Origin of the sequence: Isoptericola sp. NPDC019482 (assembly GCF_040632295.1) — a bacterium.
In the GTDB taxonomy this organism is placed as follows: domain Bacteria; phylum Actinomycetota; class Actinomycetes; order Actinomycetales; family Cellulomonadaceae; genus Isoptericola.
On record NZ_JBEYBQ010000020.1, the window covers coordinates 1 to 56,770 of the forward strand.

Consider the following 56,770-nt stretch of genomic DNA (forward strand, 5'->3'; position numbering starts at 1 on the left):
GGCGGCCCGCGACCACGGCCGCCCGCGCGCCCGTCCGCGCGCCGGCTCGGGGCGAGGGCTCCCCGCCCCGGCCGCGCGGCGGGGCCGCCGGCCGGGGGCGGCCGGGCGATCCCGAGCGCAGGCAGCGGTGGATCATGGTCGTCGCGGCGCTCGTGCTGGCGGTCTTCGTCGGCCGCCTGGTCCAGGTGCAGATCTTCCAGGGGCCGTCGCTCGCGGCGACGGCGCAGGAGAAGCGGACGACGCACGCGGTGGAGGTCGCGCACCGCGGCGACATCGTCGACGCGAACGGCCGCGTGCTCGCGACCTCCGTCGACCGGTACACGATCTCGGCCGACACGCTCGCCATCCAGGGCTTCCAGGGCGGCCAGCGCGTGGACACCGCGACGGGCAGGACGGTGCAGGACGGCGCCCTCGGCATCGCCCAGCTCCTCGCCCCGATCGTGGACGAGGACCCCGCGGAGCTCGCGGCGAAGCTCAACGGCGACGACCGGTACGTGATCCTCAAGCGCAACGCGGTGCCCGAGGTGCAGCGGGCGATCACCAAGCTCGACCTCCAGGCCTACATCCGCACCGAGCTCACCTCCCGCCGCACGTATCCGGCGGGTGTCGTCGCCGGCACGCTCGTCGGGTTCGTCGACCGCGACCAGGTGGGCCAGGGCGGGCTCGAGCGCGCCTACGAGGACGTGCTCGCCGGCACCGACGGCAGCGTCACCTACGAGCGCGGCCGCGACGGCGTCGCGATCCCGGGCTCCGAGCGGGACGCCACGGACGCGGTGCCGGGCAGCGACGTGGAGCTCACGATCGACTCCGACGTGCAGTGGAAGGCGGAGGAGCTGCTCGACGACGCCGTCTCGAAGACCGGGGCGAAGTACGCGATGGCCGTGGTGGAGGACGTGCGCACCGGCCAGGTGCTCGCCGTCGCGGACTCGGGCGACGTCGACCCCAACGACCGCTCGACGTCCGCGGTCGCCAACGGCTCGCGCGCCGTGAAGGACGTTTTCGAGCCCGGCTCCACGGGCAAGGTCGTCACGATGGCGGCGGCCCTCGAGGAGGGCTACTGGAAGCCGGACAGCCAGTTCCGGGTGCCCTACCGGTACACCACCCCCAACGGGGAGTCGTTCAAGGACTCGCACGAGCACCCCGACCAGCGGCTGACGCTCGCGGGCGTGCTCGCGCACTCGTCGAACACGGGCACGGTGCAGATCGGCGAGAAGATCCCGCTGGACGTCCGCTACGACTACCTCGGCAAGTTCGGGTTCGGGAACCCGACCGGGCTCGGGCTGCCGGGGGAGTCCGCCGGCATCCTGCCCTCGGAGCAGACGCTGGCGCACGACGCCCGCACCCCGTACACGATCCTGTTCGGGCAGGGCGTGGCCGTGAACGCCATGCAGGCGACGCAGGTCTTCTCCACGATCGCGAACGGCGGGGTCCGGGTGGAGCCCAGCCTGGTGGCCGGCACGCGGGCCCCCGACGGCACGTTCACGCCCGCCGCGGCCCCGGGGAAGGACCGCGTGGTCTCCGAGAAGACCGCGGGCTCGGTGATGCGGATGATGGAGTCGGTCGTGGGGGAGGAGGGCACGGCGGCCAACGCCCGGGTGCCGGGCTATCGCGTGGCCGGCAAGACCGGCACCGCACAGATGTGGACCGGGTCCGGGACCACCTACATGGCGTCGTTCATCGGCGTCGCGCCCGCCGACGACCCCCGGTACACGGTGTCCGTCTTCCTGCGCAGCCCGCAGTCGTCGATCTACGGCGGCGTGGTGGCCGCGCCGGTGTTCAGCGACCTCATGGGGTACACGCTGCAGAAGATGGACGTGCCGCCCAGCACGACGCCGTTCAAGCCCTACCCGCTCACCTGGTGAACGACCTGGTGAAGGGCCCGGTGAGCGAGCGGTCGACCCGCGTCGCGAGGTCCGTGACGGTTCTCATGCCCGGCGCGCTGGGTGCCGGGCCCGCAGCACGCAGACGGTAGGTTCTTCTCCGTGACATCCCCGCTTCCCCGTATCCGGCCCGCGGGCACGACGCCCCGGCGGGTGCGGGACCTCGCCCTGACCTTCGGGCTGGAGGTGACGACGCCGGCGGCCCCCGACGAGGCCGGTTCCCGGCCGCAGGTCCCCGCCGACGTCGTCGTCACCTCGGTCGCGTCCGACAACCGCGTCGTCGCCGGCGGCGACCTGTTCGTCGCCCTCCCGGGCGCGCACGCCCACGGCGCGCGGTTCGCCGCCGACGCGGTGGCGCGCGGGGCCCGTGCCGTGCTCACGGACACCGCCGGCGTCGCGACCCTCGCCCAGGGCCCGGACGCGCTCGACCCCGCCGTGCCCGTCCTGGTCGCCGCGGACCCGCGCGCGGTGCTCGGACCGGTCGCGGCCTGGGTGTACGGCGAGCCCGCCGAGCACCTCATGACCTTCGGCGTCACCGGCACCAACGGCAAGACGACGACGACCTACCAGGTCGACCACCTGCTCCGGGCCCTCGGCTGGACCGGCGGCCTGATCGGCACGGTCGAGATGCGCGCGGGCGACACGGTGCTGCCCAGCCGGCTCACCACCCCGGAGGCCGCGGACCTGCAGGCGCTGCTCGCCGCGATGTGCGAGGCGGAGGTCCGCACGCTGGCGATGGAGGTGTCGTCCCACTCGCTGTCGATGCACCGCGTGGACGGCATCGAGTTCGGCGTGGTCGGGTTCACCAACCTCAGCCAGGACCACCTGGACTTCCACGGCGACCTGCAGTCGTACTTCGACGCGAAGGCGTCGCTGTTCACGCCCGAGCACGCGCGCCGCGGCGTCGTCGTGGTGGACGACGTGTGGGGCGAGCGCATGGCGGCCGCCGCGCAGGTACCCGTCGCGACGCTCCGCACCCGCGCCACGAGGGACGGCGAGACGGCGGCGGACTGGACCGTCACCGACGTCGCGCCGCACGGCACCGGTTCCGCGTTCACGCTCACGCACGTCGACGGACGTTCCCTGCGCACCTCGACGTCCCTGCCGGGCGGGTTCAACGTGGCGAACGCCGCGCTGGCCGTCGCCATGGTCCTGGAGGGCGGCGCGCACGTCGAGGACGTGGCCGAGGCCCTCGCCGCGGCCGACGGCCTCTCGGCCGTCGTGCCCGGACGCATGGAGGTCGTCGGCGCCGGCGGCGACGGGCACCCGCGCGTCGTCGTGGACTTCGCGCACAACACGGAGGCCCTCGAGCTCGCGCTCGCCGCCCTGCGCCCGACGACGTCCGGCCGGCTCGTCGTCGTCTTCGGCGCCACGGGCGACCGCGACAAGGGCAAGCGCCCCGCGATGGGTGCGGCCGCCGTCGAGGGCGCCGACGTCGTCGTCGTCACCGACGACGACCCGCACGGCGAGGACGCTTCCGCCGTGCGTGCCGCCGTCCTCGACGGGGCCCGCGCGGCCCGGGACGCGGCGCGGGAGTCCGGTCGCGACGTCGTCGTGACCGAGGCCGCCCCTCGCGCGGCCGCCATCGAGGGGGCCGTGCTCGACGCCGGGGCGGACGACACCGTCCTCGTGGCGGGCCGCGGCCACGAGACCATCCAGGAGGTCGCGGGCGTCGACCTCGAGCTCGACGACCGCGAAGAGGCCCGCCGCGCGCTGCAGCGGCGGCACGAGAGGACCACCGCATGATCGCGCTGACCGCCGCCGACGTCGCCGAGGCGACCGGGGGACGGCTGCACGCCGACGCCGCGACGCCCGTGACCGGGCCCGTCGTGGTCGACTCCCGCCGCGTGGAGGCCGGGTCGCTGTTCGTCGCGCTCCCCGGCGAGCACGTCGACGGGCACGACTTCGCCCGCGCCGCCGTGGGTTCCGGGGCCGCGCTGGTCCTCGCCGCCCGCGAGCTCGAGGGCGTCCCGACCGTCGTCGTCGACGACGTGCAGGCCGCGCTGGGCGAGCTCGCGCACGCCGTGCTCGCCCGCGTGCGGGCCGGCGGCGACCTGCGGGTCGTCGCGGTGACGGGCTCGGTGGGCAAGACCACGACCAAGGACCTGCTGGGCCAGCTCCTCGCCGACCTGCTGCCGGACGGCGTCGCGCCCGAGGACGGGCTGGTGGTGCCCACCGGGTCCTTCAACAACGAGGTCGGACTGCCGCTCACCGTGCTGCGCGTCACCGAGGCCACGCGGTTCCTCGTGCTCGAGATGGGCGCGGACGGTCCCGGCAACATCGCGTACCTCACGCGGATCGCGCCGCCCGACGTCGGCGTCGTGCTCGCCGTGGGCGTCGCCCACGTGGGCAAGTTCGGGTCGGTCGAGGCGATCGCGCGCACCAAGGCCGAGATGGTCTCGGGCGTCGTGCCCGGCGGCACGGTGGTGCTCAACGCCGACGACCAGCGCGTCGCGGCGATGGCGTCTCTCGCGGCCCCCGAGCACACCGTCACCACGTTCGGCACGATCTCCTCGGCCGACGTGCGCGGCGCCGACGTCGAGGTCGACCCGTCGGGCAGGGCCCGGTTCGCGCTCGTCGCCGGCGGGGCGGACGCCGCCCCCGTCGAGCTGCGGCTCGTCGGCGCGCACCACGTGAGCAACGCGCTCGCGGCCGCCACGGTCGTCCTGGCCCTCGGCGGCACCGTCCCGGGCGTCGCGGCCGGGCTCTCGCGTGCCACGCCGGTCAGCCCGCACCGCATGGCGGTCACCGAGCGCCCGGACGGCGTCACCGTGGTCGACGACGCCTACAACGCCAACCCGGACTCGATGCGCGCCGCGCTGCGCACGCTCGCCGTCATGGCGGGCCGCACGCGCCGCTCGGTGGCCGTGCTGGGCGAGATGCTCGAGCTCGGCGACGGCTCGCGCGCCGCGCACGACGAGATCGGCCGCCTCGTGGTCCGATTGAACGTCAAGCTCCTCGTCGTCGTCGGCGACGGGGCGTACCACATCCACGAAGGGGCCCTGCAGGAGGGGTCCTGGGGAGAGGAGTCGGTCTTCGTGCCTGACCTCGACGCCGCGCGCGCGGTGCTCGCCGAGGCGCTCGAGCCGGGCGACGTCGTCCTCGTGAAGTCCTCCCTCGGGTCCGGCCTGTGGCGGCTCGGCGACGAGCTCGCCGCGGGCGGGCCGGCCGTGCCGGGCGCCGCGTCGGAGGTCGCCCCGTGATCGCGATCCTGGTCTCGGCCGGCGTCTCCGGCCTCGTCGCGCTCTTCGGGACGCCGCTGTTCATCCGGTTCCTCATCCACCGCAACTACGGCCAGTTCGTCCGCCAGGACGGGCCGACGGCGCACTTCACCAAGCGCGGCACCCCGACGATGGGCGGCGTCGTCATCATCGCGGCGGCCCTGGTCGGCGTCGCGGTGTCCATGCTGGTCGCCGGGAGGCCGCCGAGCGCGTCGGCGCTGCTGTGCCTGTACCTGATGACGGGCCTCGGCCTGGTCGGCTTCCTCGACGACTTCACGAAGATCCGCAAGCAGCGGTCCCTGGGCCTCACGCCGAAGGCGAAGATCATCGGCCAGGGCTTCGTCGGGATCAGCTTCGCGGTCCTCGCGCTGCAGTTCCCCAACGCGAACGCCCGGACGCCCGCGTCCACGCGGATCTCGTTCCTGCGCGACACCAACCTCGACCTGGCGTTCGCCGGCGTCACGGTGGGCCTCATCCTCTTCGTGATCTGGGCGAACTTCCTCATCACCGCGTGGTCCAACGCGGTGAACCTCACGGACGGCCTCGACGGCCTGGCGACCGGCGTCTCGATCATCGTCTTCGGCGCCTACGTCCTCGTCTGCATCTGGCAGCTCAACCAGTCCTGCCAGCGGCTCGCCGCGGCCGGGCCGCGCTGCTACGAGGTGCGCGACCCGCAGGACCTCGCGATCGTCGCCGCGGCCATCGCGGGCGCGTGCATCGGCTTCCTGTGGTGGAACGCCAGCCCCGCGAAGATCTTCATGGGCGACACCGGCTCGCTCGCCCTCGGCGGCGCCCTGGCCGGCATCTCGATCCTGTCGCGCACCGAGATCCTCGCCGCGATCATCGGCGGTCTCTTCGTCGTCATCGTCATGTCCGACGTCATCCAGATCGGCTTCTTCAAGATGACGGGCAAGCGCGTGTTCAAGATGGCGCCGCTGCACCACCACTTCGAGCTGTCCGGGTGGGGCGAGGTCACGATCGTCATCCGGTTCTGGCTCATCGCCGGCCTGTTCGCGGCGCTCGGCATGGGCGTCTTCTACGCCGAGTGGGTGGCCACGTGACCGAGCCCGGCCCGCGGGCGCTGCCCGACGGCGCCCGCGTCGTCGTCGCCGGGCTCGGCGTGACCGGGCGCGCCGTGGTCGCGGCCCTGGCGGGCGGTGCGGCAGGGCGTGCGGCCTCCGTGGTGACGGTCGACGGGCGCGCCGACGACGCCGACGTGCGGGACGCCGACGACCTGGCGGTGGCAGAACGCGTCGTCGCGGGCGCGGACCTCGTCGTCGCCTCCCCGGGGTGGGCGCCGAGCACGCCGCTGCTGGCCGCCGCCCGCGCCGCGGGCGTCCCCGTGTGGAGCGAGATCGAGCTGGCCTGGCGGCTGCGCGTCGAGCGCGCCGGCTCGCCCGGGCCGGCTCCCTGGCTCGCCGTCACCGGCACGAACGGCAAGACGACGACGGTCGAGATGCTCGCGTCGATCCTCACGGCGGCGGGCCTGCGCGCCGCGGCGGTCGGCAACGTCGGCACCCCCGTCGTGGAGGCCGCGCAGGACCCGTCGCTCGACGTCCTGGCCGTGGAGCTGTCGAGCTTCCAGCTGCACCACACGCTCACCACGTCCTTCGAGGCGGCGGCGGTGCTCAACGTGGCCGCCGACCACCTCGACTGGCACGGGTCGCTCGAGGCGTACGCGGCGGACAAGTGCCGGATCTACGCCCGCGCGCAGGTGGCGTGCGTGTACAACGCGGCCGACCCGCGCACCGAGCAGCTCGTGCGCGACGCCGACGTGACCGAGGGTGCCCTCGCCGTGGGGATCACCCTCGGCGCCCCCGGCCCCGGCCAGCTGGGCGTGGTCGAGGACGTGCTCGTCGACCGCGCCTTCCACACCGAGCCCGGCGCGCGCGACCGGCAGCGCACGGCCGCCGAGCTCGGCACCCTCGCCGACCTGGCGCACCTCGCGCCCGGGGGCGGCAACCCGCCGCCCCATGTGGTCGCCAACGCCCTCGCGGCCGCGGCGCTCGCCCGCGCGCACGGCGTGCCCGCGTCCGCCGTCCGCGACGGCCTGCGCGCGTTCCGGCCCGGCGCCCACCGCATCGCCCAGGTCCGCGAGCTCGACGGCGTCGCGTGGGTGGACGACTCCAAGGCCACCAACGCGCACGCGGCGGCCGCCTCGCTCGCGGCGTACGCGCCCGGCACCGTGGTGTGGGTGGCGGGCGGGCTCGCGAAGGGGGCGTCGTTCGACTCCCTCGTCGCCGACCGCGCCGACCGCCTCCACGCGGCCGTGCTCATCGGCGTCGACCCGGAGCCGCTCCGGGGGGCGCTGGCCCGACACGCGCCCGAGATCCCCGTCGTCGTGGTCGATCCCGGCGACACTGGGACCGTGATGCGGCGCGCGGTCGCGGCGGCACGTGACCTGGCCCGTCCGGGGGACACCGTGCTGCTGGCGCCCGCCGGCGCGTCCATGGACCAGTTCGCCTCCTACGCCCAGCGGGGGGAGGCGTTCGCCACGGCCGTGGCGGAGCTGTAGCGGCACGACGCCGCGACGACGAGCGAGAGGTGCCGGATGGCGGTCACGACGGGCGCCCGACGGGGGCCGCGGCAGCCGGCCGGTCGTCCGTCGACGAGGGCGAGGCCCACGACGGGCCCTTCCACGAAGCGCACGCCGTCGAAGCGGGCCGACCGCCCGTGGCTCGGGCAGTGGAACAGCACGGTCACGAGCTACTACCTCCTCGTCGGGGCCACCGGGCTACTGCTCGTCATCGGCCTCGTCATGGTGCTGTCCAGCTCCACGATCACCTCCATCGCCGCAGGGGACTCGCCGTTCGCCGCGTTCCTGGTGCAGGCGCGGTTCGCCCTCATCGGCCTGCCGCTCATGCTGGTCGCCGCCCGGCTGCCGGTGCGCTGGTACAAGCGGCTCGCCTGGCCCGCGCTGCTCGTCTCGCTCGCGATGCTCGTCGCCGTCCCGTTCGTCGGCAAGCTCGTCAACGGCAACCGGAACTGGCTGGTGGTCGGCCCGATCCAGTTCCAGCCCTCCGAGCTCGCCAAGCTGGCGCTTGCGGTGTGGCTCGGGGCGGTGCTGGGCCGCAAGCAGCACCTTCTCGGCCGGTGGGGCCAGGCGATCGTGCCCGGCGTGCTCGGGCTCGCCGCGGTCCTCGGACTCGTCATGGCGGGCCACGACCTCGGCACGGCGCTGATCCTGGCGCTGCTGGGTCTCGGGGCCTACTGGGTCTCGGGGGCGCCCGCGTCGCTGCTGGTCGTCGGTGGGATCGGGGCGGCGCTGGTGGTCGGCTGGGCGTTCATCCTCAACCAGGGCAGCTCCGACCGACTCACCCGGATCCTCGCCGCGTACGGCACGTGCACGGACACGCAGGGGCAGTGCTACCAGTCGATCCACGGGATGTACGGGCTCGGCACCGGCGGGCTGTTCGGCGTGGGCCTGGGCGCCAGCCGGGAGAAGTGGAAGTACCTGCCGGAGGCGCACAACGACTTCATCTACTCCGTCATCGGCGAGGAGCTGGGGCTGTTCGGCACGCTGCTGGTGCTCGCGCTGTTCGCCGTCCTCGGGGTCGCGATGGCGCGGGTGGTCCGCCGGCACCCGGACCCGTTCGTGAAGATCACCACGGCGGCCATCGGCTGCTGGGTCGTGGGCCAGGCGTTCGTGAACATCGGCGTGGTCATCGGCGTCCTGCCGGTGATCGGCGTCCCGTTGCCGCTCGTGTCGGCGGGCGGGTCGGCCCTCGTGACCACCATGGTCGCGCTGGGCGTGGTGATCAGCTTCGCGCGCAGCGAGCCGGGCGCCGCCGAGGCCCTGGCCGCGCGCCGGAGCGTGGTCAAGCGCTCGGTCGCGGTCCTCTCGCGGCGGGGCCGGGCGGGCGGCGCCGAGGGGAGAGGGCGACGCCGCGGGGGCGACGGCGGCCGATAGGGTCCTGCCTGTGAAGAGCTCTGCAGTCACGTCCGTCGTCCTCGCCGGGGGCGGCACCGCCGGCCACGTCAACCCCCTCCTCGCCGTCGCGGACGAGCTCCGCGCCCGCGAGCCGGAGGCCAGGATCCTCGCCCTCGGCACCACGTCGGGCCTCGAGGTCGATCTGGTCCCGGAGCGCGGGTACCGGCTGTGGCCGATCCCGCGCGTGCCGCTGCCGCGGCGCCCGAGCGTCGACCTGCTGAAGCTGCCCGGCCGCCTCAGCGCGGCCGTCAAGGCGGCCGAGGCCGCGATCGACGAGATCGGCGCCCAGGCCGTCGTCGGCTTCGGGGGGTACGTCTCCACCCCCGCGTACCTCGCGGCCCGGCGCAAGGGCGTCCCCGTGGTGATCCACGAGCAGAACGCCCGCGCGGGCCTGGCCAACAAGCTCGGCGCCCGTTGGGCGGCGCGCGTCGGCGCGACGTTCCCGGGCACCCCGCTGCCGGGCGCCCAGGTCGTCGGTCTCCCGCTGCGGGCCGAGATCGCGGAGCTCGTCTCGGCCCGCGAGGCCGACGCGCTCGCCGCGCGCGTGCAGGCCGCCGACGCGCTGGGTCTCGACGCCGGCCTCCCGACGCTCGTCGTCACGGGCGGCTCCTCGGGCGCGGCGTCGGTGAACGCCGCCCTGGCCGGGTCGGTGGAGGCGCTGCTGCGCGCCGGCGTCCAGGTGCTGCATCTCACGGGCAAGGGCAAGAACGGGCCCGTCCGGGCGGCCGTCGACGCCGCCACCGCGGCGGGCGGGTTCGAGGCCGCGCGCTACCAGGTCCGCGAGTACCTGTCCGAGATGCAGCTCGCGCTCGCGGTCGCGGACCTGGTCGTCGCCCGCTCCGGCGCGGGCACGGTGTGCGAGCTCGCGGCGCTCGGGGTGCCCGCGGTGTACGTGCCGCTGCCCATCGGCAACGGCGAGCAGCGGCTCAACGCCGCGCCGCTGGTCGAGGCGGGCGGCGGCCTGCTCGTGGACGACGCCGACCTCACGCCCGCCTGGGTGGCCGAGCACGTGCCGGCGCTGCTGGCCGACCGGCCGAGGCTCGACGCGATGGCGTCCGCGGCCCGCACGACCGGGGTGCGCGACGGCGCCGCCCGCGTGGCCGACCTGGTCGCCGAGGCGGTCGCGCAGGCCGGCGCCGGCTCGAACGGCGCCTCGGGCGCGGGGGAGCAGGCATGAGCGCGGCGGGGACGCCGCGGCCCCCGGCACTGCCCGTGGAAGAGCTCGGCCGCGTGCACCTGGTGGGCGTGGGCGGCGCGGGGGTCTCCGTCGTCGCGCGCCTGCTGGCGGCACGCGGCGTGGACGTCCAGGGCTCCGACGCGGCGGACGGGCCCGCCCTCGAGGCGCTGCGCGCGGACGGCGTGCGGGTCTGGGTCGGTCACGACGCGGCGCACGTCGTCGGCCCGGACGGCGCGCCCCTGGTCGACACGGTCGTGGTGTCCTCCGCGGTGCGGGAGACGAACCCGGAGCTCGCCGCGGCCCGCGCTGCCGGGATCCGGGTGCTGCACCGCTCCCAGGCGCTCGCGTCCCTGATGCTGGGGCGCCGGGCGGTGGCCGTCGCCGGCGCGCACGGCAAGACCACGACGTCGGCGATGGTCGCGACCGTGCTGCGCGCGTGCGGTGTCGACGCGTCGTTCGCGATCGGGGGCACGGTGCGGGTCCGGGACGCCGAGGGCCGCGAGAGCGCCGTGCCCGGTGGGCACCTCGGCACGTCCGACGTGCTCGTGGCCGAGGCGGACGAGTCGGACGGCTCGTTCCTCAACTACGCCCCGACGGTGGCCGTCGTCACGAACGTCGAGCCGGACCACCTCGACCACTACGGCTCGCAGCGGGCCTTCGAGCAGGCCTTCGAGGAGTTCGCCGACCGGATCGCGGACGGCGGCACGCTCGTGGCGTGCGCCGACGACGCCGGCTCGGCCGCCCTCGCGGACGCGCACCGGGCCGCGGGCGGCACGGTCGTGACGTACGGGGAGGCCGCGGGCGCCGACGTGCGCGTGCGCGACGTCGCCGTCGGGGCCGGGACCGTCGACGCCGTCGTCGCGGGCGGCCCGCTGGGCGACGAGCCGCGCGAGCTGCGCCTCGCCGTGCCGGGAGCGCACAACGCGCTCAACGCGACCGCCGCGGTGGTGACGGCGGTGCTGCTCGGCGCCGAGCCGGCGGACGCCGCCCGTGCCGCGGGGACGTTCGTCGGCACGGGCCGGCGCTTCGAGCCCAAGGGCGAGGTCGACGGCGTCCGGGTCTTCGACAGCTACGACCACCACCCCACCGAGGTGGAGGCGCTCCTGCGGGCGGCCCGGCCGGTCGCCGGCGACGGTCGCATCGTCGTCCTCTTCCAGCCGCATCTCTACTCGCGCACGCGGATCTTCGCCGACCGGTTCGCCGCGGCGCTCTCGCTCGCGGACGAGGTCGTCGTGACCGGCGTGTACCGGGCCCGCGAGGACGTCGACCCGGCGGTGGGCCCGCGCACGATCACCGACCTGCTGGAGCGGACGTCGTCCGGCGGGGGAGTGCGCGCCGTCGAGGACCGGCTCGAGGCGGCCCACGTGGCCTCCGCCCTGGCCCGCCCGGGAGACGTGCTGCTCACCGTGGGCGCGGGCGACGTCACCGAGCTCGGCCCCGTGATCCTGGCGGACCTCGCGGCGCGCACCTCCGGCGTGGCGTCGCCGGCGGCCGCCGCCCCCGACGAGACCATGGGGTGATGCGACCGCCAGCCCGCCCGCGCCCGACCCGCACGACGTCGGGCCGCACGACGTCCGGACGATCGGCGGCGACCGCGCCGACCGGCACGCCGTCGGTGGGCACCGGGGCGCCGACGGGGACCCGTGGGACGAAGGGTGGCTCGAGGGGGCCCGCGACGGGAACCACGAAGGCCACCCCGAAGGCCACCCCGAAGACGGCCCCGAGGGCGGCGCCCGCCGAGGCCGCGCGGTCCCGTCCCCGTACCGCGGCGACGGCCGTGGTCCCGGCCGGGCAGGAGGTCCCGCCGCGGGTGTCGACGGCGATGGCGGACCGGCTCGCGGAGCGCACCGCCATGCGCCGGCACCGCACGTGGCGACGGGTGCTCGCGTGGGTGCTCGCGCTGGCGCTGGTCGGGGGCCTCGCGTGGGTGGCGCTCTGGTCGCCCGTGCTCGCGCTGGAGAAGGCGGAGGTGACCGTGTCCGGGGCCGGACGTTACGTCGACGAGGCCGCGGTGCGGGAGATCCTCGAGGCGCCGGACGGCACGCCGCTGCCGCGCCTCGACACGGTGGCGATGCGCGAGCAGGTGCTCGGGCTGCGGGGGGTCGAGGACGTGCGGATCGCGCGTGCCTGGCCCCACGGGCTCGCGGTGGAGCTCACGCCGCGCGTCCCCGTCGCCGCGGTGCCCGACGGCGACCGGCTGGCCCTGCTCGACTCGTCGGGCGTGCGCGTGGCGACGCGGGACGCGGCCCCGAAGGGCCTGCCGCAGGTGGACGTGCCGTTGGACGACGCGCTGGCGCTGCAGGCCGCGCTCCACGTGCTGGCGGCGCTGCCCGCCGAGCTCGCCGGCAAGGTGGAGCACGTGAGCGCCGACACGCAGGACGCCGTCGAGACGGTCCTGGAGGACGGCACCACCGTCCGGTGGGGTGGGAGCTCGGACCTCCCGCTCAAGGTCGAGGCGGTGCGTACCCTGCGCAAGCTCGACGACGGCGCGCGGACCATCGACGTCTCGTCGCCCGAGCTGCCGGTGACCCGATGAGGGGCGCGTTGACGGGCGCGTTGGCGGGCGCGATGACGGGCGTGGGGCCGACGCGGCACGCGCGGGCGGGTGAGGCAAGCACCGGGCGCGTGCGACACGCCGATGCACGTCCGGCGTCGCGCCCGCCGCGCCGCCTACCGTCGATCGCAGCAGCAACCTGACATAACTCTAACCCTCAACTCGAACCTTAAGGTTAGCCCTCACGGGTTGCCGGTGGGACGACGGGGGAGCGAGGACCGGACGTCGGGACAAGGAACGACCCGAGAGGCAACGACGTGGCAACTCCGCAGAACTACCTGGCAGTGATCAAGGTGGTCGGTATCGGCGGTGGCGGCGTGAACGCCGTGAACCGCATGATCGAGGTCGGGCTCAAGGGTGTCGAGTTCATCGCCATCAACACCGACGCGCAGGCGCTGCTGATGTCGGATGCCGACGTCAAGCTCGACGTCGGCCGTGAGCTCACCCGTGGCCTGGGCGCCGGTGCCGACCCCGAGGTCGGCAAGAAGGCGGCCGAGGATCACGCCGAGGAGATCGAGGACGTCCTGCGGGGCGCCGACATGGTCTTCGTGACGGCGGGCGAGGGCGGCGGCACCGGCACCGGCGGTGCGCCCGTGGTGGCGCGCATCGCGCGCTCGCTCGGCGCGCTGACGGTGGGCGTCGTGACGCGGCCCTTCACCTTCGAGGGCCGGCGCCGCTCCGTGCAGGCCGAGCAGGGCATCGACACCCTCCGCGAGGAGGTGGACACCCTCATCGTCATCCCCAACGACCGCCTCCTGTCGATGTCGGACAAGAGCGTCTCGGCGATCGCCGCGTTCCACTCGGCCGACCAGGTGCTGCACTCCGGCGTCCAGGGCATCACCGACCTCATCACGACGCCGGGCCTCATCAACCTGGACTTCGCGGACGTGAAGTCCGTGATGCAGGGTGCGGGGTCCGCGCTGATGGGCATCGGCTCGGCGAGGGGCGAGGACCGTGCCGTGCAGGCCGCCGAGCTCGCGATCTCGTCGCCGCTGCTCGAGGCGTCCATCGACGGCGCCCACGGCGTTCTCCTGTCCATCCAGGGCGGCAGCGACATCGGCCTCTTCGAGGTGCACGAGGCGGCGCGCCTCGTCCAGGAGGCGGCGCACTCCGAGGCGAACATCATCTTCGGCACGGTCATCGACGACGCGCTCGGCGACGAGGTGCGGGTCACCGTCATCGCCGCCGGGTTCGACGGCGGCGTGCCGCAGGCCCGCAAGGACGGCCGTGGTCTCGGCCAGATCGCCGGCGCACCGGCCAAGCCGACGGTCACCGTCGGCGAGGGAGGGACGACGGCGACCTCCGCGCCGCGGCCCGGGCTGCAGACCGCCCCGCCGCGCGCGCCGCAGCCGGCGACCGCGTCGGTGCCGGCGGTCCCCGTGCAGCCGCGCCCGATCCAGGCCGAGCCGGACGACGTCCCCGTGAGCCTCGACGCACCGCCGGCCCCGCCGGCGGGCGCGCGGCCCGCGGAGCAGCGCCGCCCGTTCACGGTGGTCGAGGACGCCGAGGGCGAGGGGGTCACCGTCGAGCGGCCGGTCGAGGTGCCGCGCCTGTTCGACGAGCCGCGCCGTCCGGCCGAGGAGCTCGACGTTCCCGACTTCCTCAAGTGAGCGCCGGGTGAGCGGAGCTCGCGGAGCGGTCGGCTGGGCCCAGGAGGCGTTGTTGCCGGACGAGTTCGGTGCGGGGCTGCTGCGGGTGGACCTCGGGGAGGGCGTCGTGGCGGGCTTCACCACGCGCCACGGCGGGGTGTCGCCCGCCCCGTGGTCGTCCCTCGACCTGGGGGCGTCGACGGGCGACGACCCGGTGCGGGTGCGGGAGAACCGCGCCCGCCTCGGGGCGTGGATCGGCGCCCCGGTGGCGTTCTCCGCGCAGGTGCACGGGGACCGGGTCCTGGGGCTGGGCCCTGCCGAGCTCGCCGAGTGGTCGTCCACGGAGCCGCCGGTCGCGGCGGGCGAGGCCGACGCCATGGTCACCGCCGAGCCCGGCCTCGCCCTCGGCGTCCTCGTCGCGGACTGCGTGCCGGTCGTCCTCGCGGACCCGGTCGCGCGCGTCGTCGCGGTCGCGCACGCGGGGCGGAACGGGGTCGCCCTCGGCGTCGTGCACCGCGTCGTCGAGCAGCTGCGTGCGCGCGGGGCGCGGACCGAGGACCTGCGGGCCGCCGTCGGCCCGGCCGTGTGCGGCGACTGCTACGAGGTGCCGGCCGCGATGCGCGACGAGGTCGCCGCGGTCGTCCCCGAGACGTGGGCGACGACCACGGCCGGCACCCCCGCGCTCGACCTGCCGGCCGGCGTGCTCGCGCAGCTGGCGGAGCACGGCGTGGCCGCCACCCGCGTGGACCGGTGCACGCTCACGGACCCCGACCTCTACTCCCACCGCCGCGCCACCGCCCAGGGCGCGACGACGGGACGGCAGGCGGGCGTCGTCGTCCTGACCTGAGGTGCCGGCCGCGTGTCGAGCTGACGCGGTCGAGACCGGACGCGCCCGCGACGCGCGACACACCGGCGTGTCGTGCGGGGATGCCGCCGCGGGCGTGGTTAACGTCGTGACACCCGTCCGGGACGGAGGGCGGGGACGTGGCGACGAACGGAGCAAGGCGATGGGCGGAGCGCTTCGCAAGACGATGCTGTACCTGGGGCTCGCCGACGACCAGGGTGAGTCGGAGGAGTACCTCGACGAGTACGAGGAGCTGGAGGCACCGGTGCGCGACCGTGACGACTACCAGGCGCAGGTCACCCCGCTGCACCGTGGCGGAGGGAGCGAGTCGGTGATCGCCTCCGACCTGCGACGCATCACGACCATCCACCCGCGCTCGTACAACGACGCCCGCACCATCGGCGAGGCCTTCCGGGGCGGCACGCCGGTGATCATGAACCTGTCCGACATGGACGACGCCGACGCGAAGCGCCTCGTGGACTTCTCGGCGGGCCTGATCTTCGGGCTGCGCGGGTCGATCGAGCGCGTGACGAACAAGGTCTTCCTGCTCTCGCCGGAGCACGTGGAGATCGCGGGCGAGGAGCCGCCGGCGGAGAAGGCGCCCGGTCGCGGGGCGTTCTACAACCAGAGCTGACCGCGCGCCCGAGAGGGCCGATCGCACGCCGATCGCACCGTCCGGCACGGGCCGGGGCAGTCCTGCCCCGGCCCTGCGTCGTGCTCGGGTAGGTTCGACCCGTGAGCCTCGTCTTCAACCTGGTCTATCTCGTCCTGTGGCTGTTCCTGCTGTGCCTCATCGTCCGGCTCGTCTTCGACTGGGTGCAGTTCTTCGCGCGCGACTGGCGTCCGAAGGGCGTGCTGCTCGTCCTGGCCGAGGCGATCTACACCGTCACCGACCCGCCCCTGCGGTTCCTGCGCGGGCTGATCCCGCCGCTGACCCTCGGCCAGATCCGCCTGGACCTCGCGTTCCTGGTGCTCTTCATCGGCACGGGCATCCTCATGCGGGTGGCGTCGTTCCTGGCCGCGATGTGACCTCGGCCGGGCTTCGCCCCGGTGGGCGAGGGCACCGGCGGTCCTGACCTGTGAAGACGTCGTGTGGGCGGGACGACCCGGCCTCGTCGGGCGGGTCGCCCGCCGACACGTCCGCTACCGTGGTCATCCAGACGGCCCGGGAACCGGGTCCCACCGACCCTGCAAGAACGATGAGGTGAGACGATGGCGCTGCTGACGGCAGAGGACATCCTGAACAAGAAGTTCGCCGCGACCAAGTTCCGCGAGGGCTACGACGTCGAAGAGGTCGACGACTTCCTCGACGAGGTCGTCCGGACGCTGACGGCGGTCCAGGAGGAGAACGACGACCTCCGCTCCAAGCTCACCGCGGCCGAGCACCGGGTCGCCGAGCTGAGCCGCTCGGACGCTGCGCAGCAGGCGCAGCCCACGCCGACCCCGGCGCCCGCCCCGACGCCGGCGCCCGCCCCGGCCGCCGCGAAGCAGCAGCCCGCGGAGCCGGAGTCGGCCACCGGGATGCTCCAGCTGGCCCAGAAGCTGCACGACGACTACGTGCGGTCCGGCCAGGAGGAGGGCGACCGTCTCATCACGGAGGCCAAGTCCGAGGGCTCGCGCATCGTCCGCGAGGCCGAGGAGACCAGCCACCGCACCCTCTCGCAGCTCGAGCAGGAGCGGTCGCTCCTCGAGCGCAAGATCGACGAGCTCCGCCTCTTCGAGCGCGACTACCGCACGCGCCTGAAGAGCTTCCTGCAGAACCTGCTGGGCGACCTCGACGCCCGCGGCTCGGCCCTGCCGCCGCAGCGGCAGAACGCCGGTGCCGGTCGCGGCTCGGAGCTCTGAGCGGGGGGCCGTCACCCCGCGCACCCCGCTCCTTCGTCACGCCTCACGCCGAGCGGCCCGCACGACACGTACGCGTTCACCGCGCGTGCTGTTGTGCGGGCCGCTCGGCGCACTTACGCTGCGGTGACTCGTCGTCGACGCACCAACGAAAGGGCACCGATGGCCAAGCTCTCGACCACCACTCGCGCGGCACTGCGCGAGAACTTCCCGCACCTCGCGCGGGACGTGAAGTCGTTCCCGGTCCGTGACGGCGAGGAGCCCTGGACCCTGCACGAGGTGGAAGAGCTGGCAGCCTTCCTGCTCGAGGAGAAGGAGCGCCTCGAGCGCGAGCTCGCGGCCGCCGACCAGGAGCTGTCCGACCTGTTGCGCAACTCCGGCGACGGCGCGGGCGACGACCAGGCGGACTACGGCTCGAGCGCCCTCGAGCGCGAGCAGGAGCTCACGCTGGTCAACAACATGCGCGACCTGCTCGCCCAGACCGCGCACGCCGTCGACCGCATCCGCAAGGGCACCTACGCCACCTGCGAGATCACCGGGCTGCCGATCGGCAAGGCGCGCCTCCAGGCGTTCCCGCGCGCGACGCTGTCCGTCGAGGCGAAGGCACGCGAGGAGCGGCGCTGACCGGGCCGATCCCGGTCCGGCGGCCGGTCTCGTCCGCCTAGACTGGCCGACGATGTCGACCACGCCCGCCGGTTCCGCCCCGGCCCCTGAGCCCGCGCCCCGCGACGGCGCACCCGAGTCGCCCGGGTCCGGCGCGCCCCTCACGGAGCAGGACGACGCCCCGGTGTCCGCGGAGCGTCGTCGGCGCCTGATCACCTGGACCTTCGCCCTCGCGGCCCTCGTGCTCGTCGTGGACCAGCTCACCAAGTGGTGGGCGGAGTCCGCGCTGGTGCTCGGCGACGACCCGAAGCCGCTGATCGGCGAGCTGCTGCAGCTCCGGCTGATCTACAACCCCGGCGCCGCCCTGTCGATCGCGACGGGGATGACCTGGGTGCTGACGATCGTCGTCGTGGTGGTGGTCGTGGTCATCGTGCGCGCGATCCGCCGGATCGGCTCCACCGGCTGGGCGGTGGCCCTCGGCCTGCTGCTCGGCGGCGCGCTCGGGAACCTCGGGGACCGGTTCTTCCGCGAGCCCGGCTTCGCCCGCGGGCACGTGGTCGACTTCATCGACTACGGCGTCTTCGTCGGCAACGTCGCGGACATCGCGATCGTGGCCGCCGCGGTGCTCATCGTCATCCTGTCCTTCCGGGGGATCGGGCTGGACGGCCGGCGGCACGTCGAGGGCGACGACGCGGCACCGTCCGACGCGGCCGAGCCCGCTGAGCCCTCCGAGCCGGCTGACCCGTCAGAGCCGGCAGAGGGGCGGTGACCATGCCGTCCGGGTCCACCCGCACCCTGCCCGTGCCCGACGGCCTCGCGGGCGAGCGCGTCGACGCCGCGCTCGCGCGGATGCTGGGTTTCTCGCGCACCCAGGCCGCGGAGCTGGCGGCCTCCGGCGCCGTGCTCCTCGACGGGCGCGAGGTCGGCAAGTCCGACCGGGTCGTCGCCGGCGGCTGGCTCGAGGTCACGGTGCCGGACGCGCGCCCCGCGGCGCCGGTCGTCGCCGAGCCGGTGCCCGGCATGGGGATCGCCTACGAGGACGACGACGTCGTGGTCGTCGACAAGCCGGTCGGCGTCGCGGCGCACCCGTCGCCGGGCTGGACCGGCCCCACCGTGGTCGGCGCGCTGGCCGCGGCCGGCTACCGCATCGCGACGTCCGGCGCGGCGGAGCGGCAGGGCATCGTGCACCGGCTCGACGTCGGCACGTCCGGCCTCATGGCGGTGGCGAAGAGCGAGGCGGCCTACAGCGGTCTCAAGCGGGCGTTCAAGGAGCGCACGGTCGAGAAGGTCTACCACGCGCTCGCGCAGGGCCATCCGGAGCCCACCACGGGCACCATCGACGCCCCGATCGGGCGCCACCCGAGCGCCGACTACAGGTTCGCCGTCGTCGCGGACGGCAAGCACTCCGTGACGCACTACGAGGTGCTCGAGATGCTGCCCGCCGCGTCGCTCGTCGAGGTACACCTCGAGACCGGGCGCACCCACCAGATCCGGGTGCACTTCCAGGCGGTGCGGCACCCGCTGGTCGGGGACCTCACGTACGGCGCCGACCCTGTGCTCGCGTCGAAGGTCGGGCTGGCGCGACAGTGGCTGCACGCCGTGCGGCTCGGCTTCGAGCACCCGCTCACCGGCCGCTGGGTCGAGGTGACCAGCGAGTACCCCGACGACCTGGCGCACGCGCTCGAGGTCGTGCGCGGCGCCTACCGGTAGCACCCGCCCTCTTGTGCCCCGCGGGGGAAGCCCCTAGCGTTCGTCGCGACAGGTGACACGAGTCACCTGCACCCTCGACGAGGAGGATGCATGTCTTCACCCCTGGTTTCCCGGGCGACCTCTCCGGGCCCGGCGTCGGCGTCACGCGGGGGAGGCGGCCGCCGCGGCGCCTCCGTGATCGCCGTCGGGGCCGCCGTCGCGACCGTCCTGACCGGCGCCCTCGCCGTGCCGGCGCACGCCGTGCCTCCCCAGCGTGTCGACCCCACCGACCCCGACTTCGGGCCGAACGTCACCGTGTTCGGCCCCGACACCCCGCAGGACGAGATCCAGGCGACCATGGACGCCCTGCACGCGGCCCAGGTCGACGCGGAGATGGGCACCGACCGGCACGCCGTCTACTTCCTGCCCGGCACCTACGGCACGGCGGCGGACCCGTTGCAGGTGAACGTGGGCTACTACACCGAGGTCGCGGGTCTCGGGGCGTCGCCCGGCGACGTCGCGGTCCAGGGCGCGATCGAGGTGCGCAACCGGTGCCTCGGGGACGACGCGAACCCGAACTGCATCGCCCTGGTGAACTTCTGGCGCACCGTGGCCAACCTGCGCCTGGACGTGAACACCGCCGGCCAGGACGGCTGCAAGGCCACCGCGAACTTCTGGGCGGTGTCGCAGGCCGTCTCGATGCGCCGGCTCGACGTGCGCGGGCCGGTGTCGCTCATGGACTACTGCACCGCGGGTCCCCAGTACGCGAGCGGAGGGTTCATCGCGGACTCCCGCTTCGACACCGCGGTGACGAACGGCTCCCAGCAGCAGTGGCTCACGCGCAACAGCGAGCTCGGCGGTGGCTGGTCCAACGGCGTCTGGAACCAGGTCTTCTCCGGCGTGGTCGGGGCGCCGTCCGAGGCGGGGTTCCCCGCCGAGCCGTACACCGTGCTCGAGACGACCCCCGTGAGCAGGGAGAAGCCCTACCTGTTCGTCGACGACCGGGGCCGCTACGCCGTGCGCGTCCCGGCGGCGCGCACGCAGACCCGCGGGGTCTCCTGGGCCGACGGCGTGCCGGCCGGGCGGACCGTGCCGATCACGGACTTCTACCTCGCCCGCCCCGGTGACTCCGTCGCGACGATCAACGCCGCGCTCGCGCGGGGGAAGAACCTCCTGCTCACGCCCGGGGTCTACGACGTCGACCGGAGCATCCGGGTCACGCGACCGGACACCGTCGTGCTCGGCATGGGCCATGCGACGCTCACGGCCGCGCGCGGCGCGGTGCCGCTCGTGGTGGGCGACACCGAGGGCGTGGTGGTCGCGGGGGTGACGATCGACGCCGGCGCCGAGGAGTCGCCGGCGCTGCTGCAGGTGGGCAAGCGCCACGGGGCCAACCACCGGTCCGACGCCAGCAACCCGGTCACGCTGTCCGACGTGTACTTCCGGGTGGGCGGCCCCCACGTCGGCAAGGTCGACACGGCCCTGCGGATCGACGCCGACGACGTGCTCGTCGACCACACGTGGGTGTGGCGCGGCGACCACGGCGTCGAGGGCTTCCCGACGGACGGGTCCGCCGGTGTCAACGGCGACACGGCCCGCTGGCGCACCAACACGGGGCGCAACGGGGTCGTGGTCGAGGGCGACCGGGTCACGGCGACGGGGCTGTTCGTGGAGCACTTCCAGGAGCACAACACGATCTGGAACGGCGAGGACGGCAGGGTGGTGCTCTACCAGAACGAGCTGCCCTACGACCCGCCGACCCAGGCCGACTGGACGCAGCCGGACGGCACCCTCGGGTGGGAGGGCTACGTGGTCGGCGACGCGGTGCGTCGTCACCGGCTCGACGGCGGCGGCGTCTACGTGTTCAACCAGAACGACCCGAGCATCGTCACCGAGAACGGCTTCGCCGTCCCTGACCGCCCGGGCGTGCGGCTGCACCACGTCATGACCGTGAACCTCAGCGCCGGGACGATCAACCACGTCGTCAACGGGGTGGGCGACGCGGTGCCGCCGTCGACCTCGGGGGCGCCGGAGTACGTCGTCGACTACCCCGCTCGCTGACCGGGCGGCGTCGGGACCCGTGCGGCCCGGCCGGACCACGGCCGGGCCGCACGTCAGGCGGAGCGGCGCACGACGACGTGGGCACCGTCGTCGGGCCACGGCGGCGCGTCGCGGCCGTCGAGCGCCGCGAGGACCTCGGCGGCCAGGTGCTCCGCCTGGCGTGCCACGGGCTGGGCGACCGTCGTCAGGGGCGGGGCGGCGACCCGGGCCGCGGGCGAGTCGTCGACCCCGATGACGGCGAGGCGTGCCGGCACGGGGACCCCGGCCTCGCGGGCCCCGGCGAGGACGGCGAGCGCGACCTCGTCGTTGTAGGCGGCGACGGCGGTCACCCCGGAGCCGGACAGGTCCCGCACGGCGGTCGTCGCCGGCTCGCCGGTGCGGACGGCGACGGTCGCGGGCTCGGCCAGCCCGCGCGCGGCGCAGGCCGCGCGGAGGCCCGCGAGCCGGGCCGCGGCGAACCTGCCGAGGCGCGGGTCGTCCGTCGTGACGTACCCGAGCCGCGCGTGGCCCGTGTCCGCCAGATGGCCGGCCTGCAGGGCGCCGATCCCGCGCTGCGAGGCGTCGAAGGCGCCCGCCCCGGCGCCGTCGGCCGGCTCGACGGCGCCCACGACGCGGATCCCGGCCCGCGTCATGGCGCGCGCGTCGTCGGGCAGGAACGGGGCGAGCCCCACGACCGCGAGCGGCGTCACGGCGCGCCACAGGTCGGCGAGGGCGCGCGTGTCGCGGTGGTGGTGCACGAGCACGAAGAGCCCTCGGGCGGCGAGGGCGTCGGTGAGATGGTCGAGCAGGCCCTCGACCACGGGCCCGACCGGCCAGTCCGGCAGCACGGCCACGACGAGGTCGCTCCGCCCGCGCCGCAGCGCCCGCGCGGCGGCGGAGGGCGCGTAGCCCAGGCGTTCGGCCGCGGCGTGGATGCGCTCGCGGGTGGCGTCGGAGACGGACGCGCCGGGGGTGTCGTTGAGCACGTAGCTCACCGTCGTGCGCGACACACCGGCCGCGCGCGCGATGTCGGCGCTGGTCACTCGCGGCACGGCTGCTCCTCGGGGTGTCGACGGCAGGCAGCACTCTACGCAGGGGGGTGTGAGAAGTACCCGGCGCGGGGGTTGGCATTGTGTCGGTCCCCCCTGGAAGACTCGCCGCATGCCCGACGCAGGTTCCCCTACCGCCCAGCCGACCGGTACCTCCGAGGACGACTTCGTCCACCTGCACGTGCACACCGAGTACTCGATGCTCGACGGCGCGGCGCGCATGAACGACCTGTTCAGCGAGGTGTCCCGGCTCGGCCAGAAGGCCATCGCCATCACGGACCACGGGTACCTTTTCGGCGCGTTCGACTTCTGGAGCACGGCGCAGAAGCACGGGATCAAGCCGATCATCGGCGTCGAGGCGTACGTGACGCCGGGCACCAGCCGCCACGACCGCACCAAGGTGCTGTGGGGCGAGCAGCACCAGCGGCGCGACGACGTCTCCGCGGGCGGCGCGTACACGCACATGACGCTCTGGGCGCGCGACAACGAGGGGATGCACAACCTCTTCCGCGCGTCGTCCCTGGCGTCCCTGGACGGCCAGATGGGCAAGTGGCCGCGCATGGACCGCGAGCTCCTCGAGACGTACGGCAAGGGCCTCATGGGCACCTCGGGCTGCCCGTCCGGCGAGGTGCAGACCCGCCTGCGGCTGGGGCAGTGGGACGAGGCGGTCCGCGCGGCGGGCGAGCTGCAGGACATCCTGGGCAAGGAGAACTTCTTCGTCGAGCTGATGGACCACGGGATCGAGATCGAGTCCCGCACGTACAAGGACCTGCTGCGCCTCGCGGAGCACATCGACGCGCCGCTCGTGGCCACCAACGACCTGCACTACACGAAGCAGGAGGACGCGCACTCGCACGAGGTGCTGCTCGCGGTGAACTCGGGCTCGACTCTCGACGAGCCCACGTACGACCAGGGCGGCAGCCGGTTCGCCTTCAGCGGCGACAGCTTCTACGTGCGCTCGGGCGCGGAGATGCGCCGCCTGTTCTCCGAGCTGCCGCAGGCGATCGAGAGCACGCTGCTCATCGCCGAGCGCTGCGAGGTCTCGTTCGACACCAAGGCGAACTACATGCCGCGGTTCCCGGTGCCGGACGGCGAGGACGAGGTCAGCTGGTTCGTCAAGGAGGTCGAGGCCGGGCTGCGCCGCCGCTACCCCGAGGGCATCGGCGACGACGTGCGCAAGCAGGCGAACTACGAGGTCGAGGTCATCATCCAGATGGGCTTCCCGGGGTACTTCCTCGTGGTGGCCGACTTCATCAACTGGGCCAAGGAACAGGGCATCCGTGTCGGGCCGGGCCGAGGCTCGGCCGCCGGCTCGATGGTGTCCTACGTCATGGGCATCACGGAGCTCGACCCGCTCAAGCACGGCCTGATCTTCGAGCGCTTCCTCAACCCGGAGCGCATCTCCATGCCCGACGTCGACGTCGACTTCGACGAGCGCCGGCGCGCCGAGGTCATCCGGTACGTCACCGAGAAGTACGGCGACGACCGCGTCGCGATGATCGTCACCTACGGCTCCATCAAGGCCAAGCAGGCGCTCAAGGACGGTTCCCGCGTGCTCGGGTTCCCCTTCGCGATGGGGGAGAAGCTCACCAAGGCGATGCCGCCCGCCGTCATGGGCAAGGACATCCCGCTGTCCGGGATCTTCGACCCGAAGCACGAGCGCTACGCCGAGGCGTCGGAGTTCCGCGCGGTGCACGACGCCGACCCGGAGGCCCAGCGCGTGGTCGAGACGGCCCGCGGCATCGAGGGCCTGAAGCGCCAGTGGGGCGTGCACGCCGCCGGCGTCATCATGTCGAGCCACCCGCTGATCGACATCATCCCGATCATGCGACGCCCCCAGGACGGCGCGGTCATCACGCAGTTCGACTACCCGACGTCCGAGGGCCTCGGCCTCATCAAGATGGACTTCCTCGGGCTGCGTAACCTCACGATCCTCGACGACGCGCTCGAGAACATCGTCATGAACGGCAAGGAGCCGGTGGCGATCGAGACGGTCGAGCTCGACGACAAGGCCACCTACGACCTGCTCGCCCGCGGCGACACGCTCGGCGTGTTCCAGCTCGACGGCGGCGCGATGCGCTCGCTGCTGCGCCAGATGCGGCCGGACAACTTCGAGGACGTCTCCGCCGTCATCGCGCTGTACCGCCCCGGGCCGATGGGCATGAACTCGCACATCAACTACGCGCTGCGCAAGAACGGCATGCAGAAGATCGAGCCGATCCACCCGGAGCTCGAGGAGCCGCTCAGCGAGGTGCTCGGCGAGACGTACGGCCTCATCGTCTACCAGGAGCAGGTGCAGCGCGCCGCCCAGATCCTCGCCGGGTACTCGCTCGGGCAGGCCGACCTGCTGCGGCGCGCGATGGGCAAGAAGAAGAAGGAGATCCTCGACAAGGAGTTCGTGCCCTTCGAGGCGGGCATGAAGGAGCGCGGCTACTCCAAGCCCGCGATCCAGGCGGTCTGGGACACCCTGGTGCCGTTCGCCGGGTACGCGTTCAACAAGGCGCACTCCGCCGGGTACGGCGTCGTCTCGTACTGGACGGCGTACCTCAAGGCGAACTACCCGACCGAGTACATGGCCGGCCTGCTGCAGAGCGTGCGGGACGACAAGGACAAGATGGCGCTCTACCTGGGCGAGTGCCGTCGCATGCACATCACGGTGCTGCCGCCCGACGTCAACGACTCCGCCGCCAAGTTCACCGCGGTCGGCGACGACATCCGGTTCGGCCTCACGGCCATCCGCAACGTCGGCGCCAACGTCGTGGACGCGATCATCGCCGCGCGCGAGGAGAAGGGCGCGTTCACCTCGTTCACGGACTTCCTCGACAAGGTGCCGGCCGTGGTCTGCAACAAGCGCACCATCGAGTCGCTCATCAAGGCCGGGGCGTTCGACTCGCTCGGCCACCCGCGCCGCGCCCTGCTCGTGGTGCACGAGCAGGCCGTGGACTCGGTCATCTCCGTGAAGCGCAAGGAGGCGGAGGGCCAGTTCGACCTCTTCGCCGGCTTCGGCGGGGCCGAGGAGGACGCGGCGATGACCTTCGCCGTCGACGTGCCCGACCTGCCGGACTGGGACAAGAAGCAGCGGCTCGCGTTCGAGCGCGAGATGCTCGGGCTGTACGTGTCGGACCATCCGTTGTCAGGGCTGGAGCACGTGCTGGCGCGGGCGGCGGACACGTCGATCGCGTCGCTGATGGCCGACGAGGGGCGGCAGGACGGCTCCCAGGTCACGGTGGCGGGTCTGCTCACCAGCGTGCAGCGCAAGATGAGCAAGAACGGCAACCCCTGGGCGGCCGTCACCGTCGAGGACCTCGAGGGCGCCGTCGAGGTGATGTTCTTCGGCGAGACCTACCTCGCGTACTCGACGATCCTCGCGGAGGACCAGGTCGTCACGCTGCGCGGCCGCGTGCGGCGCCGCGACGACCAGATGCAGCTGCAGGCGATGGAGGTCTCGCTGCCGGACACGTCCGCCGTCGCCGACGCGCCCGTGCTGGTCACCGTGCCGCACACCCGCTGCGTCGAGCCGGTCATGGCGCGGCTGCGCGAGGTGCTCGCCACGCACCCGGGCTCGGCGGAGGTGCACGTGAGTGTCGCGGAGCCGGGCAAGCGGACGGTGGTGCGCGCCGCGGACACGCTGCGGGTGGAGAAGTCGCCCGCGCTGTTCGGCGACCTCAAGGCCCTCCTCGGCCCGAGCTGCCTGTCATGACGGGTCAGGGGGTCGGCGTGGACGACGGCTCGGTGGACGACGGCTCGGCCGACCACCGCTTCCGGGTGGTGCCGGCGGCGTACGTGTACCTGCGCCGCGAGGGCCAGGTGCTGCTGCAGCTGCGGCAGGGGACGGGGTACCGGGACGGGCACTGGGCGGCCGCGGCGGCGGGGCACGTCGAGGCGGGGGAGTCCGTGCGCGCGGCCGCCGTCCGCGAAGTGCGCGAGGAGCTCGGCGTCGAGGTGGACCCGGACGACCTGGTCCCGGTGACCACGATGCACCGCGGACAGCCGGGCGGCCCGGCGCTCGAGCAGCGCGTCGACTTCTTCTTCACCGCGACCCGGTGGTCGGGGAGCCCGGAGATCCGCGAGCCGGCGAAGGTCGGCGACCTGCGGTGGTTCCCGTTCGTCACGCTGCCGGACCCGGTCGTGCCCCACGAGCTCGTGGTCCTGCGCGCCCTGCACGACGAGGGCCGGCACGGCACGCGGGTCCCGCCGATCCTGACCGACGGCTTCGGCGGGCCCGCGCCCGCCGGCCCGCTCGCGCCGGGGTCGTAGGCTCGGGGCGTGTTCCGCCTCAACCCCGAGCAGCTCGTGTTCGTCACCGAGCGCCATCTCGCGACCCTCACCACCCTGCGCGCGGACGGCAGCCCGCACGTCGTGCCCGTCGCCTTCACGTGGGACGCCGACGCCGGGGTCGCGCGCACGACGGCGCGACGGACGTCGACCAAGGTGGCCAACGCGCGCCGGGCGACGGCGGACGGGGGGCGCCCGCGCGCCGCGTTGTGCCAGGTGGACGGCGGTCGGTGGCTGACGCTCGAGGGCACCATCGAGGTGAGTGAGAACCCGGACGAGGTCGCGGACGCCGTGGTGCGGTACACGAAGCGCTACCGCCCGCTCGAGCACGACCCCGAGCGCGTCGTCCTGCGCCTCACCCCCGACCGTGCGATGGCCTCCACCTACATGGCCTGAACCGGGCCTGCTGCTGTGAGCGAGCGTCTGGCCCCGCATCGCGTCCGCTGCGGGGCCAGACGCCCGCCCACAACGACCCGCGTCAGGCGACGACGGCGCTCTCGTCGCCGTCGGGCAGGGACACGGTGACGCGGTCGCCGCGCACGAGCTGGCGGCCGCGCCTCGTCTCCGCCTCGCCGTTGACGCTGACCTCGCCGTCGGCGACCAGGTCCCGGGCGTGCGTGCCGGACTCCGCCAGGCCCGCGAGCTTGAGGAACTGGCCCAGGCGGATCATGTCGTCGCGGATGGGGACGTCCGTGCCGAGCTGGTTGCTGTCGTGGTCGGCGCTCATCCGTCCATTCTCCGGCACGCCGGCCCGGGCGCCGACCGCGCTGCCTAGACTGGCCGGGTGATCCGACGCATCGACCTCCGCGGGCAGGAACTGACCCGCACCGAGCTGCTCGGGGTGCTGCCGCGCCCCGAGGTCGGGGTGGACGAGGCCGTCCAGGCCGTCACCCCGATCATCGCCGACGTCCGGGCCCGCGGCGCTGCCGCGCTCCGCGACCTGTCGGAGCGACTCGACGGGGTGCGTCCGGAGCATCTGCGCGTGCCGGTGCCCGCGCTGGCGGCCGCGCTCGAGGGTCTGGACGCGCAGGTCCGGGCGGGGCTCGAGGAGGCGATCCGGCGTGTCCGGGCGGTGCACGCCGCGCAGGTGCCGACCGAGCACGCCACGCAGCTCGCACCCGGCGCCGTCGTGCGCCAGCGGTGGGTCCCGGTCCAGCGCGTGGGCCTGTACGTGCCCGGCGGCCGCGCCGTGTACCCCTCGTCCGTGATCATGAACGTGGTCGCCGCGCAGGAGGCCGGCGTGCCCGGGCTGGCCGTCGCGTCGCCCCCGCAGAAGGACGCCGGCGGGCTGCCGCACCCGACCATCCTCGCGGCGTGCGCGCTGCTCGGCGTCGACGAGGTCTACGCGGTCGGCGGTGCCCAGGCCGTGGCGATGTTCGCGTACGGCGCGGCCGGCACCGAACCGCAGGACGGCGACGTGCTGTGCGACCCGGTGGACGTCGTGACCGGCCCCGGCAACGTGTACGTGACGGCGGCCAAGCGCCTGGTGCGCGGCGTCGTCGGCATCGACGCCGAGGCCGGGCCCACGGAGATCGCCGTGCTGGCGGACGCCACCGCCGACGCGGGGCACGTCGCGCTGGACCTCATCAGCCAGGCCGAGCACGACCCGATGGCCGCCTCCGTGCTGGTCACGCCGTCCGTGGAGCTCGCGGGCGCCGTGGAGGCCCGGCTGAGCGACCTGGTCGGCTCCACCAAGCACTCCGCGCGCGTGCTGCAGGCGCTCGGCGGGCCGCAGTCCGCCGTCGTGCTCGTCGACGACCTGGAGCAGGGGCTCGCGGTCGTGGACGCCTACGGTGCGGAGCACCTGGAGATCCAGACCGAGGGCGCGGCGGCGCTCGCGGAGCGCGTGCGCTCGGCGGGGGCGATCTTCGTCGGGCCGTGGTCGCCGGTCTCCCTCGGCGACTACATGGCGGGCAGCAACCACGTGCTCCCCACCGGCGGCTCCGCGCACTTCTCCAGCGGTCTCGGCGTGCACGCGTACCTCAAGTCCGTGCAGGTCGTGGAGTACACGCGCGACGCGCTCGAGGAGCTCGCCGACCGCATCGTCGCCGTCGCGAACGACGAGGACCTGCCCGCGCACGGCGAGGCCGTCCGCGGGCGCTTCCTCTGAGCGTCGGCGTCTGAGCATCGTCGCCTGAGCGTCGGCACCCGAGCATGGCTCTCGCGTCGCCGGCCTGCTCTCGCGTCGGAAGAATAGTGTGCCAAGCGGGACCGACCACGCCACCGGCCGCGTCGGAGGGGCGTGCGAGCATGGACACATGCCCGCCCCGCCGCCCCGCCTCGACCCCGTCGCGGTGGGTGACATCGTCGGCAGCGCGGCGTTCCGGCGCGCGCAGGGCTATCAGCGCGCGGGCATGGTCCGGACGTGGCACTGGGACGCCGACACACGCACCCTCGCGGCGCGGGTCGCGGGGAGCGGCAACCAGCCCTATGCCTGCCGCGTGTGGTTCACGACCGCGGCGGACGGCAGGTACGCGTACGAGTCGTCGACGTGCAGCTGCCCGGTGCGGGAGGACTGCAAGCACGTCGCGGCCGCACTGCTGCACGTCGGGGCGCAGGCCGAGGTGGTCGCGGCGGACAGGTCCGCCCGCGGTGGCGGCGACGACCGTGACGGCCGTGACGACGACGGACCCGCCGGCTGGCGCGGCCGGCTCGCCGCGGTGACGGGAGCCCCGGGCGTCGGCGCGGGCGACCGCCCCGGCCGCGCGGGGGACGGCGGCGTCCTCCCGGTCGCGCTGCGGTTCCGGCTCGACGAGGCGTTCGGCGGCCTGCCCCCGGAGCTGTCCGTGCGGCCGGTCGTGCCCGGGCGCACCGGCTGGAAGGTGGCCCCGGAGGCGAGCTGGGAGGCGCTGGCCACGGGCCTGTACGCGTTCGCCGACGTGCGCGCGACACCCGCGCCCGAGGTGCGCCGCTGGTTCGCGGACCTCGGCTCCGCCCTCGGCGACGGCGGCGGGTTCGGCCGCGGCCGGCGCGCCTGGCGGCCGCTGGCCGCGGGCGGGCGAGGGCTGTGGGCGCTGCTCGCCGAGGCCGCCGACCTGGAGATCCCGCTCGTCGCGCACGGGTCGCGCGACGAGGTGCTCCTGGCGGGCGCGGCGGAGCTCCGCCTGGCGGTCGGTACGGCGGCCCGTACGGTGGTCGGTGCGGCGGACGACCGGGCGGAGGGCGGTGTGCGCCTCGAGCCGGTCGCGGCCTTCGACGGGGTCGACGCGGCGTCCGGGGCACCCGTGGGCACGGTGGGCGACACGGGGCTGTACGCGGTCGAGGTCTCCGACCGGCGGACCGTGCTGCGGCTCGGCCCCACGCCACGCCGGTTGTCCGACGCCGCCCGCGAGCTCGTCGTCGTCGGCCCGGTGGAGGTGCCGGGCGACGACGTGGGGGAGCTCTACGCCGAGCACCTTCCCGTGCTCCGCCGTGCCGTGCGCGTCGTCTCCGACGGCTCCGTGGAGCTGCCGGGCGTGCCGCGTCCCGTGCTCGTCGCGGACGTCGCCTTCGTGTCGCCGGAGCACGCCCGGCTGACCTGGGGCTTCGAGTACCCCACGCCCGATCACCCCGGGCGAGGCGGTGCGGGCATGGCGCGTCGCGTGCCGCTCGACGGCGCGGTGTCGGACCCGCTGCGGGATCCCGACGCGGAGGCGGAGATCGGCGCCAAGGCGCAGGCGACCGTCCGGGGCGTGCCCGGGTTCGAGCGCTTCGACCTCGCACCCTCGGGCGAGTTCAAGGGCCTGGACGCCCTCGACCTCGCCCACGGGGTGCTCCCCGCGCTGGCCGCTGCGAGCGACGTCCGCGTCGACGCCACCGACGTCCCGGACTATCTGCACCTGGACGCGGCGCCGCGCGTCGTCGTGTCGGGAGCGCCGTCAGGGGACAGCGACTGGCTCGACCTCGGCGTCTCGGTGACCGTCGCCGGCAAGGAGCTCCCCTTCGCCCGGCTGTTCACCGCCCTGGCACGCGGCGACAAGCGGCTGCTGCTGGTCGACGGGTCGTGGCTGCGGCTCGACCAGCCGGTGCTGGGCCGCCTGCGCGACCTCATCACCGAGGCCACCGCGCTCAGCGACCGGGCGGGCAAGGCGCGGGTCAGCCGGTACGACGCCCACCTGTGGGGCGAGCTCGAGGACGTGGCGGACGTCGTCGAGGCGGCGGAGGCCTGGCGTCGGTCGCTGGCCGGTCTGCGCGCGATCGCGGCGGGCGAGGGTGTCACGGAGACGCTGGACGTTCCCGAGGGCGTGCGGGCCGAGCTGCGGCCGTACCAGCGGCAGGCGTTCGAGTGGCTGACGTTCCTGTGGCGGCACGGGCTCGGCGGCATCCTGGCCGACGACATGGGGCTCGGCAAGACCGTCGAGGCCCTCACGTTCCTGGCGCACGCGCGGGCGGAGGAACCCGCCGCGCCGCCGTTCGTCGTCGTCGCCCCGGCATCCGTGGTGGGGAACTGGGTCGACGAGGCAGCGCGCTTCATCCCAGGGCTGCGGGTGGTGGCGATGCCCGCCACGTCGCGCACGCTCGGCACCGACCTGGCCGAGCTCGCCCGCGGGGCCGACGTGGTCGTCACGTCGTACGCCGTCTTCCGCCTCGAGTTCGACGCGTTCGACGCCCTCGAGTGGGGTGGGCTGATCCTCGACGAGGCGCAGGTGGCGAAGAACCCGCGCACGCGGGCGCACGAGACCGCCCGCCTCCTGCGGGCCCCGTTCAAGCTCGCGATCACGGGCACGCCGCTCGAGAACAACCTCCTGGAGCTGTGGGCGGCGCTCGCCATCGTCGCGCCGGGCCTCTACCCGTCGATGCACCGCTTCAAGGCGGAGACGGCGCGCCTGGTCGACGCGGCTGCGACGGACGACGACCCCCAGGTGGTGGCGGCGGGCAACCGCGCGCTCGCGCGGCTCAAGCGCCGCATCCGCCCCCTCGTGCTGCGTCGCACCAAGGAACAGGTCGCGCCCGAGCTGCCCGAGCGCACCGAGCGCGTGCTGCGCGTGCCCCTCACGCCCGACCATCGCAAGGTCTACGACACCCACCTGCAGCGCGAGCGGCAGCGGCTGCTCGGGCTGCTGGAGGACTTCGACGCGAACCGGGTGGCGATCTTCCGGTCGTTGACGACGCTGCGGCGCCTCGCGCTGGACGCCTCGCTGCTCGACGACGCCTACGCGGGCGTGGGCTCCGCCAAGCTCGACGTGGTGACCGACGAGCTGACCGAGATCGCGGCCGAGGGGCACCGGGCCCTCGTCTTCTCGCAGTTCACCTCGTTCCTGCGGCGCGTCGAGCAGCGCATCACCGCGGCCGGGCTGCCCGTCGTCTACCTCGACGGCGCCACCCGGAGGAGGCCCGACGTCGTACGCGCCTTCAAGGAGGGCGACGCCCCGGTGTTCCTCATCTCGCTCAAGGCGGGCGGGGTCGGGCTCAACCTCACCGAGGCCGACTACGTGTACCTGCTGGACCCGTGGTGGAACCCGGCCGCCGAGGCGCAGGCCGTGGACCGCACGCACCGCATCGGCCAGACCCGCAACGTCGTCGTGACCCGCCTGGTGGCACAGGACACCATCGAGGAGAAGGTCATGGCGCTCGCGCGCCGCAAGGCCGCGCTGTTCGACGCCGTGCTCGACGACGCCGCGGGCACGTTCGCCCGGGCGCTCGCGGCCGACGACGTGCGTGGCCTGCTCGACGGCTGACCCGCCCTCGCGAACCCGTCAGTCGCGGCCGCCGGCGACGCCGCGTCAGCGCACCCCGAGGACGAACGGGTGCACGGCGGTGGCGCCCGCCTGGCGCAGCATCCGGGCCGCCACCGTGAGCGTCCAGCCGGACTCCGTCCAGTCGTCCACGAGCAGCACCGTGCGGCCGGGCAGGCCGCGCAGCGCGGCGTCGTTCAGCTCCAACCGCAGGCGTCGTGCGACCCCCGCGAGGCGCATCGCCGAGTTCACGTCGTGCCGGTCGGGCTGCTCGGAGCCCGCGGCCGGCCCGACGGCGCCGATGAGCGGCACGCCGAGGTAGGCGGCCAGACCTGAGGCCAGGTGGTACGTCAGCTGCGGGCGGGTCGTGGACCGTACCGCCACGACCCCCTCGATCGTCGTGCGGCGCCCGCCCTCCGCGGACGGCTCGGCACCCTCGGCACCCTCGGGGCGGATCGCGTCCCAGTCGTCGAGGACCCGGGCTGCGGCGTGCCGCAGGGGCACGGGCACCTCGCCGTCCGGGGCGCCCGCGGCGAACAGGTCCCGCAGCGGCCCCGACCAGCCCAGGCCGTCGAGCCGGGCCACCGCACGACCGGTCTCGGCGCGCTCGCCGGGCGCGATCTTGCCCTTGAGGTCGAGGCCGAGCGCCGCGAGCCCGGAGGGCCACATCGCGCGCGGACCGACCTCCACGCCGGGCCGGTCCATGTCGGCGCGCGCGGCGGCCACGGCCTCCGCGTCGGGGACGGCGGGCAGCGTGACGCCGTCGCACCGGTCGCAGCGGCCGCAGGCCCAGCCGACGGGCAGCTCCGGGTCGTCCAGCTGGGCGCGCAGGTACGCCATCCGGCACCCGGAGGTGGCCACGTAGTCGACCATCGCCTGCTGCTCCGCCTGGCGGGTGGCCTCCACCCGCGCGTAGCGCTCGGCGTCGTACGCCCACGGGGTGCCGGTGGCGACCCAACCGCCCTGCACCCGACGCACCGCGCCGTCGACGTCGAGCACCTTGAGCATCGTCTCCAGCCGGGACCGCTTGAGGTCGACCTGCGTCTCCAGCGCGGCGGTGGACTGCGCGCCCTCGGCCGACCCGAGAGCGCCGAGCGTGGCGCGGACCTGCGGCTCGGCGGGGAAAGCCTGCGCCCCGAACCAGTCCCAGATCGCGCGGTCCTCCTGCCCGGGCAGCAGCACGACGACGGCGTCGTCCACGCCACGGCCGGCGCGGCCCACCTGCTGGTAGTAGGCGATGGGGGAGGACGGGGCGCCGAGGTGCACGACGAACGCGAGGTCGGGCTTGTCGAAGCCCATGCCGAGCGCGGACGTCGCCACCAGGGCCTTGACCCGGTTCTCCTTGAGGTCCTCCTCGAGCTGCTCCCGCTGGGTGGGGTCGGTCCGGCCGGTGTAGGCGGCGACCGCGAGGCCCGCGCCGCGCAGCTGCTCGGCCACCTGCTCGGCGGCGGACACGGTGAGGCAGTAGACGATGCCCGACCCCTCGACGTCCTGCAGCGCCTCGACGAGCCACGCCACCCGCGTGGGCTGGTCGGGGAGCTCGAGCACGGCGAGGTGCAACGACTCGCGGTCGAGCCCGCCCCGCAGCACGAGCACGTCCTCGTCGGGGACAGGGTCGCCGCCGGCGGCCGCGCCGTGCACGCCCAGCTGCTCGGCGACGTCGGCGGTGACCCGGGCGTTGGCCGTGGCCGTGGTCGCGAGCACGGGGATGCCGGGCGGGAGGTCGGCGAGCAGGGTGCGGATGCGGCGGTAGTCGGGCCGGAAGTCGTGGCCCCAGTCGGAGATGCAGTGCGCCTCGTCGATCACCACGAGGCCCGCGTCGGCCGCCAGGCGGGGGAGCACCTCGTCGCGGAACGCGGGGTTGTTGAGCCGCTCGGGCGAGCACAGCAGCACGTCCACCTCGCCCGCCGCGATGGCCGCGTGCACCTGGTCCCACTCGGTGACGTTCGACGAGTTGATCGTCACGGCACGGATCCCCGCGCGTGCCGCGGCCGCGATCTGGTCGCGCATGAGCGCCAGGAGCGGCGACACGATGACGGTCGGCCCGGCCCCTCGGGAACGCAGCAGGGACGTGGCGACGAAGTAGACCGCGGACTTGCCCCACCCGGTGCGCTGCACGACGAGCGCGCGACGTCGGAACGCGACGAGCGCCTCGATCGCGCGCCACTGGTCCTCCCGGAGCGTCGCGGCCTCCCGGCCGACCAGCGCGCGCAGGGACTCCTCCGCCTGCTCGCGCAGCGTCCCGCCGCCGTCGCCGGCGCTGTCGAGCAGGCCGCGGAGCATCGCGAGCTTGGCCCGCTTGGCGGCGTCGGGCGAGGGGGTCGGCGCGGCCCCCGGGGCGGGGCGCCTCTCCGGGGCGCTCGGGGGCACGGGCGCAGGAGCGTGCTCGGGCTCGGGCGCCTGGTCGTCGGGCGGCGGGACGTCCTCGTCCGTCGGGTCGAACACGAGGTCGGCGTACGGGTCGTCGGGGTGGCTCACGTCCTCGATCGTAGGGGGCGCCGCCGACGCCGTCGGCCGGTCCTCCACAGGCGCGTCAGCGCACGTACTCCCGCAGCAGGGCCACGGCTGACGCGACGACGACGACCACCTCCGACACCGCGGCGACGATCTCGTTCGTGCCGGCGAAGGACTCGTTGACCCCGTAGAAGCCGACCGTGGTGGACAGGACGAACGCGAGCAGCGTCAGGCCCCCGAAGCCGATCCCGCCGACGAGCGGCAGCCAGTGCCGCCAGACCACCAGGAGCACGGCCAGCACGACGCCGGCCACGGCGTTCAGCAGGAAGAGCGGGCCGACGACCGCGATCGTGTCGTAGCCGTCGAGATAGAGGACGACGTGCACCGCCGCCGAGACGAGCGCCGCGACGGCGGCGACGAGCCGCCAGCCACGGGCGAACGGGAGGCGCGCCGGGGTTCTGGCCTGCGGCTGCGGTGGCACCGCGCCCTGCGACGAGTCCATGATGATGATGTTCCCACTCCTCGGGCGCGCCGTCATGAGGGCGGCCGAGCCGTCGGCGGTCGTCCGGGGCCGACCAACCCCGGAGGCCCGCATGCGCCGCACCACGACCGTGACCCCCGCACCGTCCGAGTCCCCGGCGGACCTCCCGGCGGGGAGCCCCGTCCAGCCGGACGCGCAGGGCGCCCGGTGCGCGTGCGGCCCTTCCCGGCGGCAGCTCCTCCGCGGCACCGGTGCGGCGGCCGGTGCGCTCGCGGGCGCCGGGATGGTCGCGGCCTGCTCCGACCAGACGCCGTCGCCGCAGGAGGCGGCGGACTCGGCGAGCGCGGCGGAGCCCGGCACGGTCGTCGTGGCGCTCGCGGACGTCCCGGTGGGCGGCGCCGTGGCGGCGAAGGTCGGCGGCCAGGACGTGCTCGTCACCCAGCCGACCGAGGGCGAGGTGCACGCGTTCAGCGCGATCTGCACCCACGAGGGCTGTGCCGTGACGCCGGGGGAGGGGGAGCTGCTGTGCCCGTGCCACCAGTCGCGGTACGCGCTCACGGACGCCGCGGTGCTGGGCGGCCCGGCGCCCGAGCCGCTCCCGGCGATCCAGGTCGAGGTCTCGGGGGACGACGTCGTGCTCGCATGACCCAGCGCGACGGGGCCCGGCGGCACGCGCCGCCGGGCCCCCGGCCTGTCTGCGCCGGACGTCAGCTGCGCATGTCCATGACGACGCGGCCGTCGATCTTGCCGGCGATCATCTCGTCGAAGATCGCGTTGATGTCGCCGAGCGGGCGCACGGTGTAGGTCGGGTCGATCTTGCCGCGGGCGAAGAAGTCGAGGGCCTCCGCCATGTCCTTGCGCGTGCCGACGATCGAGCCCCGGACGGTGAGCCCGAACAGGACCGTGGTGAAGATGTCCAGCGGGAACTTCTCCGGGGGCAGCCCGACGAGGGAGACGGTGCCGCCGCGGCGCAGCGCGCCGACGGCCTGCGGGAAGGCGTGGGCGTTGACCGCCGTCACGAGGGCGCCGTGCACGCCGCCGCCCGTCTTCTCCTGCAGCTCGGCCGCGGCGTCGGCGGAGGTGGCGGCGTTCACGGTCACCTCGGCGCCGTGCCTGCGCGCCAGCTCGAGCTTCGCGTCGTCGACGTCGACCGCGGCGACGCGGCGGCCCATGGCGACCGCGTACTGCACGGCGATGTGACCGAGGCCGCCGATGCCGGAGATCAGCACCCACTCGCCGGGCTTGGTGTCGGTGACCTTGAGGCCCTTGTAGACGGTGACGCCGGCGCACAGGATCGGGCCGACGGCGGACAGGTCGACGCCCTCGGGGACGATCGGCGCGTACCGGGCGTCGACGAGCATGTACTGGCCGAAGGAGCCGTCGACCGAGTAGCCGCCGTTCTTCTGGTTCGGGCAGAGCGTCTCCCACCCGGTCTCGCAGTACTCGCACTCGCCGCAGGCGCTCCACAGCCAGGCGTTGCCGACGGTGTCTCCGACCTTGACGCGGGTCACCTGGTCGCCGACGGCGACGACGTGCCCGACGCCCTCGTGCCCGGGGACGAACGGCGGGGTCGGCTTGACCGGCCAGTCACCGTGCGCGGCGTGCAGGTCGGTGTGGCACACGCCGGTGTAGTCGACCTTGACCAGGGCCTCGTGCGGGCCGGGGGCCGGGACCTCGCGGTCCTCGACCGACAGGGGCTCGGTGAACGAGTGGACGACCGCGGCCTGCATGATGCTCATCTGCTTCTCCCTCTCACGGGCCGCTCGTCGCGGCCCACACGGACGAACTGCTGATACCTCGACGGTAGGCACGTCGCGTGCGCGACGCAGCCCCGAAGGCTTGTGAAGACTGTCACAAGGCGCGGAACGGGGCCCTTTGTGTCATGTGCAATCCTTCACAAAAGCGTGCTGCGGGCCGGGTCGGCACAAGGGTCCCGTGGTCGGTCCGCCGCCGTGGGGGCGCGAGGTCGAGGGGCGGACGTCGCCACCGGGCGCTCCCGCGGTTCCGTAGACTGGCGCGGTGACCACCCCCCTGTCCGCCGCCGCGCCCGCGGCCGGCGTCGACGGCGCGCGGCTGCCGCTGCGTCCCGAGCTCGCCGCCGAGGTGCCCTACGGCGCCCCGCAGCTCGACGTGCCCGTGCGGCTGAACGTCAACGAGAACCCGTACGCCCCGTCCGAGGCCGTCGTCGCGACGATCGCCCGCCATGTCGCCGACGCGGCGCGCGGGCTCAACCGCTACCCGGACCGCGACTTCGCGGGCCTGCGCGGCGACCTGGCCGACTACCTGGCGGTCGAGTCGGGGGTGCGCGTCACGCCCGAGCAGGTCTGGGCGGCCAACGGCTCCAACGAGGTCATGCTGCACCTGCTGCAGGCGTTCGGCGGTCCCGGCCGCGCCGCGATGTCGTTCGCGCCGACGTACTCGATGTACCCCGAGTACGCGCGGGACACCCACACGCGCTGGATCACCGGTCGCCGCGAGGCCGACTTCACGCTCGACGTCGACCACGCGGTCGCGACCATCGCGGAGGTCCGCCCCGCGGTGATCCTCCTCGCCAGCCCCAACAACCCGACCGGCACGGCGCTGCCGCTCGCGACGGTCGAGGCCGTCCTGGAGGCCGCGGCGAAGGTCGAGGTGCCCGACGCCCCCGAGCGCGACGGCCGCCGCGCCGGCGCGGTCGTCGTGGTCGACGAGGCGTACGCCGAGTTCCGTCGTCCCGGCACGCCGTCGGCCCTCGAGCTGCTCGGTGCGCACCCGCACCTGGCCGTCTCGCGCACGATGTCGAAGGCCTTCGCCGCGGCCGGGCTGCGCCTGGGCTACCTCGCCGGGTCCGAGGCCCTCGTCGACGCCCTGCGGGTCGTCCGGCTCCCGTACCACCTGTCGGCCGTCACGCAGGCTGCCGCGCGCGGTGCGCTGGCCCACCACGACGAGCTGCGCGCCCAGGTGCGCGACCTGCGCGACGAGCGCGACGCGCTCGTGGCCTGGCTGCGCGCGCAGCAGGTCGACGGGCGGCCGCTGCGGGTCGCGGACTCCGACGCGAACTTCGTGCTGTTCGGCACGTTCGAGGACCGGCACGCCGTCTGGCAGGGGCTGCTCGACCGCGGTGTGCTCATCCGCGAGACCGGCCCCGACGGGTGGCTGCGGGTCTCGGTCGGCACGCCCGCCGAGAACGCCGCGTTCCGGGCCGCGTTCAGCGAGGTCACCGGCGCCACGGCGCCCGAGGAGGAGGACTGATGCAGCACCGCACGGCCCGCGTGGAGCGCACGACGAGCGAGTCGAGCGTCGTCGTCGAGCTGGACCTCGACGGCACGGGGCGCACGGAGATCTCGACCACCGTGCCGTTCTACGACCACATGCTCACCGCGCTCGGCAAGCACTCGCTGATCGACCTCACCGTGCGGGCGACCGGGGACACCCACATCGACGCGCACCACACCGTCGAGGACGTCGCGATCGTGCTCGGCGAGGCGCTGCGGGAGGCGCTGGGCGACAAGCGCGGCATCTCCCGCTTCGGCGACGCCACGGTGCCGCTCGACGAGGCGCTGGCGCTCGCGGTCGTCGACGTCTCCGGCCGGCCGTATCTGGTGCACTCCGGCGAGCCGGAGGGGCAGGAGTACCACCTCATCGGCGGGCACTTCACCGGGTCGCTCACGCGGCACGTGCTCGAGTCGATCGCCCACCACGCCGGCATCTGCCTGCACGTGCGGGTCCTCGCGGGCCGCGACCCGCACCACATCGTCGAGGCCCAGTTCAAGGCGCTCGCCCGTGCGCTGCGCGCCGCCGTCGCCCCCGACCCGCGGGTCGAGGGCGTCCCGTCCACGAAGGGTGCGCTGTAGCCGCATGACCACCGATCCCGACCGGCAGCGCGACGAGCAGCCGGACCTGCCGGACGACCTGCCGGAGGGCTTCGAGATCCCCGACGACCTGTCGGGCCTCGACGGCGCCTCGGCCGACCCCGACCTGGCGGTCCTCATCACGCAGATCGCCGGCGCCGAGCCCCTCGCGGCCGCATGCTCGCTCGCCGAGCTCGACGTCGACGCCGCGCCGACCCTCGTCGGGGCGCTCGCGATCCTGCGCGACACGAGCGACGACGCGCCCGCCCGGGCCGCCGCCGCGATCTCGAAGCTCGTGGCGGGGGTGCCCCTCGTCCTCGTGAGCCGTCAGGGCGAGCAGCTCACGTGCGTGCGTTATGTCGACGGCGCGCCGCAGGGCGAGCTCCCTCCGGGGCTGGTGCTCGGGGGCGCCCCGGAGGCGCTCGAGGACCTCGTCACGGGCCACATCACGGTGGCCGACCTGCCGGGCGTCGTGCCGTCGTCGAGCATCGGCCGCTTCAAGGCGATGCGGATGCTCACGGGCGCTGCGCGCAAGGCCCGCAAGAAGCAGTAGGGGAGACGCATGCCGGACACGCCCACCGACACGCCCAGCACGCCCGACCGGGACCGGATCGCCGCTGCCCAGGAGGCCGCGGGGATCACGCCGCTCCTGCCCCACGGCGGCGCCGCGGCCGACCTGAACCCCGCGCCGGCGCCCGCCCGCGCGGGCGGGCGCCCGCACGTCGTCGTGCTCGACTACGGCTTCGGCAACGTGCGCTCGGCCGTGCGCGCCCTCGAGCGGGTGGGGGCCGACGTCGAGCTCACGGCCGACCTCGCGCGCGCCGCCGAGTCCGACGGCCTCGTCGTGCCGGGCGTGGGCGCGTTCGCCGCCTGCATGGCCGGGCTGCGCGCCGTCCGGGGCGACCAGGTGATCGACCGGCGCCTCGCCGGCGGCCGGCCCGTGCTCGGCATCTGCGTCGGCATGCAGGTCATGTTCGACGCCGGCGTGGAGCACGGCGAGCGAGCCGAGGGCCTGGGGGAGTGGCCCGGCGTCGTCGAGCGCCTCGACGCCCCGGTCGTGCCGCACATGGGCTGGTCGCCCGTGGAGGTGCCGGAGGGTTCCCGCCTCTTCGCGGGCGTCGAGCACGAGCGGTTCTACTTCGTGCACTCGTACGCGGCCCAGCAGTTCACGCAGGGCCACGACGGCGACGCGGACCCCCGCTACACGCCGCCGCTCGTCACCTGGGCCCGCCACGGGGCGCCGGGCTCCGAGACCCGGTTCGTCGCCGCGGTCGAGAGCGGCCCGCTGGCCGCCACGCAGTTCCACCCCGAGAAGTCCGGCGACGCCGGCGCGACCCTGCTCGAGAACTGGGTCCGCTCGCTCTGAGCGCTGTCGTCCCGCTCACCGCCGCACCCGCCCTGCCGTCCCCGATCCCGCAGTCGTAGAACCTGGAGAGACATCCTCATGACCGACCGCCTCGTGCTGCTGCCCGCCGTCGACGTCGCCGACGGCCAGGCCGTCCGCCTCGTGCAGGGGGAGGCCGGCTCCGAGACGTCCTACGGCGACCCGCTGGCCGCCGCCCGCGACTGGCAGGCGGGCGGCGCCGAGTGGATCCACCTCGTGGACCTCGACGCGGCGTTCGGCCGCGGCTCGAACGCCGACCTGCTCGCGCAGGTCGTGGCCGAGCTCGACGTCCAGGTGGAGCTGTCGGGCGGCATCCGCGACGACGCGTCGCTCGAGCGTGCCCTCGCCACGGGCGCCCGGCGCGTCAACATCGGCACGGCCGCGCTCGAGGACCCGGAGTGGACCGCGCGTGTCATCGCCGAGCACGGCGACGCGGTCGCCGTCGGGCTCGACGTGCGCGGCACGACGCTCGCCGCCCGCGGCTGGACGAAGGAGGGCGGCGACCTGTGGGAGGTGCTCGCCCGCCTGGACGCCGCCGGCTGTGCGCGGTACGTCGTCACGGACGTCACCAAGGACGGCACGCTGCGGGGCCCGAACGTCGACCTGCTGCGCGAGGTCGCCTCGCGGACCCCCGCGAAGGTGGTCGCGTCGGGCGGCATCTCCTCCCTCGCCGACCTCGAGGCGCTGCGTGCGCTCGTGCCGGACGGCGTCGAGGGTGCCGTGGTGGGCAAGGCCCTGTACGCGGGCGCGTTCACGCTGCCGGAGGCGCTCGACGTGGCGGGCCGGCCGTGACGGCCGAGGACGGCCGGGCCCTGCCGGGCCACCTGAAGTCGATCCAGCCGACGTCGCAGTTCGCCGGCGACGACGGCTCGGCCGACCCCGAGCTCGCCGCGCTGCTGGAGGCGCACGCCGCCGGCACCGGGTCGCTGGACGACGTCGTGCGGCGCCTCGCCGTCACCCGCGTGCTGGTGCCGGTGCTCGCGGAGCTCGCCGTCGCCGACGTGGTCGAGCACGAGACCTCAGAGGGCACCCAGGAGCTGCACGTCGACAAGGAGGCGGCGGCCGGCGTGGTGGCGATCGAGGTGCCCGACGGGCGCCGCGGGCTGCCGGTCTTCACCTCGGTCGAGGCGATGAAGGCCTGGCGCGCCGACGCCCGCCCCGTCCCGGTCGAGGCCGCCCGCGCGGCGCTGTCCGCCGTGAGCGAGGACTGGTCGCTGCTGGTCGTGGACCCGGCCGGCCCGGCCACCGCACTGGTGCCCCGCCCGGCCGTGTGGGCGCTCGCCCAGGGGCAGGAGTGGCGACCGGCGCTCGTCCCGGGCGGCGCGGACGGCGCCCTCGAGGTCGACCCCGAGGTGGCCCGTGCTGTCGCGGACGCCGCCGCACCCGTGCAGCACGTGGTGCGCGCGCACGCCGAGCGCGGCCGCCGCGCGGAGGTCGCCGTCGTCCTGGCGCTCGACCCGGGCCTGGACCGGGCCGGGCTGGACCGCGTGCTGGCGCAGGTCAACGCGCGGCTGGGCGCCTCGACGGTGATCTCGGCCAGGGTCGACTCCCTCGAGCTGCGGGTCGGCGCGGCGCGCTGAGCCGACGGGGGCCGGACGACGGCCGGCCCCAGCGGCCTAGCGAGAGGGCGTCACGGAAGGGCTTCCCGACGGCTGCGCGCACGGCGGCAGCGCCCGGAACCCCTCGGCGTCGTCAAGCACCCGCTCCAGCGTCGACAACGGCACCAGCAGGGAGCGGCCGTCGGAGGTCTTCGCGTACACGACCCCGATCACGCGGCCCTGCGCGTCGAGCGCGGCCGACCCTGACGAGCCGGGCTCCACGGGGGCGTCGGTGAGCAGCACCTCGCCGAGGTTCTCGTGCAGCGGGTCGGTGGTGGGCCCGATGACGGAGCCCGCGGTGATGGTCAGCTCGCCGCCCTCCGGGTAGCCCACCACGGTGACGTCGTCACCGGGCCGGGGATCGGCGTCCGCCAGGGTCGGGTAGCTGGGCAGCGGGTCGGTGGTGCGCACCAGGGCCAGGTCGGCCAGCGACGCGCTGCCCGCGGCCGAGACCTCGAGGTCGCGCCCGTCGTAGGTGCTGACCTCCAGCGTCTCGGAGTCGGCCACGACGTGCCTGTTGGTGATGAGGGTGTGCTCGTCGACGGCGAAGCCCGACCCGGTCGACAGCCCGTCGCAGCCCACGTTGCGGATCCGCACGGCCATGCGCTGCACGGCGTCGAAGCCGTCGGGGGACAGCCCTTCCGCGCCGTCGGCGGAGAGCGGGGCCGGGGCGGTCCGTGCGACCTGCGTCGGGACGACGTCGTCCGGCACCGGGGGAGGGAGGGCCGGGAGCACCCCGCAGCCGGCGAGCGCCGCCGCGAGGAGCAGGGCCGGCACGGGGCGCAGGCTCCGGGCCGCTCCCTGCGCGGCCCCCTGTGCGGCCGCCGCTCGGCTCACTGCTCGAGCTCCTGCTCCAGCTGGTCGTTCGCCTTCGAGGCCTGGCGGCACAGGGTCTCGACGTCGGAGGCGAAGCGGTCGAGGTCCTTCGCGTCGTAGGAGCCGCGGTCCTCGAGGTAGGTGATGAGCTGCGACTGCGCGTCGACGCAGTCGCCGAGCGCCGTCGTCACGACGCCCGCCGCCTCGCTGACGCGCCGCTGGTAGTCGAGGTACTGCTGGGAGGCGACGTTCTCGTCCCCGAGCTGGGCCTTCTCGTTGGCGAGGTCGGTGATCCGGGCCGTGGCGGTGGCGAGCTGCTCGCGGGCCGCGACCAGCTCGGCGTCGGTCGCCGCGAGCTCGGCGTCGAGCGCGGCGACGCGGTCGGCGTACCCGCGCGCCTCGCCCTCCCACGTGGCGCTGTGCGACTGCCAGCGGGTCGTCGTCACCCAGAGGTACGCACCGATCCCGAGCGATCCCGCCAGCAGGACCGCCAGGACCGTGACCGCGGTGCGCCCTCGGCGCCGTCGCGCGGGAGCGCCGCCGCCGGTCGGCGGCGGCTGGTCCGGGGGCGGCGGCCAGGCGGACGGGGCGGACATCTCAGACGACGGAGCCCGTGAACTTCTCGCCGGGGCCCTCGCCGGGCGCGTCGGGGACGACGGAGGCCTCGCGGAACGCGAGCTGCAGGGAGCGCAGGCCGTCGCGGAGCGAGCGGGCGTGCTGGTTGCCGATGTCGGGGGCGCTCGCCGTGACCAGCGCGGCGAGGGCGGTGATCAGCTTGCGCGCCTCGTCGAGGTCCAGGTGCCCCTGGGCGTCGGCGTCCTCCGCCAGCCCGCACTTCACCGCGGCGGCGCTCATGAGGTGCACGGCCGCGGCGGTGATGACCTCGACGGCGGCGACGTCGGCGATGTCACGGGTGGCGTCGTCGGCGGCGGACGGGGTGGCGGTCACGGGGTCGGGGGAGATCGCGTCGGGCGAGGTGCTCATGGGTCCATCTTCGCATCGGGGCGGAGCCGGGACGGCCCGCCGGGGACGGCCGAGGCCGGGCCCCAGGGGGACCCGGCCTCGGTGTGCGGGGAGCCGACTCGTCAGATGCCGACGGGCTCGACGTCCGGGCCCGAGCCGGCGGCGGCCGGCGACGGCACGTGGCCGGCCGACACCTCGGCGCGCAGCTTGGCGCCGAGCTCGGCGTCCACGTTCGTCCAGTACTGGAAGAACCGCTCGCGGATCTCGTCGATCGTGATCGCCAGGCCCTGGCCGGTGAGCGTCTCGAGGAAGCGCGCCTTGGCGCCGTCGTCGAAGACCTCGCGGTACAGGGTGCCCGCCTGGCCGAAGTCGTCGTCCTCGGCGTGCAGGGTCTGCGCGGCGCGCACGAGCTCGCCGTCCGACTCCCACGAGGACTCGACGCCGCGCACCGGGTCGGCCACGGGACCGCCCTGGGCGCCGAACGAGTTCGGCGTGTAGACGCGGTGCTCGGGGCCGTTGAACTGGTACTGCATGTTGCCCTGGTGCATGTAGTTCGCGACCGGGGCGGCGTGCGGCTGGTTCACCGGCAGCTGGTTGTAGTTCGTGCCGATGCGGTACCGCTGCGCGTCCGGGTAGGAGAAGACGCGCGCCATGAGCATCTTGTCGGGCGAGATGCCGGTGCCCGGCACCTGGTTGCCCGGCGAGAACGCGGCCTGCTCGATCTCCGCGAAGAAGTTCTGCGGGTTCCGGTTCAGCGTGAACGTGCCGACCTTGATCAGCGGGTAGTCCGCGTGCGGCCAGACCTTCGTCATGTCGAACGGGTTGAAGCGGTAGGTCTTGGCGTCCTCGTAGGGCATGACCTGGACCTTGACGTCCCACGAGGGGTGCTCGCCACGCTCGATGGCCTCGTACAGGTCGCGGCGGTAGTAGTCCGCGTCCTCGCCGGCGATCCGCTCGGCGTCCTCGGACGACATGTGCTCGACGCCCTGCCGGGAGATGAAGTGGTACTGCACCCAGAAGCGCTCGCCCTCGGCGTTGACCCACTGGTAGGTGTGCGAGCCGTAGCCGTTGAGGTGGCGCCACGACTTCGACAGTCCGCGGTCGCCCATCACGTAGGTGACCTGGTGGGCCGACTCGGGGGAGAGGGTCCAGAAGTCCCACTGCATGTCGGCGTTGCGCAGGCCGGAGGCGCCGAGGCGCTTCTGGGAGTGGATGAAGTCCGGGAACTTCATCGCGTCGCGCAGGAAGAAGACCGGGGTGTTGTTGCCGACGATGTCGAGGTTGCCCTCGGTCGTGTAGAAGCGCAGCGAGAAGCCGCGCACGTCGCGCCAGGTGTCGGGGGAGCCCTGCTCGCCGGCGACGGACGAGAAGCGCAGCAGCGTCTCGCTCTTCGCGCCCTTCTGGAACACGGCCGCGCGGGTGTACTGCGAGACGTCCTCCGTGACGACGAGCTCGCCGAACGCGCCGCCGCCCTTGGCGTGCGGGTTGCGCTCCGGCACGCGCTCGCGGTTGAAGGAGGCCAGCTTCTCGACCAGGTAGCGGTCGTGCAGGACGGTGGGCCCGTCCGCACCCAGCGTGAGGGACTGTGCGTCGCTCGCGACCGGGGTGCCGGTCTGCGTCGTCGTGAACGGCGTCGTCATGTGATGACGTCCTTTCTCAGGGGGGTTCCGGTTCTGTCCGGCTTCAGGAGGTCGTGCCGGGGCCGGCCGACGGGACGGGGTCGGCGGCCGGGGCACCGGCACAGTCGGGGCACAGGCCCCAGAACGTGACCTCGGCGAGGTCGACGGCGAACCCGTGGGACGCGCTGGGAGTCAGGCAGGGGGCGTGCCCCACGGTGCAGTCGACGTCGGCGACGGCGCCGCACGAGCGGCACACCACGTGGTGGTGGTTGTCGCCGGTGCGGCGCTCGTATCGCGCAGCGTGCCCAGCCGGCTCCATGCGGCGCAGGAGGCCGGCCGAGGTGAGCGCGTGCAGGCAGTCGTAGACGGCCTGCACGGACACCGAGCCGAGGTCGGCCCGTACCGCGCGCACGACGTCGTCCGCGGTGGCGTGCTGGTGCTCGGAGAGCGCGCGCAGGACGGCGAGCCGGGAACCGGTGACGCGCAGGCCCCGCTCCCTCAGCAACGTCTCGTCCGTGCTCGCCGTGGTCATGGCCGCGACCCTGCCACACTTTCTGGAACGATTCCAGTAAAGGTCGCGACGTGGACCGTCGAGACGCTCGCCACACCGGCCGGCCGGGCCGCGATCCCGTGCTAGCCTTGACAGCTGACCGACCTGGGTCCGTCGGCACGCCGCTCCACGGAGCGGCTGCAGGGTCCAGGTGCATCAAGTGGATCTCATCCCACCCGAGCACCGACCGAGCGCCCCCGGGCGCCGACAGGGGCCGGGTCCCGGTCGGACGCCTCTCGTGGGCGTCCGCCTCGGTCGCCGGAGCGCTCGCGCCCCGGCGTCGGTAGATGGCCTCCACCTGTGCTCAGGTCGGGGGCCTTTCCCGTCCCTGGCGGTCTACCGACGGAGTTTAGGAGCATCACCATCAGCGAGCCTCGCATCAACGATCGGATCCGCGTCCCCGAGGTCCGACTCATCGGCCCGGGCGGGGAGCAGGTCGGCGTGGTCGCCACGGGAGTCGCCCTGAAGCTTGCCCAGGACGCCGACCTCGACCTCGTCGAGGTGGCCCCGGACGCCCGTCCGCCCGTCGCCAAGCTCATGGACTACGGCAAGTTCAAGTACGAGTCGGACATGAAGGCGCGCGAGGCGCGGCGCAACCAGGCGAACACGGTCCTCAAGGAGATCCGGTTCCGCCTGAAGATCGACCCGCACGACTACGGCACCAAGAAGGGCCATGTCGTCCGCTTCCTCGAGGCCGGGGACAAGGTCAAGGTCATGATCATGTTCCGCGGTCGTGAGCAGTCGCGCCCCGAGATGGGCGTGCGTCTGCTGCAGCGGCTCGCGGAGGACGTCTCGGACCTCGGCTTCGTCGAGTCGATGCCGAAGCAGGACGGCCGCAACATGACCATGGTGCTCGGCCCGGTGAAGAAGAAGGCCGACGCCAAGGTCGAGCAGCGCAAGCGGTCCAGCGAGATCAACGCGCAGCGCAAGACCAAGTCCGAGGTCAAGGCCGAGGCCCGCGCCCAGGCCGCGCCGGCGCAGCCGACGCCGGAGCCCGAGCCGACGGAGCCCGAGGTCGAGGCGCAGGAGGCGCAGGAGGCGCAGGCCCCCGAGGCCGCGCAGCCGGCGCCCGCCCCGCGCGCCGAGACGAAGCCCGCCGAGACGAAGCCCGCTGAGACGAAGCCCGCCGCAGCGCCGGCCGCCCCGTCGAAGCCCGCGGCGTCGAAGCCTGCGGCCGCGAAGCCGGCCTCCGCGCCGGCCAAGCCGGCTGCGGCCCCGAAGCCTGCGACCCCGGCCACGCCCGCCGCGGCGACGCCGAAGCCCGCGACGCCGAAGCCCGCCACCCCGCGGCCGCCGGCGCCGCGTCCGAAGCCGAGCCCCCGCGCAGGTCGCTGAGGCCGCACCGCAACGTCCATCTGGCACCGGGCCGCTCGCCGGCCCCGGTCCGCACCACGTCCCCGCCACCCGGCGGGTGACCGACACGAGGAGAGACGGCAGTCATGCCGAAGAACAAGACGCACTCCGGCGCCAAGAAGCGCTTCCGGGTCACCGGCAGCGGCAAGATCATGCGGGAGCAGACGAACGCTCGCCACTACCTCGAGCACAAGTCCAGCCGCCGCACGCGTCGTCTGGCCCAGGACCAGGTGGTCTCGGCCGCCGACGTCAAGACCATCAAGAAGCTGCTCGGCAAGTGACGCCCTCGGCGGTCCGCTGCTTCCGGTGACACCACCGGGACGCACGACCGCCGGGTCCACTTCCGGCCCCGACACTGCAAGGAGCATCACGTGGCACGCGTGAAGCGGGCGGTCAACGCCCACAAGAAGCGCCGTACGACCCTCGAGCGCGCCAGCGGCTACCGCGGCCAGCGTTCGCGCCTGTACCGGAAGGCGAAGGAGCAGGTCACCCACTCCCTCGTCTACTCGTACCGCGACCGCAAGGCGAAGAAGGGCGACTTCCGCAAGCTGTGGATCCAGCGCATCAACGCTGCGTCCCGCGCGCAGGGTCTGACCTACAACCGCCTCATCCAGGGCCTCAAGGCTGCTGGCGTGGAGGTCGACCGCCGCATGCTCGCCGAGCTCGCGGTCAACGACGTGGCGGCGTTCAACGCGCTCGTCCAGGTCGCCAAGGACGCGCTGCCGGCCGACGTCAACGCGCCGAAGGCCGCCTGAGCCACCCCGCTCAGCACCCCGGACGCCCGGACACCCCCGACCTGTCGATGCCGCGCATGATCTCAGGCATCCCCGACGTGACGCTCGCGAACCCGCGGGCGGACCGGGTCAAGCAGGTCAGGGCGCTGTCCGGGCGTCCTGCGCGTTCCCGGCACGGACAGTTCCTCGTCGAGGGTCCCCAGGGCGTGCGTGAGGCGGTGCGCCACGCGGCCGCCGACGTCCGGGACGTCTACCTCACGCCCGCCGCCGCGGAGCGCTACGCCGAGATCGTCGACGCGACGCTCGGCGCCGGGCTGCACCTGCACGTCGGCACGGCCGAGGTGCTCGAGGCGATGAGCCCGGACGCGCAGGGCGTGCTCGCGGTGGTGCGCACCACCGCCCTCGGCCTCGACGACGCCCTGGCCGGCGTCACCTCGCGGCCGCTGCTCGTCGCGGTGCTCGCGAACGTCCGCGACCCCGGCAACGCCGGCACGGTGATCCGCGCGGCCGACGCGGCGGGCGCGGACCTCGTCGTCCTCGCCGGCGAGAGCGTGGACGTCCACAACCCCAAGGTGGTGCGCTCCACCGCCGGCTCCCTCTTCCACCTGCCCGTGGTCACGGGCCTGCCCCTGGCCGACGCCGTCGCCGTCGTCCGCGCCGCGGGCTGCGTCGTCCTCGCCGCCGACGGCACGGGCGAGCACGACCTCGACGACCTGCTCGACGTGGCGGGCGACCCGGACGCCGGCCAGCCGGACCTGGCGGGCTCGACCGCGTGGGTCTTCGGCAACGAGGCGTGGGGCCTGCCCGAGGCCGACCGCGCGCTGGCCGACGCCGTCGTGCGCGTGCCGATCCGCGGCCGCGCGGAGTCGCTCAACCTGGCCACCGCCGCCACGGTCTGCCTCTACGCGAGCGGGCGCGCGCAGCGCTGACGCCGCACGCCGCCGGGTCGTCGTCGCGCCGGTCTCGCGCCGCCCGGGGCGGGCGGCACCGGGGCGTGGCACGATGCGCGGGTGCGCCTGTTCACGGCCGTGTACCCCTCCGCCGATGCCGGCGACCACCTGGAGCTCGCCCTCGCCGGGGTGGGCGGCGCCGCTCTCGCCGACCCGGGCCGCGGCCTGCGCTGGGTGGCGCCGGAGCAGCGCCACGTCACCCTCGCCTTCCACGGCGAGGTTCCGGACGGTGCCGTGCCCGACTACGCCGAGGCGTTGCGGATCGCCCTGGCCGACGTGCCGCCGTTCGCGCTGGCCCTGAGCGGCGGCGGGACCTTCGGCGGGCGGACGCTCTGGGTCGGTGTGGCCGGGTCGGTCGACGACCTGCGGCGCGCCGGTGAGCTCGCGCAGGACGCCGCGGTCGGCGTCGCGGGGCTGCCCGCGTCGGACCGGACGTCGGGACGGCCGCACCTCACGGTCGCGCGGGCGACGGCCCGTGCCGCGGAGGGTCGGCGGCGCGTGGACGGCGCCCGCGGCGGCACGCGCGGGCCGCGTGGCCGTGAGCCCGAGGCCTCGCCCCTGGTGCCCTGGGCGCGGGCGCTGGCCGTGTACCGCGGCCCGTCGTGGGAGGTCGACACCGTGCACGTCGTCGCGTCCCGGCTCGGGGAGGGGCGGTCGGGCGGGCCGCTGCACGAGGACGTCGCGGTCGTCCGGCTGGGCGACCGGGACGACGTCGGGCGGTCCGTGCCATCATGGGAGGCGTGACACGCCGCGACCGCCGATTTACCGGGCCCGCCACGGGCCTGGTCCCGGTGACGCCCGCGCGCTGAGCGCGGTACCGCGGACGCCGACCTGACCGGCCCGGGCGGGCACATAAACTGACCCCCGCCGCCACACCCCTCGCAGGGCCCCTCTCAGGAAGGCACGCATGTCCACGCCCGCACCCACCCCAGAACCCGGCAACGATCGACAGAGCCCCGACCCGCTGGACGTCGAGGCGCTCGACGCCGCCGTCGCGGACGCGCTGGCCGCCGTCGCCGCCGCGCGCGACCTCGACGAGCTGAAGGCCGTCCGCACCGCGCAGACCGGGGACAAGAGCCCGCTCGCGCTCGCCAACCGTGCCATCGGGGCCCTGCCGGGGCCGGACAAGGCCGCCGCCGGCAAGAACGTCGGCCCACGCCGCGGGCGCGTGAACCAGGCGATCGCCGCGCGCCAGGCCGAGCTCGAGGCCGAGCGCGACGAGCGCGTCCTCGTCGAGGAGACGGTCGACGTCACGCTGCCGACCGACCGCCGTCCCGTCGGGGCGCGGCACCCGATCGAGCTGGTGCAGGAGCGCATCGCCGACTTCTTCGTGGGCCTCGGCTGGGAGATCGCCGACGGCCCCGAGGTCGAGGCGGAGTGGTTCAACTTCGACGCGCTGAACTTCGACCCGGACCACCCCGCGCGGCAGATGCAGGACACGTTCTACGTGTCCGGCGAGGGGGACAAGCCGTCCAACCTCGTGCTGCGCACGCACACGTCGCCGGTGCAGTCGCGCTCGATGCTGGAGCGGGGCGTGCCGCTGTACATCGCGTGCCCGGGCAAGGTGTTCCGCACCGACGCGCTGGACGCCACGCACACGCCCGTCTTCCACCAGGTCGAGGGCCTGGCGGTCGACAAGGGCCTGACGATGGCCAACCTCGTGGGCACCCTCGACGCGTTCGCGCGCGCCATGTTCGGCCCGGAGGCGCGCACGCGGCTGCGCCCGAGCTTCTTCCCGTTCACGGAGCCCAGCGCCGAGATGGACCTGTGGTTCCCGCAGAAGAAGGGCGGCGCCGGCTGGATCGAGTGGGGCGGCTGCGGCATGGTCAACCCGAACGTGCTGCGCGCGGCCGGGATCGACCCCGAGGAGTACCAGGGCTTCGCGTTCGGGATGGGCATCGAGCGGACGGCGATGCTGCGCCACTCGATCGCGGACATGCACGACATCGTGGAGGGCGACGTGCGCTTCTCCACCCAGTTCGGGACGGAGATCTGATGCCCCGCATCGTCACTGACTGGCTCGGCGAGCACGTCGAGCTGCCGGCGGACCTCACCGCGGAGCAGCTCGCGGCGGCGCTGGTGAAGGTCGGCCTGGAGGAGGAGGAGATCCACCCCGCCGCCGTCACCGGCCCGCTCGTCGTCGGGCGCGTGCTCGCGCAGACCCCCGAGCCGCAGAAGAACGGCAAGACCGTCAACTGGTGCCTGGTCGACGTCGGCCCGGAGCACAACGCGACGCAGATCAAGGGCGTCGACGACGCCGACGTCCCCGCGGGCGGCGCACGCGGCGTCATCTGCGGCGCGCACAACTTCGGCGTGGGGGACTACGTCGTCGTGTCGCTGCCGGGCACCGTGCTGCCCGGCGGCTTCGCCATCGCGGCGCGCAAGACCTACGGCCACGTCTCCGACGGCATGATCTGCTCGGTGCGCGAGCTCGGCATCGGCGAGGACCACGACGGCATCCTCGTGCTGACCCGTGCGGGATTCGACGCCGCCGACCTCACGCCGGGACAGGACGCGATCGCCCTGCTCGGCCTGGGCGACGAGGTGCTCGAGATCAACGTGACGCCCGACCGCGGGTACGCCTTCAGCTACCGCGGCGTGGCGCGCGAGTACGCCCACTCCACGGGCGCCCGCTTCACCGACCGCGGGCTCGCGGAGAACCTCGTGACCGCGCCGCCGACCGCCACGGCCGACGGGTTCGTCGTCGAGGTCGACGACGCGGCGCCGATCCACGGCCAGGTCGGCTGCGACCGGTTCGTCACGCGCGTCGTGCGCGGCATCGACCCCGCCGCGCCGACCCCGGACTGGATGAAGCGCCGCCTGGAGGGCTCGGGCATGCGCGCGATCTCCCTGGCCGTCGACGTCACCAACTACGTGATGCTCGACCTGGGGCAGCCGCTGCACGCCTACGACCTCGCCCAGGTCGCGGCGCCGATCGTGGTCCGTCGTGCGGCACCGGGGGAGCGGCTGACGACCCTCGACGACGCCGACCGCGCGCTCGACGCCGAGGACCTGCTCATCACCGACTCGCCCGCGGGCGAACGCGGGGGTCGCGTGCTCGGCCTGGCCGGCGTCATGGGCGGTGCGTCGTCGGAGGTGAGCCCCACGACGACGGACATCCTCGTCGAGGCGGCCCACTTCGACCCGATCACCGTGGCTCGCACGGCGCGGAGGCACCGCCTGCCGTCCGAGGCCGCCAAGCGGTTCGAGCGCGGCGTGGACCCGCGCCTGCCGGCCGTCGCGGCGCAGCGCGTGGTCGACCTGCTCGTGGAGCTCGGCGGCGGCACCGCGGACGCCGCGGTGAGCGACCTCGACACCACGACCGCCGCCAAGCCGGTGCGCCTGGACGTCACCCTGCCGACGCGCCTGTCGGGCGTCGAGTACGACCGCACCACCGTGGTCGGCATCCTCGAGCAGATCGGCTGCACCGTGACGGACGCCGTCGCCGGGGCCAGCGTGGACGCGGTCCGCGTGACGCCGCCGTCGTGGCGCCCCGACCTCACCGAGCCGGCCGCGCTGGTCGAGGAGGTCGTGCGGATCGCGGGCTACGACCAGATCCCGTCCGTGCTCCCGGCCGCCCCGGGCGGTCGCGGCCTCACGCCCGAGCAGCGGGCTCGCCGGTCGGTGGCGCGCGCGCTCGCGGAGGCGGGCCTCGTCGAGGTGCTGTCCTACCCGTTCGTCGGCGAGGCCGACCTGGACGCGCTCGGGCTGCCCGACGAGGACGTGCGCCGCACCACGCTGCGCCTGGCCAACCCGCTGGCCGACGACCGGCCGTTCCTGCGGGCGGACCTGCTCTCCACGCTGCTCGAGACCGCGCGTCGGAACGTCTCGCGCGGCCTGCCCGACGTGGCGGTCTTCGAGATCGGGCTGGTCACGCGGCCGACGCCGGGCACCCCGGCGCCGCCGCAGCTGCCGGTGGGCGTGCGCCCGTCGGACGACGACCTGGCGGCGCTGGTGTCCGCCGTCCCGGACCAGCCGCGGCACGTCGCGGGCGTGCTCACCGGGCGGTTCGCGCCCGCCGGTTGGTGGGGCGAGGGCCGGGCGGCCGACTGGGCGGACGCCCTCGACGCCGCGCGCCTCGTCGCCGAGCGGGCGGGCGCGGAGGTCGTGGTCCGGGCCGACCCGGGCACGATGCCCTGGCACCCCGGGCGCTGCGCGGCGCTGGCGCTGGCCGACGGCGCCGTCGTCGGGCACGCGGGCGAGCTGCACCCGAAGGTGGTCGAGGTCCTGGGCCTGCCTGCCCGGGCGGTGGCGTTCGAGCTCGACCTGGGCGCGCTGATCGCCGCCGGCGGGGGCGTGCCGGTCGTGGCGGAGCCGGTGTCGGCGTTCCCCGCGGCGAAGGAAGACTTCGCGTTCGTCGTCGACGCGGACGTGACGGCCGACGCCGTGCACGCCGCCGTCGTCGCGGGCGCGGGCCCGCTGCTGGAGGACGCGCGACTCTTCGACGTCTTCACCGGCGAGCAGGTGGGCGAGGGCAAGAAGTCGCTCGCCTACTCGGTGCGGCTGCGCGCCGCGGACCGCACGCTGACCGCCGACGACGTCCGCGCCGTCCGCGAGGGGGTCGTCGCCGCGGCGACCGAGCGCGTCGGGGCGGTGCTGCGTGGCTGACGAGGCCGCCGTCGCCGGTCCGGTGGGCGTCGTCCCGCCGGCCCGCACCGCGCTGGTCACGGGGGCGAGCCGCGGCATCGGCCGCGCGCTCGCCCTCGGGCTCGCGCGGGCAGGGCTGGACGTCGCCCTGGTCGCGCGGGACGCCGACCGCCTGGCCGAGGTCGCGCGCGAGGTGCGCGACCTCGGCCGGACGGCGCTCGAGCTGCCCGCGGACGTCACCGACGCCGCGGCGGTGGCGGTCGCCGTGCGGGCCGCCGAGGCGGCGCCCGCGGACGGGGGGCTCGGCGGCGTCGACCTGCTGGTCAACAACGCCGGCCGCATCGACGCCGAGGTGCCGCTGTGGGAGGCCGACCCCGACGAGTGGTGGTCGGTTCTCGAGACGAACGTGCGCGGCCCGTTCCTGCTCGCCCGGCACGTGGTGCCCGGCATGCTGGCCCGCGGCGGCGGCCGCGTCGTGGATCTCGCCTCGGGCGCCAGCCTGCACGAGATGGTCGCGTCGAGCGCCTACAACGCGAGCAAGACGGCACTGCTTCGGCTCGGCGCGGGACTGCACGAGGCAGGTTACGCGCGCGGGCTGCGGGCTTTCGAGCTCTCGCCCGGGACGGTCGCCACCGAGATGACCGCCGGCATGCCGATGCACGCTGGGCGCACCGAGTGGACGCCGGTCGAGCGCTCGGTGGAGATGGTCGTCGCGATCGCGAGCGGCGACCTGGATGCCTGCTCCGGGTGGTTCGTGCGCGTCACGCACGACACCCCGGAATCGCTGTCCCGGCTCGCGGCGCGGGCGTCTGCGCCCGCCGCGCGGCGGCTGCGGGTGCAGCCGGCGGCGGCGGACGACCCGCTGGCCGAGGTGCTCACCGGTCGTTGACCCGCGGCACCCCGGCCGGGGCGCGGATGGGCAGGTCAGCGGCGCTCGTCGCGCCAGCGCACCCACTGCTCGACGAGCGACAGGTCGTAGTCGGGCCCGCTCGTGCCGATGGTGAAGAGCGTGGCCCCGGCGTCGAGCAGCTTCTGCCCGACCTCCTGGGGCGGGGCGCCCACCCCGACCGACCGCTCCACGAGCGTGGCGGTGTCCCGCCCGACGGCCTCGCCGTGCTCGTCGAGGATCGCGGACTTGCGGGTGAGGGTGTCGACGTCGCCGAAGGAGTGCCAGACGTCGGCGTGCTCGGCCACGAGGCGGAGCGTCTTCTTCTCGCCGCCGCCGCCGACCAGGATCGGGATCTCGCGCGTCGGGGCGGGGTTGCCGGCCGCGAGCCGTGCCTTGATGCGGGGGAGCGCCGTGCCCAGGTCGGCGATGCGCGAGCCGGCGGTGCCGAACTCGTAGCCGAACTGCTCGTAGTCCTTGGCGAACCAGCCGGCGCCGATGCCGAGGATCAGCCGGCCGCCGCTGATGTGGTCGACCGTGCGCGCCATGTCCGCGAGCAGGTCGGGGTTGCGGTAGGAGTTGCAGCTGACCAGGGCTCCGATCTCGACGCGTTCCGTCTGCTCGGCCCACGCGCCGAGCATGGTCCAGCACTCGTAGTGCGTGCTGTCCGGGTCGCCGGTGAGCGGGAAGAAGTGGTCCCAGTTGAAGATCACGTCGACGCCGGCGGCCTCGGCGCGCCGGACGGCGTCGCGCAGCTGGGCGTAGTCGGCGTGCTGCGGCTGGAGCTGGACCCCGATGCGGATCGGGCGGGTGGTGTCGGTCACGGCGCGAGCCTACGACCGTCCGCGCCGGTCGTCGTCAGGCCGTCCGCGTGGCGACGGCGAACACGCGCCGGAACGCCAATGGGGTGCCGAACGGACGCCTCGGGTACACCTCGCGCAGTGCCGCGCCGAGCTCGGCGTCGAACCGTGCGCGCAGGTCCGTGCCGTGCGCGGCGTCGTGCGCGTCGAGCGCGTGCAGCACCGGCTGGGCGCCGGTCGCCGAGATCCACCGCAGCACCGGGTCGTCGCCGTCCAGCACGTGGGTGTAGGTGGTCTCCCAGGCGTCGACCGACCAGCCAGGGCCGGCGAGGAGCTCGAGGTACTCGGCCGGGTCGGAGACGGCGCGGCGCTCGACGGGCCCGACGGCGGCGGCGTACGGCTCGCGCCCGGCGACCTCGCGCAGGGTGCGGTGGCTCGGGGCGTCGTGGTTGCCCGGGACGGAGAACGCGAACGTCTGCCGGGCCGTCGCGGCGAGCGCGGGGAGCAGCTCGCGGTGGCCGGGCACCCACTGCATGGTGGCGTTGCTGATCACCAGGTCGGCCTCGGGCGCGGGGCCGCGGCCGGCGGCGTGGTCGCGCACGTCGGCGAGCTCGTAGCGGTTCTCGGGGTCCGCGGCGCGGGCCCTCTCGATCATCGCGGGGGAGGCGTCGAGGCCCACGAACGCGGCGTCCGGCCACCGCTCGCGCAGCACCGGGGTGAGGTGGCCGGGACCGCAGCCCAGGTCGACGATGCTCGCCGGGTCGCGCACGACGCGCGCGACCAGCTCGCCGAAGGGGCGCGATCGCTCGTCGGTGTAGCGCAGGTACGCGGTGGGGGACCAGTCGGCCATGGCCATTCCTCTCGACGTCAAGTCTCTTGATGTCGAGAGACTAGCGCGAGGCCGGTCAGGGGACCAGCAGGACCTTGCCCGTCGTGGCACGCCCCTCCAGGGCGCGGTGCGCCTGCGCGGCGTCGGCGAGCGGGAGCCGCTCGCCGATCCGGACGTCCAGGTCGCCCGCGGCGGCCGACCCCAGCACCTCGGACGCCCGCCACTCGAGCTCGCCCCGGGTGAGGACGTAGTGGGCCAGCGTCGGCCGGGTCAGGTAGAGCGACCCGCCGGAGTTCAGCCGCTGCGGGTCGAACGGCGGCACCTGCCCCGACGCCCCGCCGAACAGCACGAGCGTGCCGCGCGGACGCAGCGACGCGAGCGAGGCGTCGAACGTCGCGCGGCCCACGCCGTCGTACACGACGTGCACGCCGCGGCCGTCGGTGAGGTCGCGCACGACCGCGGGCAGCTCGGTCGCGAGGTCGTCCATCGCCGCGTAGTCGACGGTGTGCGCCGCGCCGGCCGCCGACGACAGGGCCGCCTTCTCGGGGGAGGACACCGTGGTGATCACGCGCCCGCCGCGCGCCACCG

The 56,770-nt window shown here is 74.7% G+C and carries 51 protein-coding genes (1 of these 51 cut by a window edge); 38 read left to right on the forward strand and 13 right to left on the reverse strand.

The features are described 5' to 3' along the window. The 18 genes from ABZ493_RS13860 to ABZ493_RS13945 form a co-directional block, all read left to right on the forward strand. A partial coding sequence (locus tag ABZ493_RS13860) for a penicillin-binding protein 2 (RefSeq protein ID WP_430582724.1) occupies positions 1-1,862 on the forward strand: 1,862 nt, incomplete at its 5' end. Between the two features lie 120 nt (positions 1,863-1,982). Continuing rightward, complete coding sequence (locus ABZ493_RS13865; RefSeq protein ID WP_430582725.1) at positions 1,983-3,626, forward strand: UDP-N-acetylmuramoyl-L-alanyl-D-glutamate--2,6-diaminopimelate ligase; 1,644 nt, start codon at positions 1,983-1,985, stop codon at positions 3,624-3,626. Then, positions 3,623-5,083 carry a UDP-N-acetylmuramoyl-tripeptide--D-alanyl-D-alanine ligase gene (murF, locus tag ABZ493_RS13870; protein ID WP_430582726.1) on the forward strand — a complete coding sequence of 487 codons (1,461 nt, stop codon included), beginning with the start codon at positions 3,623-3,625 and terminating at the stop codon, positions 5,081-5,083. The genes ABZ493_RS13865 and murF overlap by 4 nt, the downstream gene beginning before the upstream one ends. Then, positions 5,080-6,162: a phospho-N-acetylmuramoyl-pentapeptide-transferase gene (mraY, locus tag ABZ493_RS13875; RefSeq protein ID WP_430552283.1), complete on the forward strand. Its 1,083-nt coding sequence runs from the start codon at positions 5,080-5,082 to the stop codon at positions 6,160-6,162. Before murF ends, mraY begins: the two co-directional genes overlap by 4 nt. Then, positions 6,159-7,616, forward strand: coding sequence for a UDP-N-acetylmuramoyl-L-alanine--D-glutamate ligase (gene murD, locus ABZ493_RS13880; protein WP_430582727.1), 1,458 nt, complete (start codon positions 6,159-6,161; stop codon positions 7,614-7,616). Before mraY ends, murD begins: the two co-directional genes overlap by 4 nt. 36 nt (positions 7,617-7,652) lie before the next feature. Continuing rightward, entirely contained in the window at positions 7,653-9,011 is a 1,359-nt protein-coding gene (gene ftsW / locus ABZ493_RS13885) for a putative lipid II flippase FtsW (RefSeq protein WP_430582728.1), read from the forward strand. A gap of 10 nt (positions 9,012-9,021) precedes the next feature. Continuing rightward, positions 9,022-10,209 (forward strand): undecaprenyldiphospho-muramoylpentapeptide beta-N-acetylglucosaminyltransferase, encoded by a 1,188-nt coding sequence (gene murG / locus ABZ493_RS13890; RefSeq protein WP_430582729.1) that lies wholly within the window; start codon positions 9,022-9,024, stop codon positions 10,207-10,209. Next, positions 10,206-11,729 carry a UDP-N-acetylmuramate--L-alanine ligase gene (gene murC / locus ABZ493_RS13895; RefSeq protein ID WP_430582730.1) on the forward strand — a complete coding sequence of 508 codons (1,524 nt, stop codon included), beginning with the start codon at positions 10,206-10,208 and terminating at the stop codon, positions 11,727-11,729. Before murG ends, murC begins: the two co-directional genes overlap by 4 nt. Before the next feature lie 290 nt (positions 11,730-12,019). Next, the gene (locus tag ABZ493_RS13900; protein WP_430582731.1) at positions 12,020-12,745 is read left to right on the forward strand and encodes an FtsQ-type POTRA domain-containing protein; all 726 of its coding nucleotides are present in this window, start codon (positions 12,020-12,022) and stop codon (positions 12,743-12,745) included. 275 nt (positions 12,746-13,020) lie between these two features. Then, entirely contained in the window at positions 13,021-14,373 is a 1,353-nt protein-coding gene (ftsZ, locus tag ABZ493_RS13905) for a cell division protein FtsZ (RefSeq protein WP_430582732.1), read from the forward strand. Positions 14,374-14,380: 7 nt separating this feature from the next. Beyond that, the gene (gene pgeF / locus ABZ493_RS13910; protein WP_430582733.1) at positions 14,381-15,199 is read left to right on the forward strand and encodes a peptidoglycan editing factor PgeF; all 819 of its coding nucleotides are present in this window, start codon (positions 14,381-14,383) and stop codon (positions 15,197-15,199) included. Positions 15,200-15,359: 160 nt separating this feature from the next. Next, positions 15,360-15,830 carry a cell division protein SepF gene (gene sepF / locus ABZ493_RS13915; RefSeq protein WP_429762174.1) on the forward strand — a complete coding sequence of 157 codons (471 nt, stop codon included), beginning with the start codon at positions 15,360-15,362 and terminating at the stop codon, positions 15,828-15,830. 101 nt (positions 15,831-15,931) lie between these two features. Continuing rightward, entirely contained in the window at positions 15,932-16,225 is a 294-nt protein-coding gene (locus tag ABZ493_RS13920) for a YggT family protein (protein ID WP_430582734.1), read from the forward strand. A gap of 183 nt (positions 16,226-16,408) precedes the next feature. After that, positions 16,409-17,041, forward strand: coding sequence for a DivIVA domain-containing protein (locus ABZ493_RS13925; protein ID WP_430582735.1), 633 nt, complete (start codon positions 16,409-16,411; stop codon positions 17,039-17,041). Between the two features lie 159 nt (positions 17,042-17,200). Continuing rightward, positions 17,201-17,662 carry a TraR/DksA family transcriptional regulator gene (locus ABZ493_RS13930; protein WP_429728575.1) on the forward strand — a complete coding sequence of 154 codons (462 nt, stop codon included), beginning with the start codon at positions 17,201-17,203 and terminating at the stop codon, positions 17,660-17,662. A 52-nt stretch (positions 17,663-17,714) separates the two neighbouring features. Beyond that, positions 17,715-18,410 carry a signal peptidase II gene (locus ABZ493_RS13935; protein WP_430582736.1) on the forward strand — a complete coding sequence of 232 codons (696 nt, stop codon included), beginning with the start codon at positions 17,715-17,717 and terminating at the stop codon, positions 18,408-18,410. Between the two features lie 2 nt (positions 18,411-18,412). Then, complete coding sequence (locus tag ABZ493_RS13940) at positions 18,413-19,351, forward strand: RluA family pseudouridine synthase (RefSeq protein WP_430582780.1); 939 nt, start codon at positions 18,413-18,415, stop codon at positions 19,349-19,351. Between the two features lie 90 nt (positions 19,352-19,441). After that, the gene (locus tag ABZ493_RS13945) at positions 19,442-21,391 is read left to right on the forward strand and encodes a glycosyl hydrolase family 28-related protein (protein ID WP_430582737.1); all 1,950 of its coding nucleotides are present in this window, start codon (positions 19,442-19,444) and stop codon (positions 21,389-21,391) included. A 53-nt stretch (positions 21,392-21,444) separates the two neighbouring features. Here ABZ493_RS13945 and ABZ493_RS13950 read toward each other — a convergent pair whose 3' ends face one another. Next, a complete protein-coding gene (locus tag ABZ493_RS13950) occupies positions 21,445-22,422 on the reverse strand; it encodes a LacI family DNA-binding transcriptional regulator (RefSeq protein WP_430582738.1) in 978 nt (325 codons plus the stop codon). 109 nt (positions 22,423-22,531) lie between these two features. Here ABZ493_RS13950 and dnaE point away from each other — a divergent pair, with 109 nt between their 5' ends. From dnaE to ABZ493_RS13965, 3 genes are read left to right on the forward strand one after another with little or no spacing between them, the layout of a single operon-like run. After that, entirely contained in the window at positions 22,532-26,119 is a 3,588-nt protein-coding gene (gene dnaE, locus ABZ493_RS13955; RefSeq protein WP_430582739.1) for a DNA polymerase III subunit alpha, read from the forward strand. Next, positions 26,116-26,676, forward strand: coding sequence for an NUDIX domain-containing protein (locus ABZ493_RS13960; protein WP_430582740.1), 561 nt, complete (start codon positions 26,116-26,118; stop codon positions 26,674-26,676). Before dnaE ends, ABZ493_RS13960 begins: the two co-directional genes overlap by 4 nt. A gap of 9 nt (positions 26,677-26,685) precedes the next feature. After that, complete coding sequence (locus ABZ493_RS13965; protein WP_430582741.1) at positions 26,686-27,090, forward strand: PPOX class F420-dependent oxidoreductase; 405 nt, start codon at positions 26,686-26,688, stop codon at positions 27,088-27,090. 82 nt (positions 27,091-27,172) lie between these two features. On the opposite strand, the gene ABZ493_RS13970 is transcribed toward ABZ493_RS13965, so the two are convergent. After that, positions 27,173-27,421 (reverse strand): RNA-binding S4 domain-containing protein, encoded by a 249-nt coding sequence (locus ABZ493_RS13970; RefSeq protein WP_430582742.1) that lies wholly within the window; start codon positions 27,419-27,421, stop codon positions 27,173-27,175. A gap of 57 nt (positions 27,422-27,478) precedes the next feature. Here ABZ493_RS13970 and hisD point away from each other — a divergent pair, with 57 nt between their 5' ends. After that, positions 27,479-28,804 (forward strand): histidinol dehydrogenase, encoded by a 1,326-nt coding sequence (gene hisD / locus ABZ493_RS13975; protein ID WP_430582743.1) that lies wholly within the window; start codon positions 27,479-27,481, stop codon positions 28,802-28,804. A gap of 148 nt (positions 28,805-28,952) precedes the next feature. Beyond that, on the forward strand, positions 28,953-32,351 hold the full coding sequence (locus ABZ493_RS13980) for a DEAD/DEAH box helicase (protein WP_430582744.1): 3,399 nt from the start codon (positions 28,953-28,955) through the stop codon (positions 32,349-32,351). 45 nt (positions 32,352-32,396) lie between these two features. Here ABZ493_RS13980 and ABZ493_RS13985 read toward each other — a convergent pair whose 3' ends face one another. Further along, positions 32,397-34,631, reverse strand: coding sequence for a RecQ family ATP-dependent DNA helicase (locus ABZ493_RS13985; RefSeq protein ID WP_430582781.1), 2,235 nt, complete (start codon positions 34,629-34,631; stop codon positions 32,397-32,399). 250 nt (positions 34,632-34,881) lie between these two features. Continuing rightward, positions 34,882-35,304 (reverse strand): hypothetical protein, encoded by a 423-nt coding sequence (locus ABZ493_RS13990; RefSeq protein ID WP_430582745.1) that lies wholly within the window; start codon positions 35,302-35,304, stop codon positions 34,882-34,884. Between the two features lie 91 nt (positions 35,305-35,395). On the opposite strand from ABZ493_RS13990, the gene ABZ493_RS13995 reads away from it, so the two are divergent. Beyond that, entirely contained in the window at positions 35,396-35,929 is a 534-nt protein-coding gene (locus ABZ493_RS13995; protein ID WP_430582746.1) for a Rieske (2Fe-2S) protein, read from the forward strand. 61 nt (positions 35,930-35,990) lie between these two features. Here the strand turns inward: ABZ493_RS13995 and adhP are convergent, their stop codons facing one another. After that, entirely contained in the window at positions 35,991-37,022 is a 1,032-nt protein-coding gene (gene adhP / locus ABZ493_RS14000; protein WP_430582747.1) for an alcohol dehydrogenase AdhP, read from the reverse strand. A 280-nt stretch (positions 37,023-37,302) separates the two neighbouring features. On the opposite strand from adhP, the gene ABZ493_RS14005 reads away from it, so the two are divergent. The 6 genes from ABZ493_RS14005 (at position 37,303) to ABZ493_RS14030 (ending at position 42,077) form a co-directional block, all read left to right on the forward strand. Beyond that, entirely contained in the window at positions 37,303-38,514 is a 1,212-nt protein-coding gene (locus ABZ493_RS14005) for a histidinol-phosphate transaminase (RefSeq protein WP_430582748.1), read from the forward strand. Then, entirely contained in the window at positions 38,514-39,116 is a 603-nt protein-coding gene (gene hisB / locus ABZ493_RS14010; protein WP_429728601.1) for an imidazoleglycerol-phosphate dehydratase HisB, read from the forward strand. The genes ABZ493_RS14005 and hisB overlap by 1 nt, the downstream gene beginning before the upstream one ends. 4 nt (positions 39,117-39,120) lie before the next feature. Continuing rightward, positions 39,121-39,666 carry a hypothetical protein gene (locus ABZ493_RS14015; RefSeq protein WP_430582749.1) on the forward strand — a complete coding sequence of 182 codons (546 nt, stop codon included), beginning with the start codon at positions 39,121-39,123 and terminating at the stop codon, positions 39,664-39,666. A gap of 9 nt (positions 39,667-39,675) precedes the next feature. Continuing rightward, positions 39,676-40,479, forward strand: coding sequence for an imidazole glycerol phosphate synthase subunit HisH (gene hisH, locus ABZ493_RS14020; RefSeq protein ID WP_430582750.1), 804 nt, complete (start codon positions 39,676-39,678; stop codon positions 40,477-40,479). Positions 40,480-40,557: 78 nt separating this feature from the next. Beyond that, positions 40,558-41,289 carry a bifunctional 1-(5-phosphoribosyl)-5-((5-phosphoribosylamino)methylideneamino)imidazole-4-carboxamide isomerase/phosphoribosylanthranilate isomerase PriA gene (priA, locus tag ABZ493_RS14025; protein WP_430582751.1) on the forward strand — a complete coding sequence of 244 codons (732 nt, stop codon included), beginning with the start codon at positions 40,558-40,560 and terminating at the stop codon, positions 41,287-41,289. Then, positions 41,286-42,077, forward strand: a complete 792-nt coding sequence (locus ABZ493_RS14030; RefSeq protein WP_430582752.1) for an SseB family protein — start codon at positions 41,286-41,288, stop codon at positions 42,075-42,077. The genes priA and ABZ493_RS14030 overlap by 4 nt, the downstream gene beginning before the upstream one ends. Positions 42,078-42,113: 36 nt before the next feature. Here the strand turns inward: ABZ493_RS14030 and ABZ493_RS14035 are convergent, their stop codons facing one another. The 5 genes from ABZ493_RS14035 to ABZ493_RS14055 all read right to left on the reverse strand — a co-directional run bounded on the left by ABZ493_RS14035 (position 42,114) and on the right by ABZ493_RS14055 (position 46,025). Next, positions 42,114-42,872: a serine protease gene (locus ABZ493_RS14035; protein WP_430582753.1), complete on the reverse strand. Its 759-nt coding sequence runs from the start codon at positions 42,870-42,872 to the stop codon at positions 42,114-42,116. A 56-nt stretch (positions 42,873-42,928) separates the two neighbouring features. Beyond that, positions 42,929-43,507 carry a hypothetical protein gene (locus ABZ493_RS14040; RefSeq protein WP_430582754.1) on the reverse strand — a complete coding sequence of 193 codons (579 nt, stop codon included), beginning with the start codon at positions 43,505-43,507 and terminating at the stop codon, positions 42,929-42,931. A gap of 1 nt (position 43,508) precedes the next feature. Further along, a complete protein-coding gene (locus ABZ493_RS14045) occupies positions 43,509-43,895 on the reverse strand; it encodes a DUF1844 domain-containing protein (RefSeq protein ID WP_430582755.1) in 387 nt (128 codons plus the stop codon). Between the two features lie 101 nt (positions 43,896-43,996). Continuing rightward, positions 43,997-45,514, reverse strand: coding sequence for a catalase (locus tag ABZ493_RS14050; RefSeq protein ID WP_430582756.1), 1,518 nt, complete (start codon positions 45,512-45,514; stop codon positions 43,997-43,999). A gap of 43 nt (positions 45,515-45,557) precedes the next feature. Then, positions 45,558-46,025 (reverse strand): Fur family transcriptional regulator, encoded by a 468-nt coding sequence (locus ABZ493_RS14055; RefSeq protein ID WP_430582757.1) that lies wholly within the window; start codon positions 46,023-46,025, stop codon positions 45,558-45,560. Between the two features lie 318 nt (positions 46,026-46,343). Here ABZ493_RS14055 and infC point away from each other — a divergent pair, with 318 nt between their 5' ends. The 8 genes from infC (at position 46,344) to ABZ493_RS14095 (ending at position 54,556) form a co-directional block, all read left to right on the forward strand. Further along, positions 46,344-47,378: a translation initiation factor IF-3 gene (gene infC / locus ABZ493_RS14060; protein ID WP_430582758.1), complete on the forward strand. Its 1,035-nt coding sequence runs from the start codon at positions 46,344-46,346 to the stop codon at positions 47,376-47,378. A gap of 104 nt (positions 47,379-47,482) precedes the next feature. Further along, on the forward strand, positions 47,483-47,677 hold the full coding sequence (rpmI, locus tag ABZ493_RS14065; RefSeq protein WP_079576291.1) for a 50S ribosomal protein L35: 195 nt from the start codon (positions 47,483-47,485) through the stop codon (positions 47,675-47,677). A gap of 90 nt (positions 47,678-47,767) precedes the next feature. Beyond that, a complete protein-coding gene (gene rplT, locus ABZ493_RS14070) occupies positions 47,768-48,151 on the forward strand; it encodes a 50S ribosomal protein L20 (protein ID WP_079576292.1) in 384 nt (127 codons plus the stop codon). A gap of 56 nt (positions 48,152-48,207) precedes the next feature. Beyond that, positions 48,208-49,059: an RNA methyltransferase gene (locus tag ABZ493_RS14075; protein ID WP_430582759.1), complete on the forward strand. Its 852-nt coding sequence runs from the start codon at positions 48,208-48,210 to the stop codon at positions 49,057-49,059. Between the two features lie 81 nt (positions 49,060-49,140). After that, positions 49,141-49,824, forward strand: a complete 684-nt coding sequence (locus tag ABZ493_RS14080) for a 2'-5' RNA ligase family protein (protein ID WP_430582760.1) — start codon at positions 49,141-49,143, stop codon at positions 49,822-49,824. 163 nt (positions 49,825-49,987) lie between these two features. Continuing rightward, entirely contained in the window at positions 49,988-51,076 is a 1,089-nt protein-coding gene (gene pheS, locus ABZ493_RS14085) for a phenylalanine--tRNA ligase subunit alpha (protein WP_430582761.1), read from the forward strand. Further along, the gene (pheT, locus tag ABZ493_RS14090; RefSeq protein WP_430582762.1) at positions 51,076-53,688 is read left to right on the forward strand and encodes a phenylalanine--tRNA ligase subunit beta; all 2,613 of its coding nucleotides are present in this window, start codon (positions 51,076-51,078) and stop codon (positions 53,686-53,688) included. The genes pheS and pheT overlap by 1 nt, the downstream gene beginning before the upstream one ends. Continuing rightward, positions 53,681-54,556, forward strand: coding sequence for an SDR family oxidoreductase (locus tag ABZ493_RS14095; RefSeq protein WP_430582763.1), 876 nt, complete (start codon positions 53,681-53,683; stop codon positions 54,554-54,556). The genes pheT and ABZ493_RS14095 overlap by 8 nt, the downstream gene beginning before the upstream one ends. A gap of 35 nt (positions 54,557-54,591) precedes the next feature. On the opposite strand, the gene ABZ493_RS14100 is transcribed toward ABZ493_RS14095, so the two are convergent. The 3 genes in view from ABZ493_RS14100 to ABZ493_RS14110 are tightly spaced (at most 55 nt apart) and all read right to left on the reverse strand, a layout consistent with a single transcriptional unit that may run on beyond the window. Further along, positions 54,592-55,377, reverse strand: coding sequence for an LLM class F420-dependent oxidoreductase (locus ABZ493_RS14100; protein ID WP_430582764.1), 786 nt, complete (start codon positions 55,375-55,377; stop codon positions 54,592-54,594). A gap of 34 nt (positions 55,378-55,411) precedes the next feature. Then, positions 55,412-56,203, reverse strand: coding sequence for a methyltransferase domain-containing protein (locus tag ABZ493_RS14105; RefSeq protein ID WP_430582765.1), 792 nt, complete (start codon positions 56,201-56,203; stop codon positions 55,412-55,414). 55 nt (positions 56,204-56,258) lie between these two features. Beyond that, positions 56,259-56,770: the 3' portion of a quinone oxidoreductase gene (locus ABZ493_RS14110; RefSeq protein WP_430582766.1), read on the reverse strand. 472 nt of this gene lie beyond the right edge of the window; only the last 512 of its 984 coding nucleotides appear in the window; its start codon lies beyond the right edge, outside the window — the gene reads right to left on this strand; it ends in the stop codon at positions 56,259-56,261.

Excerpts from the sequence above, each read along its gene's own strand:
- murF (WP_430582726.1), top strand. The coding sequence starts at position 3,623 with ATGATCGCGCTGACCGCCGCCGACGTCGCCGAGGCGACCGGGGGACGG.
- ftsW (WP_430582728.1), top strand. The coding sequence starts at position 7,653 with ATGGCGGTCACGACGGGCGCCCGACGGGGGCCGCGGCAGCCGGCCGGT.
- murC (WP_430582730.1), top strand. The coding sequence starts at position 10,206 with ATGAGCGCGGCGGGGACGCCGCGGCCCCCGGCACTGCCCGTGGAAGAG.
- sepF (WP_429762174.1), top strand. The coding sequence starts at position 15,360 with ATGGGCGGAGCGCTTCGCAAGACGATGCTGTACCTGGGGCTCGCCGAC.
- ABZ493_RS13925 (WP_430582735.1), top strand. The coding sequence starts at position 16,409 with ATGGCGCTGCTGACGGCAGAGGACATCCTGAACAAGAAGTTCGCCGCG.
- ABZ493_RS13930 (WP_429728575.1), top strand. The coding sequence starts at position 17,201 with ATGGCCAAGCTCTCGACCACCACTCGCGCGGCACTGCGCGAGAACTTC.
- ABZ493_RS13935 (WP_430582736.1), top strand. The coding sequence starts at position 17,715 with ATGTCGACCACGCCCGCCGGTTCCGCCCCGGCCCCTGAGCCCGCGCCC.
- ABZ493_RS13940 (WP_430582780.1), top strand. The coding sequence starts at position 18,413 with ATGCCGTCCGGGTCCACCCGCACCCTGCCCGTGCCCGACGGCCTCGCG.
- ABZ493_RS13945 (WP_430582737.1), top strand. The coding sequence starts at position 19,442 with ATGTCTTCACCCCTGGTTTCCCGGGCGACCTCTCCGGGCCCGGCGTCG.
- dnaE (WP_430582739.1), top strand. The coding sequence starts at position 22,532 with ATGCCCGACGCAGGTTCCCCTACCGCCCAGCCGACCGGTACCTCCGAG.
- ABZ493_RS13960 (WP_430582740.1), top strand. The coding sequence starts at position 26,116 with ATGACGGGTCAGGGGGTCGGCGTGGACGACGGCTCGGTGGACGACGGC.
- ABZ493_RS13970 (WP_430582742.1), bottom strand. The coding sequence starts at position 27,421 with ATGAGCGCCGACCACGACAGCAACCAGCTCGGCACGGACGTCCCCATC.
- ABZ493_RS13980 (WP_430582744.1), top strand. The coding sequence starts at position 28,953 with ATGCCCGCCCCGCCGCCCCGCCTCGACCCCGTCGCGGTGGGTGACATC.
- ABZ493_RS13985 (WP_430582781.1), bottom strand. The coding sequence starts at position 34,631 with ATGCTCCGCGGCCTGCTCGACAGCGCCGGCGACGGCGGCGGGACGCTG.
- ABZ493_RS13990 (WP_430582745.1), bottom strand. The coding sequence starts at position 35,304 with ATGGACTCGTCGCAGGGCGCGGTGCCACCGCAGCCGCAGGCCAGAACC.
- ABZ493_RS13995 (WP_430582746.1), top strand. The coding sequence starts at position 35,396 with ATGCGCCGCACCACGACCGTGACCCCCGCACCGTCCGAGTCCCCGGCG.
- adhP (WP_430582747.1), bottom strand. The coding sequence starts at position 37,022 with ATGAGCATCATGCAGGCCGCGGTCGTCCACTCGTTCACCGAGCCCCTG.
- hisB (WP_429728601.1), top strand. The coding sequence starts at position 38,514 with ATGCAGCACCGCACGGCCCGCGTGGAGCGCACGACGAGCGAGTCGAGC.
- ABZ493_RS14015 (WP_430582749.1), top strand. The coding sequence starts at position 39,121 with ATGACCACCGATCCCGACCGGCAGCGCGACGAGCAGCCGGACCTGCCG.
- hisH (WP_430582750.1), top strand. The coding sequence starts at position 39,676 with ATGCCGGACACGCCCACCGACACGCCCAGCACGCCCGACCGGGACCGG.
- priA (WP_430582751.1), top strand. The coding sequence starts at position 40,558 with ATGACCGACCGCCTCGTGCTGCTGCCCGCCGTCGACGTCGCCGACGGC.
- ABZ493_RS14040 (WP_430582754.1), bottom strand. The coding sequence starts at position 43,507 with ATGTCCGCCCCGTCCGCCTGGCCGCCGCCCCCGGACCAGCCGCCGCCG.
- ABZ493_RS14045 (WP_430582755.1), bottom strand. The coding sequence starts at position 43,895 with ATGAGCACCTCGCCCGACGCGATCTCCCCCGACCCCGTGACCGCCACC.
- ABZ493_RS14050 (WP_430582756.1), bottom strand. The coding sequence starts at position 45,514 with ATGACGACGCCGTTCACGACGACGCAGACCGGCACCCCGGTCGCGAGC.
- ABZ493_RS14055 (WP_430582757.1), bottom strand. The coding sequence starts at position 46,025 with ATGACCACGGCGAGCACGGACGAGACGTTGCTGAGGGAGCGGGGCCTG.
- rpmI (WP_079576291.1), top strand. The coding sequence starts at position 47,483 with ATGCCGAAGAACAAGACGCACTCCGGCGCCAAGAAGCGCTTCCGGGTC.
- ABZ493_RS14075 (WP_430582759.1), top strand. The coding sequence starts at position 48,208 with ATGATCTCAGGCATCCCCGACGTGACGCTCGCGAACCCGCGGGCGGAC.
- pheS (WP_430582761.1), top strand. The coding sequence starts at position 49,988 with ATGTCCACGCCCGCACCCACCCCAGAACCCGGCAACGATCGACAGAGC.
- pheT (WP_430582762.1), top strand. The coding sequence starts at position 51,076 with ATGCCCCGCATCGTCACTGACTGGCTCGGCGAGCACGTCGAGCTGCCG.
- ABZ493_RS14105 (WP_430582765.1), bottom strand. The coding sequence starts at position 56,203 with ATGGCCGACTGGTCCCCCACCGCGTACCTGCGCTACACCGACGAGCGA.